The organism is Amycolatopsis regifaucium, from assembly GCF_001613935.1.
Classification (GTDB): Bacteria; Actinomycetota; Actinomycetes; order Mycobacteriales; family Pseudonocardiaceae; genus Amycolatopsis; species Amycolatopsis regifaucium.
In genome coordinates this window covers 115,016-171,774 of the sequence record NZ_LQCI01000034.1, presented here as the reverse complement: position 1 = coordinate 171,774, position 56,759 = coordinate 115,016, and the positions used below count along the sequence as shown (strand labels likewise).

Genomic DNA, 56,759 nt, shown 5'->3' with positions numbered 1-56,759 from the left:
AACATCTGCTGCGGCACCGGGGCCTCGCCGCCGGAACGGTGCTGGCCACCGGCGGTACGACGGCGGCGGTGATCGAACTCGCGGGCGCGGTCCTCGCCCGCGGCGACCGGGTCGCGATCGAGGAGCCGGGTTACCAGCGCGCCGTGCAGGCGTTCCGCCGGGCGGGGCTGGAGGTCGTCCCCGCCCGCGTCGACGAAGAGGGCCTGCGCCCGGACGCGATCCCGGCCGGCGTCCGCGCCGTCTACTGCTCGCCCGCGCACCAGTACCCGCTCGGCAGCCGGATGAGCGCGTCCCGCCGGGTCGAGCTGGTCGAACTCGCCCGAGCCGAGGGCATGCTGGTGATCGAGGACGACTACGACGGCGAGCTGCGGTTCGACGTCGCGCCACTGCCGTTGCTGGCCGCGCTCGCCCCCGACGTCGTCGCGCATCTCGGGACCACGAGCAAGATCCTGACCCCGGCGCTGGGCGCGGGCTGGATGGTCGCGCCGCCGCCGGTCGCGGCGGCGGTGCTGGAATACCGGGAGGCGACCGGAACGCGTCCGTCGCCCGCCGGTCAGCGGGTGCTCGTCGAGCTGGCGCGGCACGGCGATCTGGGGCGCCACTTGCGAAAGCTCCGGCGAGAACTGTCGGAACGCCGGTCGCTGGTTTCGGACGCCTTGACCTCGGCTGGGATCCCGGTGCTCGGCGACGACGCGGGGGCGCATCTGGTCGTCCCTTGTGGATCGGCGCCCGAGGAGGCGGCGCGGCTGGCGGCGGCGGAACGCGCCGGGATCCGGCTCGACGGTCTCGCCCGGCACTTCGCCGGGACACCGACGGTGTTCGGGAATCTCATCGGTTACGCGGGTTGTTCGCGAGAAGCGCTCCAGTCCGCGTTGAAACCGCTGCTCTCCCTGCTCGGCGGTTGATCTTGACCTCCAGTTCGCTGGAGGTCGTACTTTGCGCTCATGCAGCAGATCAGAGTGTCCCGCTTCGGCGACCCCAGCGTCCTCGAACCGGTCGAGTCCCCGGCGTGTTCGCGATCGAGCCGCCGTACGTGCCGGGCGGCGCGGTGGCGGGCACCGTCGACGCCGTGGGAGCCGGAGTCGACGAGACCTGGCTGGGCAAGCGGGTCATCTCCCATGCGGCGGGCGGCTACGGCGGGGGATACGCGGACACGGTCATCGCGCGGCCCGACGACACCTTCCCCATCCCCGAAGGCCTCGATTCCCAGCACGCCGTGGCCCTGTTCGACGACGGCAGCACCGCGCTGGCCCTGCTGGAGAAGACCCCGGTCCAAGCGGGGGAGCGGGTGCTGGTGGTGCCGGGCGTCGGCGGTCTCGGCAGCCTGCTGGTGCAGCTCCTGCGCGCGGCGGGGGCCACCGTCATCGCGGCGGTCCGCGGCGCGGACAAGGCGGCGATCGCCCGGAAACTGGGTGCCGAGCCGGTCGACTACTCGACGGCCGACTGGACGGGTGAAGTGCTCGCGCGCACCGGAGGCCGACGGCTGGACGTGGTGTTCGACGGCGTCGGCGGCGAACTGGGCGCGGCCTCACTCGCGCTGCTCGGGAACGGCGGCCGGTTCTCCGGCTACGGCATGTCCAGCGGCGCGGAGACCGTGATCGGCGACGCCGACCGCGCCCGGCTGACCCTTGTGGACATGGCGCAGCTGGTCGGTTTCTGGCCAGAGACGCCGCGGCGGGTGCGCGAAGTGCTGCGGCTGGCCGCCGACGGCGCGCTGACGCCGGTCATCGGCCGGACGTACCCGCTGGCGGAGGCGGCCGCCGCGCACTCGGACATCGAGGCGCGGCGCTACACCGGGAAGAGCCTGCTCCTGCCCTGAGGAGGCTCAGAAGCGCAGCGGTACCGCGGGGAGGTTGGCGGCGATGACGTCCGAAATGGTCTGGAGCGGCCCCGTCCCCGCGGTGTTCGGCACGGTGAGTGCCGTGTAGACGGGGCGGTCCACCACGAACCACGTCGCGGTGTCCTCGCCCTCGACCTGCAGCCATTGGACACCGTTGATCGTCCGCAGTCGCGACGTCGGGGTCAGCTCCGGCGGCTTGCCGAGCCCGCACCGCAGCACCACCGGGTCGCCGGTGCCCCAGCCGACCGTCGCCTCGGGGGCGGGGTCGGCCAGCTTCCGCCGGACCAGGGTATTCCCGGACGACGTGAGCTCGTGCGGCAACGCGCCGACGAGCTTCGCGCACTCGGGCGAGCCCGACTGCGGCGCCGGGACCGGGACGAGCGGAAGGGGGCCGTCGGCGGCCGGGGCGCCGGAATCCGCGCCCCGGGTCAGCCCGAAGACGGCCACGCCCGCGACGAGCAGGATCGCCAGGCAGGCGGCCGCGATCAACAGTGGTTTCGGGGGAGCGCCGGTGTCCGTGTCAGCCACCGGACCACTACACCACCTCTTACAGATTCACCACAGGGCAGGTCAGGGTCCGAGTGATGCCCTCCACGTTCTGCACCTTGGCGACCACGAGCTGGCCGAGCTGATCGACGGTGTCGGCCGCGGCCTTGACGATGACGTCGTAGGGACCGGTGACATCCTCCGAACTGGTGACACCGGAGATGGTGGAGATCTCCGCGGCGACCGCGGCGGCTTTGCCGACCTCGGTCTGGATGAGGATGTATGCGTGGACCACGGCGCGCCCCTTCGTAAAAGTCGGCTCAAGGTAGGAACGTTGTAGCAACGTATCGCCAGCCCCGGGAAAAACCTAGGGCTTCCGACTATCGGTGATCGACATTTGTCCGGACAAGGGAAAGTGGAGGTGACGGGTGTCACCGAATGACGGCACGGTCGCCGGGACCGGTGAATTCCGGCTGATCGAAGCGGTGACGGCCGGCCGGAAACAGCCGGAGACGACCCTGCTCGGACCGGGGGACGACGCGGCCGTCGTGGCCACCCCGGACGGCCGGACGGTGGTGTCCACCGACGTTCTCGTGCAGGGAGTGCATTTCCGTCTCGACTGGTCCAGCGCCGAACAGGTCGGGCGCAAGGCGGTCGCGGTGAACCTCACCGACATCGCCGCCATGGGCGCCCGCCCGACGTCCGTCCTCATGGGATTCGCCTGCCCGCCGGACACCGAGACGGCGCTCGTCACCGAACTCACCCAGGGCATGTGGGCCGAAGCCGACCGCGCCGGCGTCGGCATCGTCGGCGGCGACATGGTGCGAGCCGACCAGATCGTGATCAGTGTCACCGCTTTGGGTGACCTCGGTGGCCGGGAACCGGTGACGCGGTCCGGCGCGCGTCCCGGCGACGTCGTCGCGGTCTGCGGGCGGCTCGGCTGGGCGGCCGCCGGACTCGCCGTGCTCGGGCGGGGTTTCCGCTCCCCGGTCAGCGTGGTCAACGCGCAGCGCTGCCCCGAACCGGACTACGAGGCCGGGATCCGCGCGGCCGACGGCGGCGCGACCTCGATGATCGACGTCTCCGACGGCCTCCTGTCCGACCTCGGCCACATCGCCACCGCCTCCGGCGTCGGGATCGACGTGCGGACGGCCGATCTCGACGTGTCGAGCAGGCTGACCGAAGTCGGCACCGCGCTCGGCGCCGACCCGCTGAAATGGGTGCTGACCGGCGGTGAGGACCACGCGTTCGCGGCCACCTTCCCGCCGTTCGGCGACCTGCCGGAGGGCTGGTCGGAGATCGGCGTCGTGACCATGCCGGACTCGGGAGTGACCGTGGACGGGAAGCGGTACGGACACGACAGCGGCTGGCAGCACTGGCGCTAGGAGCGCGTCCGACGCCACGAGAGCGGAAGGGCTCGGGCGTGCCGACCCGACAATCGGCGGGGACTTCGATCGACATGAGCGCGCATCGACGGTGGGGATCGGCTCCTGCACTCGCTAATCTCGCGCTCATGGACATTCGCGTGCTGCCCTACGAGCACCCCGACGCGGTGAAACTGCTGGCCGAGGCCCAGCTCGAGTTGGCGGCCAGGTACGGCAGTGAAGACGTGACCCCGATGGACGCCGCGCAGTTCGCCGCGCCGCGGGGGCTGTTCCTGACCGCGTACCTGGACGACGTCCCGGTCGCGTGCGGCGCGTGGCGATCACACGACAGTCCTGAGCCGTTGGTTCCCGGTGACGCCGAGATCAAGCGCATGTACGTGACGGCTTCGGCGCGGGGACGCGGGCTCGCGCGGGCGATCCTCGCCGACCTGGAGCGGACGGCCGCCGAGGCCGGACGGCGGCGCATGGTCCTGGAGACGGGGGACAAACAGCCGGAAGCCATCGCTCTGTACGAGTCGGCGGGCTATCGGGAGATGCCGGGCTTCGGGTACTACAAGGACGAGCCGGAAAGCATCTACTACGCCAAGTCGCTGGTCTAGGGAGAAACACCGTGCCGATCTCCGCGTTGGGCCGGATGGTCGGCGCGGGCGCGGTTCTCTCATATGGGTCCTATGTGGACAATGGGCGGATCGTGCTCGGCGGCTCGGTTCAGGGTCGAACTCCGCCGTATCGAGTGACGTGAGTAAGCTCGCACGCCGTGACCGCACGACCGCTGCAGGACATCGTCGAAGCAGGCTGGGCGCAGGCCCTCGAACCGGTGGCGCCGCAGGTCGCCGCGATGGGGGAGTTCCTCCGCGCGGAGATCGCCGCGGGCCGGACCTACCTCCCCGCGGGGGAGCACGTGCTGCGGGCCTTCCAGCAGCCGTTCCATGACGTGCGGGTGCTGATCGTCGGACAGGACCCGTACCCGACGCCCGGGCACGCGGTCGGGCTGAGCTTCTCGGTGGCGCCGGACGTCCGGCCGATCCCGAAGAGCTTGATCAACATCTACAAGGAGTACTGCGAGGACCTCGGGCACCCGTTGCCGTCCAACGGCGACCTGACGCCGTGGGCCGAGCAGGGTGTACTGCTGCTCAACAGGTCGCTGACGGTGCAGCCCGGGAAATCGAACTCGCACCAGGGCAAGGGCTGGGAAGCGGTCACCGAACAGGCCATCAAGGCCCTGGCCGCGCGGGACGAGCCGATGGTGGCGATCCTGTGGGGACGCAACGCGCGGAACCTGAAGCCGATGCTGGGGAAGGTGCCGTGCATCGAGTCGGCGCACCCGAGCCCGCTTTCCGCGCACGCCGGCTTCTTCGGCTCGCGTCCCTTCAGCCGGGCGAACCAGCTGCTGGAGCAGCAGGGCTCGGCGCCCGTGGACTGGAAGCTTCCCTAGCCTTCACGAGCTGGCGCTTGTGACTGCAGTTACCGGTGTGACTTCTGAGATTTCGCCAGGGTCTGTGAAGGCCTCCTTCCCTACCCTCAAGGTAGGGAAGGAGGCCTTNNTGGGTGCTCCGAAGAGCACCCGCCATTCCCCAAAAACCCGGCTCAGCCGCGAACGACCTTGCCCGCCTTGATGCACGAGGTGCAGGCGTTCAGGCGCTTGCGCTGGGACAGACCGATCTTGGCGTGAACAGTCTGGATGTTCGGGTTCCACCGGCGGTTGGTACGCCGGTGGGAGTGCGAGACCGACTTGCCAAAGCCCGGTCCCTTGCCACAGACGTCGCACACGGCAGCCACGTCGAACTCCTCTGGATCTGGGACAAAGAATGACGCGCCCAGCATGCTGGGCAACTCGACCATAGTAACCAGTGGCTCAGCGGCCTCCGGCACCGGGTCGATACCCTCGCTGGAACAGGTAGGAGGTTACGGGGTGCGGGTGCTGGACGTGGCGGCGGTGTCGGCCTGGTCGGCTGCCTGTGTGCACAGCCTGTCGGTGCTGCGGCCGTCGATCGACGGCATCAACGTCTACCCGGTCGCCGACTCCGACACCGGCTCCAACCTGCTGTTCACCATGACCGCCGCCCGCGACGCGCTGGCCTCGGCCGAGCCGGAGGACACCGCCGAGGCGCTGTCGGCCTTCGCCAAGGGCGCGGTCGCCGCGGCCAAGGGCAACTCCGGCGTGATCATGTCGCAGGTCGTGCGCGGGATCGCCGAGACGGCGGCCGGCAGGGAACTCGACGGACCGGGGCTCGCGGCGGCGCTCGAATGCGCCGACAGGGCGGCCACGGGGGCGGTGAGCCGTCCGGTCGCCGGGACCATTCTGACCGTCCTCCACACCGTCGCCGCCGCAGTCCGCGACGCGACCGGGTCACTCGAAGAGGTGGCCGCGACGGCGGCGCGCGTCGCCGCCGAAGCGCTGGAAGAGACCCCGAAACAGCTTCCCGTCCTGGCCGTGGCCGGGGTGGTCGACGCGGGTGCTCGCGGCCTCGTCGCGGTCCTCGACGCGCTTTCCGGCGTGATCTCCGGCGGCGTCACCGAACCGGAGCATCCGCTCGAAGCCCATCACCATCACACGATCGAGGCACCGACGGCCTGGGAGGTCATGTACCTCCTCGACGGCGTCGACGAGAAAAGCCTCCCCGCCCTGCGCAAGACCCTCAGCGGGCTCGGCGACAGCGTCACCGTCGCGGGCGACGGCGCGGGCGGTTTCGCCGTCCACGTGCACTGCGCGGACATCGGCGCGGCGCTGGAGGCCGGGATCGCGCTGGGCCGCCCCCGCAAAGTCCGGGTCGAGCCGCTGATCACGCCGACACCGGTCGAGGTCGGCGCCGGGATCGATCGTTCGGTGGTCGCCGTGGTCCACGGCGGACCGCTGGCGGAACTGCTGCGCGCGGAGGGCGTCGCGGTGCTGTCCGTGCCGCAGGGGGGCTCGCCGACGGTCGAGGAGATGCTGGGCCTGATCAACGAGGCCGCCGGGCACCACGTCACCGTCCTCCCCGGTGGACGGCGGCTGACCGCGGCGGCGGACGCGGCGGCGGGCCACGCGATGGCCGCCGATCGCGACGTCGTCGTCATCCCGTGCGTTTCGCCGGTCCAGGTACTGGCCGCGCTGGCCGTGCACGATCCAGGTCGCCGCACCAACGACGACGTGGTCGCGATGGCCGAAGCGGCCGCCGCGACCAGGCGTGGCGAACTGCGGATCGCGCAGGAGGAATCGCTAACCTGGGTGGGCAGGGCGCAGGCCGGTGACGTCGTCGGCCTCGTGGACGGCGAGGTCGTGTTGATCGAGCCCGCGCCCGCCTCGGAGACGAACCTGGTCGCGGCAGCGGTCAGCGTGCTGAACCGGATGCTGGCCCTCGGCGGGGAACTGGTCACCGTGCTGACCGGGGTCGACGCGCCGGTCCGGCTTCCCGGTGAGCTCGCCGATCAGCTCCGCCTGGAACATCCCGAGATCGAGCTGACGAGTTACGCCGGCGGCCAGTCCGACGCCGTGCTGCTGATGGGGGTGGAGTGACCGCATGACGAACCTGCGCGCGGACCTCAAGCTGGTCGTGGGCGCGGCGACGGCGAAGGCACTCGCCAACGGCCTCAAGATCGAGACGGTCAGCGATCTGCTGCGCCACTATCCGCGCCGCTACGCCGAACGTGGCCAGCTCACCGACATCGCCGGACTCGAACTGGGTGAGCACGCGACCGTGATGGCGCGGATCGAACGCGTCACCAAGCGCCGGATGAAGTCGCGCAGCGGCACCCTGCTGGAAATGGTGATCACCGACGGCAAACGCCGTCTGCAGTGCACCTTCTTCAACCAGGCCTGGCGCGAAAAGGAACTGGTCCCCGGCAAGAACGGTCTCTTCGCGGGCAAGGTCACCGCCTTCCGCGACGTGCTGCAGCTGGCGAACCCCGAGTACGAACTGTTCGACGCCGATCGGCAAGCGGAGGCGATGGACGACTTCCTCGCCGAGATCATCCCGGTCTACCCGGCGGCGCAGGGAATCCCGACGTGGGTGATCGCCAAGGCCGTCCGGCAGGTGCTGGACGTGCTCGAGGTCGACGAGGACCCGATGCCGACGGAACTGCTGGCCCGGTACGGCCTGCCCAGCCTGGAAAGCGCGCTCCGCGGCATCCACCGCCCGTCGAGCTGGGAGGCGCTGAACTCCGCGCGCCACCGGCTCAAATGGGACGAGGCCATGGCGGTGCAGCTGATCTTCGCGCAGCGGCGGCATTCCCTGGTCTCCCGGCCCGCGAAAGCCTGCCCGCACACCGATGGCGGCATCCTCGACGCCTTCGACAAACGGCTCCCGTTCGAGCTGACGGCGGGGCAGCGCGAGATCGGCGACGAGATCGCCCGCGACCTCTCGACCGAGCATCCGATGAACCGGTTGCTGCAGGGCGAGGTCGGTTCAGGCAAGACCGTGGTCGCCTTGCGCGCGATGCTGCAGGTCGTCGATTCCGGGCGGCAGGCGGCGATGCTGGCGCCGACTGAGGTGCTCGCCGCGCAGCACGCGCGCTCACTGCGCGAGATGCTCGGCGACCTCGGGCAGGCCGGCGAACTCGGCGGCGCGGAGAACGCGACCCGGGTGACCCTGCTCACCGGTTCGATGGGCGCCAAGGAACGCAAGAAGGCCCTGCTGGAGACCGTCAGCGGCGAGGCGGGGATCGTCGTCGGCACGCACGCGCTGATCCAGGACACGGTGTCCTTCGCGGACCTCGGCCTGGCCGTGGTCGACGAGCAGCACCGCTTCGGCGTGGAACAGCGGGACGCGCTGCGCTCCCGAGGTGCCGACGAGACCAGCCCGCACGTGCTGGTCATGACGGCGACGCCCATCCCGCGCACCGTCGCGATGACCGTCTACGGCGACCTGGAGATCTCCGCGCTGCGCGAGATGCCGGTCGGGCGGTCACCGATCAAGACGTCGGTCGTGCCGGTCGCGGAGCGGCCCGCGTGGCTGGACCGGGCCTGGCAGCGGGTCCGCGAGGAATGCGGCAAGGGACATCAGGCCTACATCGTCTGCCCGCGGATCGGTGACGAACCGGCGTCGGACAAGGGCGACAAGCGGCCGGCGCTCGCGGTGCTCGAAGTGGCGCCCGAACTGGCCGAAGGTCCGCTGAAGGGGCTGAAGATCGGGGTCCTGCACGGCCGGATGCCCAGTGACGAAAAGGACGCCGTGATGCGGGCGTTCTCCGCGGGCGACCTGGACGTCCTCGTCGCGACCACCGTGATCGAGGTCGGCGTGAACGTGCCGAACGCGACCGCGATGGTGATCATGGACGCGGACCGGTTCGGCATCAGCCAGCTGCACCAGTTGCGCGGCCGGGTCGGCCGGGGCAGCGTGCCGGGGCTGTGCCTGCTGGTCACCGAAACCCTGGACGGGACGACGACCCGCGAGCGGCTCGCGGCCGTCGAGTCCACAACGGACGGTTTCGAACTGTCCAGAATGGACCTCGAACTCCGCCGTGAGGGTGACATCCTCGGCGCCGCGCAGTCGGGCAAGAAATCGACCTTGAAACTGCTGTCGCTCCTGCGTGACGAGGACGTCATCGCCGAGGCGAGGGCCCGTTCGTTGGAAATCGTCGGAAAGGATCCGGCCTTGGGGAATTTCTTGGGGCTCGCGCATATGATCGCCGACGTCGTCGACGAAGAGCGCGTGGAGTATCTGGAAAAAAGCTGACACGCGGATCTCTGCCCGATCGGACCTTGTCGGCGGGCGGGCGGAGGCGTTCCCTTGTTCTGCACAGTCACGTTCTGTGCGGGCGAGGGAGGGTGCGGAATGACCTCAGCGGTGCGGGTCCAGCTCGGTGAGGACGGGGCCGACGCCGAGCGGGTCGATCAGCTCACGGGATACCTTCGCGGGGAGCTGCTCGAACGCGGCGTCGCCGAGGTCAAGGCGTTGCCCGCCGGTCCGGCGCCGCCCGGCTCGCGTGGATTCGACGTCGCCACGGTGGGTGGGCTGCTGGTCACGCTGGGGCAGTCGGCGGGCGGCCTGCGCACGATCGTCGCGACCGTGCGGGAATGGCTCTCGCGCGGTGGCCGGGTGAAGCGCACGGTGCGCCTGGAAATCGACGGTGACGTGCTGGAGCTGTCCGAAGCGAACAGCACCGACCAGGACAAACTCGTCGATCTCTTCGTGAGCAGGCATTCGGGCTCATGACCGGCGAGCGGCGGGCCCTGATCATCGCCAACGGGGAGTACGACAACCCCGGGCTGAGCGCGTTGCGGTCCCCGGCAGCCGATGCCGAGGCGCTCGCCGAAGTCCTCGCCGATCGCAACATCAGCGAGTTCGACGTCCAGGTGGTGCGGGACGAAACCGCGCACGTGATCGCGAGCCGGGTCGAGGATCTGTTCGCCGACAGCGCGCCGGACGACGTCCTGCTGGTGCACTTTTCCTGTCATGGCTTGAAAAGCGAGTCGGGCGAGCTGTTCTTCGCCGCCCGCAACACCCGGCCGGAACGACTGGCGTCGAGTGCCGTGCCCGCCGATTTCGTCCAGCGCTGTCTGCGGATGAGCCGGTCGCGCAGCATCGTGCTCCTGCTGGATTGCTGCTACGGCGGGGCTTTCAGCCAGGGGGTCGCGGTGCGCGCCTCCGGTGAGGCGGGGGTTTTCGACGCCTTCCCCGGCGGTGGCTTCGGTGGCCGCGGCCGCGCGGTGATCACCGCGTCGAACTCCATCGAGTACGCCTTCGAGGGCGATCACCTCGCCGACGACCACGCCCGGCCGTCGGTGTTCACCTCGGCGCTGGTCGACGGGCTCCGGACCGGCGACGCGGACCGCGACGAAGACGGCTGGATCGCGCTCAGCGAGCTTTACGACTACCTGTTCGACAGCGTCCGCGAGCGGAATCCGAATCAGACGCCCAGCCGTGACATCGAAATGCAGGGCGAGCTGTACCTGGCCAGGAGCAGGCGCCGCCGGATCAAGCCGTCACCCGTCCCGGCCGATCTGCGCGCCGCGAGCGAGGATCCGAACATGTTCACCCGCCTCGGCGCGGTGACGGAACTCCAGCGACGGCTCATGAGCGAGAACCTCTCCGTCGCGATCGGCGCCCACGAAGTCCTCACCACGATGGCGCAGAACGACATCCAGCACATCGCCGACGCGGCGGGCGCGGCGCGGGAGGAAGCGCGGGTGCGCACCGAACCCGAGGTGCTGCGCTTCGGCCAAGTCGTCCGAGGATCGCGGCCGGAGGCGCGGATCCGGCTGGCCGGACCGCCGATCGCACGGGCCTGCCGGTTCGCTTCGTCGCATTCCTGGCTGCAGGTGACCGAAGCCGCCGACGGGGCCGAAGTTTCGCTGGACCTCGCGGAGATCGGGCCGTTCGACGGGCAGGTCACCGTGACCGGGCCCACCGGGGAGGTGGAGGTGCGAGTCGAAGGCGAGGTCATTCAGGAACCGGAGACGCGACCGACCCCTGAACCGGAGCCCGGACCCGCGCCCGTGCCGGAACCGAGGCCGGTGCACGCTCCCGCGCCGACGCCCGAGCCCGCCCGGCGCCCCACACCGCCCGCCGAAACGGGGCCCTCTCGGACGAAACGTGACCCGTTCGCGGTCGCCGCCGCCCTGTTCGCGTTCGCGTCCGCGGTGTACCTGGTGATCATCGCTTTCCCGCTCAGCAGCAGTGTGGAGGACTTCTTCGAGGACGGCGGCTGGACCATCATCCCGCTCGGCGCCCTCGCCATCGGTGCGGGAATCGCGATGCTCACACCGAAAACGCGCCGGATGACCGGGCCGGGGCTGGTGTGCGGGCTGGCGCTGCTCTCGATGATCCCGTTCGGCCCGGTCGCCCTCGTGATCGCGGACGGCTGTCTGCTCGTCGCGGCCGTCTGCGCGCTGGTGTCGGTGCGACGTGACCGGAGTTTCCGGCTTGAGATGGGAAAACCACAAGGCGCACTGACTGTGGCGGCTCTCGTTTCCGGGATCTGCGCCACGCTCGGGCTCGTGATCCAGGCGGCCGGACTGTTCGGCTACTCCTCGTCCCGGGCCGACGAGGGCGCGATCTACGTCATGGTCGCGGTGGTCCTCCTGATCGGCACCGTGCTCGGCGGCTTCCTGCGGCCGGTGGCGTTCGGCGTCGCCTTCCTCGGCGGGGTGTCCGGCGGCGGGTTCGCCATGGTGTGCGCGCTGTTCTACGCGTTGCCGAGCACCGGCGTGGCCTACGTGGGCTGGGTGATGGCGCTATCGATGACGATCACGTTCACCCTCGTCGTCGCCTTCGCCGCGCGCAAGGCATCGGCGGAGAACTGACGATGGCCGCGATCCGGCCCGCGACCGTCGAGGACGCCTGGCCCATCGCCGAGGTGAACGTCCGGTCATGGCAGTCGGCGTACCAGGGCCTGCTGCCCGAGGTCTACCTGCGCGATCTCTCGGTCGAGGGCCGGGCCGCCCGCTGGCAGCGGATCCTCGCCGATCCCGCCAACCAGGGCGACATCCTGGTCCTCGTCGAGGACGGTGCCCTCCTCGGTTTCACCGCCGTCGACCGGATCCGCGGCGAACTGCGCGCGATCTATCTCGCGCCGGAGCGCTGGGGCACGGGACTGGGCAGGCTGCTGCACGACACCGCCGTCGCCGCCCTGCGGGACGCGGGGCATCGCGAGGCGACGCTCTGGGTGCTCGACAGCAACGAACGCGCCCAGCGGTTTTACGCCGCCGCGGGCTGGGTGCCCGACGGGGCGCAGAAATCCGACACCATGCCCGGCGAGGACGTCCTGCTTTCCGAGACGCGCTACCGGATCGACCTCGTCACCGGGTGAACCAGGCGCGTTCCTCGGGTTTGTTGAGCGTGACGATGATGCCGATGGCGATGCCCATCCCGATCAGCTGAGTGATCGGCCCGCCGTTGATCAGTCCGATCACCGCGATGACCACGGTCAGTGCTTCCACGACGATGACCGCCACCCGCACCCAGGGCGCCCCGCGGGAGATGCGCACCGCGCTCGCGATCAGCACTACGGCGACCACGAAACCGAGCAGCGCCAACACCAGTGCGAGGCCTGCCTCCTCGTTGCCGTGGTCGAGTTCGTTCATCGCGACCATGGTCACGAGGGCGCTGACGAGAATGTTGAGGACCGCCTGGAGCCAGAGGAAGCCACGGACGAACTTGAGCCGCCGCGGCATTTCCAGCGGCCGGTTCCGGACTTCTTCGGTCATGACGGGCTCCCTCTCTCGACGCGAGGAGCACAGTGTGGGCCCGAATGTCGTTGGTGTTGAGGGCAAAACTGACCTCCAACGGCGGTGCCGGGGCGTAGTGAAGGCCTCCTTGCCAACTCTGACGGTAGGGAAGGAGGCCTTCACGGCACGGCCGCTGACCTCCACCGACGTCTGGCGTTTCCGGTGCTTCTCGCTCGCGGTGGAGGGTGTCGCGCCTGGGTCCTCGTAGCGGCTCCAGGTACGGGGGTGGCGTGAACTCCGATAGCCCGTCGGGGGTCGTGCGTTTCCGCGCCGTACCCACGTCGCCGACCGTGAACCCCAGCACTTAATCCTCTGAATGCGGAATTCCACGAAAAGCGCCTTCCCGTGCCGCCACCGCCACCGCCCGCGCCGTCACCCGCGCGCCCGCCGGCGTGACGCCTTCCCGTGACACGAAAAGCCGGTAGAACACCGGCCCGCATACCGCTCGCACCACCTCGACCGGGTCGGTTCCCTCGGGGACCTCGCCCCGCGCGATGGCCCGTTCCACGATCGGCTTCATGCGTTCATGCCGGTCTTGATAGAAGCCGTACAGTGCCTCGGCCGCCTGCGGAGCCTGGAACGCCGCCAGTACCGACGCCGTCGGCAGTTCCTTCAGACCCGGTTCGGTGAAGTACCGCACGACCTCCGCCGCGACCTCGTACAGATCGTCTTCGACCGATCCGGTGTCGGGCGCGGCCCAGTCGTCCTCGGTGCCCAGCCGCAGCGCGGCGGCGACGAGGCCGTCCGGTGACGACCAGCGCCGGTAAACCGTCGTCTTGTGCACTCCGGACCGTTCGGCGACCGCGTCCACGGTCAGTTCGCTGAACCCGCGTTCGGCCAGCAGGTCGAGGGTGGCGTGCAGGACGGCGAGGCGCGTGCGCTCGGTCCGGCCGCCGGGCCGCTGGGTACCGGAGGTTGCCAATTGCTACTCCTGTTGCGTTAGTGTGCTCAGTATGTCAGACCCAGCCGAGATCGCCGAACTCGTCGGCGACGCGAAGATCGTCGCCATCGGCGAGAACAACCACCACCTCCACGAGTTCGGGGAGCTGCGCAATCGTTTGCTCCGCCACCTCGTCGAACAGCACGGTTTCCGCGTGATCGGCTTCGAATCCGGTTTCGCCGAAGGGAAGCTCGTCGAGGAGTGGCTGAAAGGCGGCCCCGGCGACGTCGCCGACATCGGCCGTGACGGCTTCACCTTCTCGTTCGGTGAGTCGCCCGAGGCGCACGACATGCTGACGTGGCTTCGTGAGCGCGGCGATGTCCACTACTACGGACTCGACGTGCCGGGTTCCGCGGGCTCGCCCGTGCCGTCGCTCGACGCCGTCCGGGCGTACCTGTCCACTGTGGACGAGTCGGCCACCGGCCTCGTCGACGCGGCGATCGAGGCCACCAGCGGCTACGCGTCGGTCAGCAGCGCGGACGCGCCTGCCAAGTACGCCGCCCTCGACGCCGCCGCGAAGGACAAGGCGACCGCGGCACTCGTACGGCTCAAAACGCATCTGATTTCGCTGCGTCCCGTCTACGGGAACACCGAGGCGCAAACGATCGCGGAGCACCACGCCGACGGCGCACTGCGCGTCGACACCTACCTCGCGGAGGTCGCCGCGATGATGTCCGGTGGCGCACCCGCCCTGCAAAGCGGTTCGCGCGACCTGTACATGGCCGAAAGCGTCCGCCTGATCCGGCGGCTTCACGGGGACGACACGAAGATCGTCGTGATGCTCCACAACGGACACCTCCAGCGCGTTCCGTTTTCGCCGTTCCCCGGGCTTACCGCGCCTTCGGCGGGCACGCATCTGGCCGCCGAGTACGGCGACGACTACTTCGCGCTGGCGCTCACGGCGGTCGGCGGCAAGACCACCGGCCTCAAGCCGGATCCGGCCGCACGGCTCGGTTTCACCGTGTACGAACAGGATCTGGAGGCCCCGGCCGACAGGAGCGTCGAAAGCGAAGGCCCCGGACTGGTGGACCTTCGCGCGCGACGCGGTACCGAAGGGCCCCGGAGCATCCGGCACGCGCATGTGTTCAACCCTGTCGACGTCGTCAACGCCTTCGACGCGCTCGTCTGCTTGCCGGAATCGACGGTCAGTGGCCACATCGGACAAGACAAGCCGAACGGGTGACACTCCGGAGTTGCCGCGCCCGGACGACAGGCGTAGAGCCAAGGAATGATCATTCGACTGGTACGAGTCATGGCCGCGCTGGCCCTCTTGACCTTCGTGGCTCAGCCTGCCTCCGCGACGGAAGTCCAGCAGAACCCGCCGAACTGGGGACTGGACCGGATCGACCAGCGAACGGGTCTCGACCAGCTCTATCACTACGGGACCGACGCCAAGGACGTCACGATCTACGTGATCGACAGCGGTGTCGACGCCGCGCATCCGGACTTCGGCGGCCGGGTGAAGCCGGGTAAGGACTTCATCGAGGGCGGCACCGACACCTCCGACACCAACGGCCACGGCACCTACCTGGCCGGGGTCGCCGCGTCGAAGACCTTCGGCGTCGCGAAGGGCGCGCAGATCGTGCCGGTCCGGGTGATCGACGCGCAGGGCGGCGGCGCGACGGACAAGATCATCGCGGGTATCGACTGGGTGACGCAGAACGCGCGGCAGCCGGCCGTCGCCGTCCTCGGCATCGCCGGCGCGCCCAACGACCGGCTCGACGCCGCCGTCCGCGCGCTCGCCGCGGTCGTCCCGGTCGCCCTCCCGGCGGGTGGCGAGGCCGCCGACGCGGGGCAGTTCTCCCCCGCCAGGGTGACCGAGGCGCTCACCGTCGGCTCGACCGACGCCGGCGACCAGGGCGGCTCGACGTCGAACTACGGCGAGGTCGTCGACTTGTTCGCTCCGGGGGAGGACGTGCCGGGGCCCACCGCCGGGGGCAGTGGCAGCAAGATGCTCAGCGGCACGTCGTCGGCCGCGGCCCATGTCGCCGGCGTGGCCGCGCTGTACCGGGGCCTGCACGCGGGGGTTTCGGCGGCAGACGTCGCGAAGGCGCTTGTCGATGGCGCCGCTGTCGACGTCCTGACCGGCGTCCACCCGGGCACCGCGAACCGGTTGCTGCAGAGTCCGGGTACGCAACTCAAGCGGGGATGATGTCCATCACCTGGGCAATGGCTCCCGCCCTACGGGAGCGAACAGGTAACGTGCCTCACCTACCGATCCGATGATGGGAAGGACCGGCATGTTCCGCAAGGTACTGGTCGCCAACCGGGGTGAGATCGCCATCCGCGCGTTCCGCGCCGGATTCGAGCTCGGCGCGGGCACGGTGGCTGTGTTCCCGCACGAAGACCGCAATTCGCTCCACCGGCTGAAGGCCGACGAGGCCTATGAGATCGGCGAACCCGGTCATCCGGTGCGGGCCTATCTGTCGGTCGAGGAGATCGTGGCGGCCGCCAAGAAGGCGGGCGCGGACGCCGTGTACCCCGGCTACGGCTTCCTCTCCGAGAACCCCGACCTCGCGCGCGCGTGCGAAGAAGAAGGCATCACCTTCGTCGGGCCGAGCGCGGACATCCTCGAACTGACCGGGAACAAGGCTCGCGCGGTCAAGGCCGCACGCGAGGCCGGAGTGCCGGTGCTGGGCTCGTCCGAACCGTCCTCCGACATCGACGCGCTGGTGGCCGCCGCCGAAGAGATCGGCTTCCCGGTCTTCGTGAAGGCCGTCGCCGGCGGTGGCGGGCGCGGGATGCGCCGCGTCGGGGATCCGGCGCAGCTGCGTGAGTCCATCGAGGCCGCCGCGCGCGAGGCCGAGTCGGCCTTCGGCGACCCGACGGTGTTCATCGAAAAGGCCGTCGTCGAGCCCCGCCACATCGAGGTCCAGATCCTCGCCGACGGCGAGGGCAACGTGATCCACCTCTTCGAGCGCGACTGCTCGGTCCAGCGCCGGCACCAGAAGGTGATCGAGCTGGCCCCCGCGCCGAACCTGCCGTCCGAGCTGCGGGATCGGATCTGTGCCGACGCGGTCAAGTTCGCCCGCCAGATCGGCTACCGCAACGCCGGTACCGTCGAGTTCCTGCTCGACCGGGACGGCAACCACGTCTTCATCGAGATGAACCCGCGGATCCAGGTCGAGCACACGGTGACCGAGGAGGTCACCGACGTCGACCTCGTCCAGTCGCAGCTGCGCATCGCCTCCGGCGAGACACTCGACGACCTCGGGCTCTCGCAGGACAAGGTCTACCTGCGCGGCGCCGCGCTGCAGTGCCGCATCACCACCGAGGATCCCGCCAACGGTTTCCGCCCGGACACCGGGATGATCAGCGCGTACCGATCGCCCGGCGGTTCCGGTATCCGCCTCGACGGCGGGACGGCGTTCGCCGGCACCGAGATCAGCGCGCACTTCGATTCGCTGCTGGTGAAGCTCAGCTGTCGCGGCCGCGACTTCAAGACCGCCGTCGGCCGCGCCCGCCGCGCGGTCGCCGAGTTCCGGATCCGTGGGGTGGCCACGAACATCCCGTTCCTGCAGGCCGTCCTCGACGACCCGGACTTCCGCGAAGGCCGCGTCACGACGTCGTTCATCGAGGAACGCCCGCATCTGCTCACCGCGCGCCACTCGGCCGACCGCGGGACCAGGCTGCTGACCTACCTCGCCGACAAGACGGTCAACAAACCGCACGGAGAGCGTCCGCGCACCCTCGACCCCCAGGTCAAGCTGCCGAAGCTGCCCAAGGACCTCGAACCGGCCCCCGGGTCGAAGCAGAAGCTCACCGAACTCGGCCCGGACGGCTTCGCGCGCTGGCTGCGGGAGTCGCCGACCATCGGTGTCACCGACACGACCTTCCGTGACGCGCACCAGTCCCTGCTCGCCACCCGCGTGCGGACCAAGGACCTGCTCGCCGTCGCGCCGGTGGTCGCGCGCACCACGCCGCAGCTGCTTTCGCTGGAATGCTGGGGTGGCGCGACCTACGACGTCGCGTTGCGGTTCCTCGCCGAGGACCCGTGGGAGCGGCTGGCGAAGCTGCGGGAAGCGGTGCCGAACATCTGCCTGCAGATGTTGTTGCGTGGCCGCAACACCGTCGGTTACACGCCGTACCCCACCGAGGTGACCCACGCCTTCGTCGAAGAGGCGACGGCGACCGGCATCGACATCTTCCGGATCTTCGACGCGCTGAACGACGTCGAGCAGATGCGTCCGGCGATCGAGGCCGTGCGCGAGACCGGATCCGCCGTCGCCGAGGTGGCGCTCTGCTACACCTCGGACCTGTCGGACCCGGCCGAGAAGCTGTACACCCTGGACTACTACCTCAAGCTGGCGGAGCAGATCGTCGGCGCGGGGGCGCATGTCCTGGCCATCAAGGACATGGCGGGCCTGCTGCGGGCACCGGCGGCGGCGCGGCTGGTTTCCGCGCTGCGCAAGGAATTCGACCTGCCGGTGCACATCCACACGCACGACACGGCGGGTGGCCAGCTGGCCACCTACCTCGCCGCCATCCAGGCGGGCGCGGACGCGGTCGACGGCGCTGTCGCGTCCATGGCGGGCACGACGTCGCAGCCGTCGCTGTCGGCGCTCGTCGCCGCCACCGACCACTCGGAACGGCCGACCGGGCTGGACCTGCAGGCCATCGGCGACCTGGAGCCGTACTGGGAGAGCGTGCGCAAGATCTACGCGCCGTTCGAGGCAGGACTCGCCTCACCGACCGGGCGCGTGTACCACCACGAGATCCCGGGCGGACAGCTGTCGAACCTGCGCACGCAGGCGATCGCGCTCGGCCTCGGCGAGCGGTTCGAGGACATCGAGGCGATGTACGCGGCCGCCGACAAGATCCTGGGCCACCTGGTGAAGGTCACGCCTTCGTCCAAAGTGGTCGGTGACCTCGCGCTGCACCTCGTCGGCGCCGGTGTCTCGCCGGCTGACTTCGAGGCGGAGCCGAACAAGTTCGACATCCCGGATTCGGTGATCGGCTTCCTGCGCGGTGAGCTGGGCGACCCGCCCGGCGGCTGGCCGGAGCCGTTCCGTACCAAGGCCCTCGAAGGCCGCGCGGAACCGAAGCCGGTACAGGAACTGTCCGAAGAGGACCGCAAGGGACTGGCGGAGAACCGGCGTTCGACGCTGAACCGCTTGCTGTTCCCCGGGCCCACGAAGGACTTCGAGGCGCACCGCGAGCAGTACGGTGACACCTCGGTGCTGCCGTCGAAGGACTTCTTCTACGGGCTGCGCCCGGGCGAGGAGTACTCGGTCGACCTGGAGCAGGGTGTCCGGCTGCTGATCGAGCTGGAGGCCATCGGTGAGGCCGACGAGCGCGGCGTGCGCACGGTGATGGCCACGCTCAACGGCCAGCTGCGCCCGATCCAGGTCCGCGACACCTCGATCGCGTCCGACATCCCGGCGACGGAGAAGGCGGACAAGACCGACCCGAAGCAGATCGCCGCGCCGTTCGCCGGTGTGGTCACGCTGCAGGTGTCCGACGGCGACGAGGTCGAGGCCGGCGCGACGGTCGCGACCATCGAGGCCATGAAGATGGAGGCGTCGATCACCGCGTCGACCGGCGGCAAGGTGTCGCGGCGCGCGATCAACGCCGTCCAGCAGGTCGAAGGCGGAGACCTGCTGCTCGTCCTGGAGTAACCCCCGATGCGTTTCGTCCTCTAAGTGCGGCACTCGCGTGAGCGACTACCGCACTTAGAGGACTAATTGCGGTGAGGTGGAGCCGGGGCGCGCTAACCTGGGCCGGGTGCTGATCAACGCCGTACCCCAGTTTCAGGGCGCGCTCACCGAGCGTGCGCCGGAGTTGCCCGAAGGCTGCGTCGCGCTCGCCGAATTGGCAGGCCACGTGCTCGGTGTTCCGGTGCACCACATCCGGCAGACCCGCGAGACCTCACCCGTGGTCGACGGCGTCGCCAACCGCGAGGTCCTCACCGGCGAGAACCGGGCCGCGCAACTCGCCGCGCTGGAGGCGCCCGGCGGACCGGTGCTCACCATCGGCGGGGACTGTGGCGTCGAACTCGTCCCCATCGGCGTCGCCCGCCACCGCTTCGGGCCCGGTCTCGGCGTCGCCTGGTTCGACGCCCACCCCGACCTCAACACCGCTCGGACCTCGCCGTCGGGCGCGTTCCACGGCATGGTGCTGCGGTCGCTGCTGGGTGAGGGCGACCCGGAGTTCGCCGCCGACCCGCCGATCGAACCCGGCCGCGTCGTGCTCGCCGGTACCCGGGTCTTCGACGAGGCCGAACGGGCCGTGGTCGACCGCGGGCTCGTGGTGGAGACCGCCGACGTCGCCGCCGGGCTGGCCGGCGCGGACAAGGTGTACGTCCACCTCGACCTCGACGTGCTCGACCCGGGTGAGTTCGACGGCTTGAACTATCCCGAGCCCGGTGGCTTGACGATCGAACGCCTGGTGGCGATGCTTCGCGGGCTGAGCGGCTTCGAGGTCGTAGGCGCCGGGATCACCGAATGCGCCGGGACCGAGGTCCGCGGGCTGGAGCCGGTGATCGAGGTGCTCGGGGAATTGCTCGCCGGAAAACGGTGACGCTCCGTCACGGTGGCATCTCCTTCGGCCGTTCGTACGTACCGTTCGAGGCGTTTGCCGGGCATTTGTCATCAAAACGGCAAGAGAACGCGTGATTTTGTCACACGGTGACAAGAAATCGGTTTCTTCTGCGAAAGGTGACACATTCACGGCTACTTCTCCGATGTGTTCGTTGTCACCTCACGACGAACGTGGGATGTCAGGACGCTGGGCGGAGCAAAGGAGCTGCGATGTCGGTGGAGCGCGGAATCGAACACGCTGCGCAGCCTTCCGCGGCACTTCCCCGCAAACTCGCCGACATCCTGCGGCCGGAACTGGGGAGTCTCGCCAACGAGATCGTCGACGAGATCCGGGCGACGATTCCCGCCTACGCGCGCCCGCTCGACGGGCCATATGGGAAGTCGATCCGCGCCGGCGTCGAGTACGCGATCACGTTGTTCGTCGCCCAGATCGCGGATCCCAGTGTCTCCAAGGAACAGTCGCACGAGGTCCATCACCGGCTCGGGCAGAACGAGATGCGGGAAGGCCGCAGCCTCGACACCCTCCAGTCGGCGTACCGGGTCGGTGCCCGCGTTTCGTGGCGGCGCATCATGCGCGTCGGCCGCCGCAGCGGGCTCTCGTCCGCGGTGATGTCACAACTGGCCGACGCCATGCTCGCGTTCATGGACGAGCTGGCGTCCGTCGCGCTGGACGGCTATCTCGAAGCGAAGGCACGCACGGCGGGGGCGCTGGACACCTGGCGCCGCAAGCTGCTGCACCTGGTGCTGGAAACCCCGCCCGCGCCGTCGAAGGCGATCGCGGAACTCGCGCAGCTGACCGGCTGGACGGTGCCCGAACGCGCGACGCCGGTGGTGCTGCATCCGCTCGACGACACCGTCAGGCCCCGGCGGCACAACGTGGTGGATTCGGACGTCCTGGCCGAACTCGACCGCGCCGAGCCGCGTCTGCTCGTGCCCGGCGAGATCTCCGGTGCCCGCCTGGCCACCCTGCAGGCCGCGCTGCCGGAGTACCGGCTGTCGATCGGCCCGTGCCGTCCGCTGGACTCCGTCGCCGATTCGCTGCGCTGGGCGCGCGACGCCCTGCACCTCTCCGAACGCGGCATCATCCAGGCGCGGCGGGTGATCCGCGCCGAAGAACACCTCGCGACGCTGCTCGTGAACGCCGACGCCGCGCTGACCTGCCGGCTGCGCGACCGCCTGTTCGCCCCGCTCGCCGAGATGACCGGGAAGCAGCAGGAACGGCTTCTCGAAACCCTTCGCGCGTGGTTGGACAGTCAGGGCAACGTCGTCGACATCGCCGAGCGGTTGCAGGTACACCCGCAGACCGTGCGGTACCGCATGCGGCAGTTGCAGGCGACCTTCGGCGAGCACCTGCGTGACCCGGGTGCCCGGTTCGAAATGGAACTCGCGCTGCGGGCCGGTGTGGGCCCTTCCGCGACGCCCGAGGGGTACGCGCTGCCGGAAGTGCTCCCGGCGCCGCGCAAGAGTCCACAGTGGACGCCGAGCGGGCAGTAGCCCCGGTGGTCAGCGGCGCGCCACCGGCGGCTCGGCGTTCGGGCATTTGCGGACGTCGTCCCAGGGCAAGCCGACCTGGTTGACCCCGACACACGCCTGGTTGCCCGGTCCCGAGCCCATACCGCTCAGCAGGGAGTCGAGGTCTTCCTTCACTCCGCAGCCGGAGAACGCGGGCAGGGTGAAGCCCCGGAAGGCGGGCTCCGGGTCGTTCGGATCGGTACGCAGCACGCCGCCGTTGAACGGGTCCCAGTTCGGCCCGCGCAGGTTCAGCACGATCGGCTCGCTGGTCATGCAGTGGTCGCCGACGTCGAGGGTGACGCCGTTGATGGTGACGTTCTTCAGTTTCCCGAAAAGTTCGAGCCGCAAGACGGCCGTCGTCGTGGTGTCGCCGTGCAACATGGTCTCGACGTCGATGACGGTGTTGCCGGTCTGGTAGTCGGTCGGCAGGAGTTCCATCGTCCCGTTGATCGGCACGAAACCGAAGCCGAGGAACTTCACCTCGCTCGCCGGCATCATCGTGGAGCCGGTGGTGCGGTGTGGAGGTTCCGGGTAGAGGTAGTAGAAGGCGTTGAAGATGAACGAGGGGGTCAGCCGGACGAGCGCGCCCAGCTTCGCCACCGTCGACGTGCCTTGTGTTTCGAAGGGCTGCAAGGGAATCACGGCGATCGGCTCTCGCTCTGGCTCTTCGTTCGTGGCGTGCGCCCCGGGGCCGGGCTTCTGCCCGGATTTTCCGGGCTGCGGCTTCACGACGTTCAACTTCAGCAGCGTGACGCGGCCCAGTTCGCTGTCCTGATCCGGAGCCTGCTCGCAGGTGACCGGTTTCAGCGGTGGATCCGCCGGTACCCCGGTCAGCGTGAGGGATGGCGCGCCCGTGGTGAGCCGGAGTTCGCCGGGGAGGCTCACCACGATGTCGGGTACCTTGCCCGTCGCGACCAGTTTCAGTTCACCGGCGGCGGGCACCTTGGTCGAGGGGATCTCGAGGGCCACCGGAACCGGGGTCTTCTTGTCCTCTTGCGTGACCATGAGTTCGAGCGTCACCGCGCCCGCTACTTCGGTGAGGCCGGTCAGTGCGCCTTCGCCGATGGTGAAGGTGAGAGAAAAGTCCTTGACCTGTAAAGGTTTTCCGGTCGGAACGACCTTCGGCAGGGTGGCCTGGACGTCCATCGTGACCGGACGCTCGCCGGCCGGATCCGGGAAGACGCAGGTGTTCACCAGGGCCAGGCGCGCGGGGGCGGCGCCCTGCAACGGCGGCGTCGGCGAGGTCGTCGGATCGGTCGCGGCCGAAGAGGCCAGCGCGCCGTTCACCCCAGCGAGCAGGATCACGCCCGCCAGAACGGGAAACCTCCCGAGTGCCCGGCGAACCTGCTGCGTCATCTGGGTTCCTCTCGTATCCGGTGGTGGAGACCGTGCGGGGCGGGCGTCCCCGCCCCGCACGGGTGGTACATCAGGTGATGGTGATGGAGGGGGTGAACGCCCGGTTCTGCGCCGGGTTGGTGTTCTTCACGGTGCAGTTGAAGCTCCAGGCGGTCCAGGAACCGTCCTTCTTGTGGAACTCCAGCGGCGCGCTGATCGTGGTGCCGAGGCTGGCCGTCGCGGAGCCGGGTGTGCCGGCGGTGAAGGTGGGAACACCGGTGCCCGCGTCCTGGACGATGTTGAACGTCCGCGCTCCCGGCACGTACGGGGTGACCTGTGTCGGGACGTCGAGGTTCGTCACCGTCGCCGAGGCGGGGGTGGCGTTGGTGACGGTGACCGGCATGTTCACCTTGCCGCGGACGCCGTCGTAGTTGGCGCTGTTGAGCAGCGCGTTGATGGTGGCGCTGATCGTCGCGGTACCCGAGATGTTCGCCGGCGTCACGGCGCCGCCCGACGCGACCGAAGCCGGCCCGTCGAACTTGGCCGTCACGTCCAGCTGCTGCTGGCCGATGGCGGGAAAGTTGCACATGTACGCGACTTTGCCCGTCGTGTAGGGGGCGAGGGCCGAGGCCGTTCCGGCGGTGAGGCCGGCGACCGCGCCGAACACGACGGCGGTGGTGGCGACACCGGCTGACAACCTGCCAAGTCTGCGGGACATACCTGTCATCTCCTTTGATCCAGTTTACGTCTCGGACGGCTTTCCCCATGCGCCTTTCGGCGATATTTTCTGATCTTTTATGCTCGACTCGAGTCGACTATCTCGGTGGTGGGGTAAACCGAGGTTACCCGCGAGTTATGTACGTAACAAGGATTCATGTCGACATGTTTCCGGGTGGGTGAGGAATTTGTTCTTTCTTGTCAGCGGGCGCTGAATGCGATTATGAAGTTTGTCCGAGGATGACAAAGCGGCGGCCGATCGGCGGAATCGGGTTACCATTTCGCGTATGGCTTCAGTCAATCGACGATCCACGACCCGGCGCGTGACGAGTACCGCGATAGCCGTAATGATCGCCACGGTTTCCCTTTACGGTACCGCCGACGCCGCGCCCACCGGCGAACCGCGCCCGTGGGGAAGCAACGACTACCAGCAGGGGCAGGGCACGGTGCCCGCCTCGGCGTTCGGCGCGAGCGCGGTCTCCGCGGGCGGGATCACCCACCTGGCCCTCAAGGACGGCGGGGTGGTCGCCTGGGGTAACAACAGCTACGGCCAGGCCACCGTTCCGGCCGCGGCCACGTCGGGGGTCTCGGCGATCGCCGCGGGCTGGGCACACGGACTGGCGCTCAAGAACGGCGGCGTCATCGCCTGGGGCAACGGTTTCTACGGCCAGAACGTCGTCCCGGCCGCGGCGACGGCCGGCGTCACCGCGATCTCGACCAGCGCTTACTTCAATCTCGCGCTCAAGAACGGGGGAGTGCTGAGCTGGGGTTCCCGGACCGCTGTTCCCGCAACGGTTTCCTCGGGTGTCACCGCGATCGCCGCCGGCGTCGACCACGGGCTCGCCCTCAAGAACGGCGCCGTGCTCGGCTGGGGCGGCAACGCGAAGGGGCAGATCACCGTGCCCTCGGCGGCGACGTCCGGGGTGACGGCGATCTCGGCGGGGTTCCGCCACAGCATCGCGCTGAAGAACGGCGCGGTCATCGCCTGGGGCGACAACACCTACGGCCAGGCTTCGGTACCGCCGGAGGCGCAGTCGGACGTCGTCGCCATCGACTCCGGCTACAACCACAACGTCGTGCTGAAGGCCGACGGAAGCGTCTTCGCTTGGGGCAGCAACCTGAAGCAGGAGAGCCGGGACACCAGCTCGGAACCGCCGATGGACATGTGGAAGTTCTCCGGCGTGTGCACTCCGGTCTACGCCGTTTCCGCCGGTGACGGCACCGGGGTCGCGCTGGTCGACCCCGCGGCGCCGCAGTTCTGCTGAGGCCGCGGCGGCGGGACCTGTCCCAGTACATGAAGGCCCCCTTCCTTGCGTCTAGCGCAAGGAAGGGGGCCATCATGTACTTCACGCGAGTCAGATGTTCGACTTCAGGTCCAGGTTGATCGTGTTGCCCGGGCCGGAGATCAACGCTCCCAACGCCAGATCGTTGATGAAGCAGTCCTTGAACTCGGGGATGGTGAACACACCCGACGACGGGATGGACGGGGCGAACAGGTCGACGTTCTTCGACACCAGGGTCAGGTCGAGCGGCTTGACCGTCTTGCAGGCGCTCGGCGCCGTCGGCAGCGGGATGACCGGGTAGAACAGGCCGACGACGATGTTGTCGATCAGCATGTTCGCCTGCGAACGGGTGGTCAGGTCGCCATTGGCCAGCGTGCCGGTGACCGGGCCGGTCGGCTCGATCCGCACGCGGGCCTTGATCTTGAAGACGCCCGAGACCAGCGAGATGTTCGCCGTCGAGGGCGGCAGGGACAGGTTGCCTCGGATCCCGACGTTGTCACCGTCGATGACGAGGGCCCCGTCGAGCCGGCCGGGGCCGAGGTCGAGGGTGCCGCCGGTCTTCTTCACCGTGGCCTTGCCGGTGACGGTGTAGGACACCGGGATCTCCACCGGATCGTCCGCGAGGGCGGGGGTGGCGGCGAGGCTGCCCGCCACGGCGATCGCGGAAGTGAGCGCGACGACCGTGCCGAGACGGCGACGTGCGGTTTTCGGGCGCGTTCGACCGAACATGGGTATCTCCTCGTTTTCTCTCCTGTTTTATAACGCGGACGAAAGGGGGATTGCCCGGTTTGTCACCGGGGGACGAGCTCGGTGATGACCCAGTTCTCGCCGTCACGTTCGGCGGTGACCGAAAGCTGCGCGGCTGCCGTCGTCGAAGAATTGTTGTCGGCCCTCGTCGCCGCTTGGTCGAGGAATACCAGCAGCCTGGCTTTGCCGCCGCTGAGTTCCTGGACGGCGGATGACGAAACCCGGGTCGTGAGGACGAGTTTCTGCGCCGGAGCCCTTTCCCTGACCTGGGTGAACAACTGGTTGTAGGACTCCAGCGCCTTACCTCTCAGCGCCGAGGCGGCCGCCTTTTCGGTGACGTCGGTCCGGTCGTAGGAATAGGAGAAGATCTTGTCGAGTGCCACCGTCACCGCGGAGTTCACCTCGGCCGTCGTGCCGACGTCGGTGAGCGCGGTGTTGGCCGCCGACGGCGTCGCCGAGATCGACTTCGCCGCCAGGGTGAACCACACCCCGGCCGCCGCGATCACGACCGCCGCGCCCAGCAGGATCAGCGACAGCTTCGGCCGGCGGCGCGCTTTCCCGGTGACGACCTCGGTCCCGGCTTCGGCTTCAGTCCCGACTTCGACTTCGGTTCCGGTGTCGGCGGAGGCGTCGGCGGTGGCGGTCACCGCGCACCCACCGGGAGCTGGTCCAGCGCGCTGAGTTTCCAGCCCTCACCGGTCCTGGTCAGCCCGGCGGCGAACCGGTTGCGCTTCGTCGTCGGTGCCGCGCCTTCCTTCGCCATGGTGATCTCCACCGAAGCCAGCATCTTGGCCGTTCCCGCGTGGTCGTCCAATTCGCTGATCGCCGCGTCGAGCACCTTGCCGGTCGACACCGTCGCGTCCTTGGCCAGTGTCTGCTTCGTCGCGTCGTCGGTCTTGCCCAGCTGATCGCGCAGCGGACCGGTCGACGCGGCGAGCCAGTCGGCGATGCCCTGGTCGACGCGGTGGTGGTCGAGGCTGGTCAGCCGGGCGACGAGTTCACGGCCGGTCTTCAACGCGTCGTCGCGCGAGCTCCCGTAGGTCACGGCCTCGGAACCCGCCGCGGTGAACCAGGTGTACCCGGCCCACCCGGTGAACGCGCAGGCCGCGGCGAGCACGGCGATCGCGATCTTCACTTGCGCAGCCACAACATCTCCTCGAGGCTGGTGGACGTCGGCTGGCCGTCGGCGCCGAAGCCGCCGGGGACGGCGGCGGGCGGTACGCCGCCCTTCGGCGCGTTCTGCGAGCCGCGGACCGAACTCGGGTTGCCCTTTTCGAGCGTGCACGCGGCACCGGTGTTGAACGGCAGCGCCGAGAGTTCCCGGCTGCCGCGGATGGTCGTGTCTCCGTAGCCCTTGGTGCACGGCATCGGGTCGAAGAAGGTCAGTACCAGCCCGATCTTCCCGGTCTCGTCGATCGCCGTGTCGACCGCGGAGACCGCCTTCGGAGTGTTGATGAGCAGCTGCCGGAGGCCGTCGGTGCGCGCGGAGAACACGTGCGAGGTGGTGAGCAGGTTCGCCAGCAGGATCGGCAGTCCCGGCTCGTTGTCCCGCAGCAGCCCGGAGAGCTGCGTCGCCGCGCCGGGCGCGGTCGCGATCAGCTTGCGGAGGTCACCGTCCGAACGGGACAGCTGCTCGGCGAATTGCTTGGCGTTGTCGCTGAACCGCCGCCACGACTGGGACGAGTCGACCTGGGTCTTCAGCACGGTCGAGCCGTCGGTGAGCAGTTTTTCCGTCTGCGGCAGGTGGTTCGCGGCCTGCTTGGTGAAGTCGGTGGTGGAGTCCAGCAGCACCTGAAGGTTCGCGCCGGAGCCACGCAGGGCGTTGTCGAGTTCGTCGACCACGGTCCGCAGGTCCTCGGTCGGCACGGACGCGGTCAGCGAGTCCAGGTCGGTCAGCAGATGCTGCACCGGGAGCGGGACGGTCGTCGCCTCGCGGGGGATGACCGAACCGTCGGCGAGGAACGGCCCGTCCCCGGTGCGCGGCTGCAGGTCGACGAACTGCTCACCGACCGCGGACCGGTTCGCCACGACGGCGCGTGAGTTCGCCGGGATCGGCGGCGCGTCGTCGTCGATCAGCAGATCCGCCTCCATCCCGCCGTCGGTGAGCCGCAGCTCGCCGACGCGGCCGACGGCGACGCCGCGGTAGGTCACCTCGCCGTTGGTGAACAGCCCGCCGCCGTCGGTCAGCGCGAGCTTCACGGTGTACCCGCTCGCGCCGAAGAGCCGGTCGAGCCCCGCGTAGCGGGCCCCGACGAACGCCGTCGTCGCGAGCGCGATGATGACGAACGCGAGCACCTGGATCCGGACACGGATGGTGAGCATCAGCTACCTCCGGAGGGCGGTAGCGGCAGGGTCGGGAGTCCCGGCGGGACGCCTTCGCCCGGGGGCGGGAGTTCGACGCCCGGCGCGGGGATCATCGAGGCGTAGACGTTCAGGTAGTCGCCCTTGATCCCGTCGAGGACGGCGTCGGTGAACGGGAACGTCGGCAGGATCTCCAGCGACTGTGGCAGGCTCTGACCCGCGTCGGCCAGCCGCTTGAGGATCGGCGCGAGCGCGGTCAGATCCGCGACAAGGTCGTCCCGGCTCTTCTTGATCACGTCGACGCCGACGCCGGAAAGCCGGTCCAGCGCCTGCAGCATCGAGACCAGCTGCGTGCGCTGTTCCGACAGGCTCTTGAGGCCGGGGGTGAGCTCGGTGAGTGCGCCCTCGACCTGCGTTTTCCGGTTGGCCAGTGTCGCCGACAACCGGTTGAGCCCGTCGAGCGCCGAGGTGATGTCGGAGCGGTGCGAGTCCAGGTTGGCCACCAATTGCTCCACAGTGGACAGAAACGAGCGGATCTCCTCCTCGTTGCCGTCCATCACCTTCGACAGCTCGCGGTTGATGGTCTGCAGCTGCCCGATCCCGCCGCCGTTGAGCAGCAGGGAAAGCGCGCCGAAGACCTCCTCGAATTCGGGGTTGCGGTTCGTGCTCGCGACGGGGATCACCGCGCCGTCGCCGAGCCTGCCATCCGCCTTCGCCGCACTCGGCGCGAGTTCGATGAACTTCTCACCGAGGAGACTGGATTGCCGCAGCCGCGCGATGGCGTTGGCGGGCAGGAGGACGTCGCCGTTGACCGCCAAGACGGTTTCGGCCGTCCAGCCGTCCTCGCCGAGCTTGATCGTCTCGACCCGGCCGACCGGGACGTCGCCCACCTTCACCGCGGCCTGGGGGACGAGGTCGAGGACGTCGGCGAACTGCACGGTCACCCGGTACGGATGGTCGCCGATGTCCGCGCCGCCGGGGAGCGGCAGGTCGTAGACGCCTTTGAAGTCGGTGGAACAGCCGGTGAGGGCGACACAGCACGCGGCGAGTACGGCGATCGACCGTTTCGTGGCCATCAGCGCCCCCCGGTGTAGGTGTCGCCGGCGACCGGCAGCGGGAGCGGGGCGTATTCGAGCAGGTTGCCGCGGCTTTGCAACTTCCCGGTCTTCGGGTCGACGGCTTCGAGCACGTTCGTCACCGCCAGCGGGAGGGTGTCGAGGGTTTCGGCCAGCGCGGCGCGTTTGCCGACCAGCGTCCCGGTGGTCACCGCGAGCTTGTCCACATTGGACTTGATCAGCGCGCGGTTGTCGCGGATGAACTGCTGGATCTCGGCCAGCGCACTGCCGAGACCGGTCAAGGCCTTGGCGAGTTCGTCCTTGTTCTGGGCGAGTGTGCCGGTCACCGACGCCAGCTGCCGGTTGATCTCGCTGACGTTCCGGTCGTTGGTCGCCAGCATCGAGGTGAACCGCTGCAGTTCGTCGACGGTGGCGAACAGGCTCTCCGAGTTCCCGGAGAGGGTCCTGGCGAGGTCGGCGAAGTTGCGCACGGACTCGTTGAACGGCTTGCCGTTGCCCTGCAGGTTTTTCGCGCCGGTGCGCAGCAGTTCCGAAAGCGCGCCGTCGGCGTTCGCGCCGTTGGGGCCGAGTGCCTTGGCGAGGGTGTCGAGGCTGGAGTAGAGCTGGTCGAGTTCCACCGGCGTGCCGGTGCGCTCGACCGGGATCACCGCGCCGTCGTCCAGCCGGTTCCCCGCGCGGGTGAGCTTGGTGAACTGCACGTACCGGTCGGCCACCACGCTCGGTGCGACGACCAGGACACCCGAGTCGGCCGCGATCGGGGTCGAGCCATCGACCGTCAGGACGACCTTGACCTGTTCCCCTTCCGGGGTCACCGATTCGACCTGGCCGACCCGGACGCCGAGCACCCGGACATCCGATCCACTGTAGACACCGACCGCGCGTGAGAAGTACACGGTGACGCGGTCGAGCCCGCTGCCGGAGAAGATCCACCAGAGGCCGCCGACGACGACCAAGGCCAGCACGAGCGCGAGGGTGACGAATCTACTGGTCATCGGCCACCTCCGGGAATCCTCGGGGTGCACGGGTCCCGGTTCTCCGGGACGAGCCCGCACAGGTAGCTGTCCACCCAGCGTCCGTTGCCGAGCGAGTTGTTCACCACGCGGAAGTACGGCCCGGCGAGTTCGAGACTCTTGGCGAGATTGTCGTTCTGCCGCCGCAGGATGTCGGTCACCTCTCCGAGCTGGCTGAGCGCGCCGCCGAGCTGGTCCTTGTTGTCCGCCACCAGGCCCGAGAGCTGGGTGGCGAGATCTTGCGAGCCGGTCAGCAGGTCGTGGATCGCCTGCCGCCGGTTGTCCAATTCGGTCAGCAGGAGATTGCCGTCGGCGAGGAGCTTGGCGAAGTCGTCGTTCGAGTTCGCGAGCGTCGTGGTGAGGCCGTGCGCGTTGGACAGCAGGCCGGCGAGTTCGTTGTCCCGCGACGACACGGTCTTCGACAGCGACGTCAGCCCGTCGAGTGCCTTCCGGATGTGCTCCGGCGAGTTCTTGAACGTGTCGCTGAGCGTGGTGAAACTTTCCGCGAGCTGGCCGGTGTCGATCGCGCCCGCGGTGTCGGCCAGTCCGTTGAACGCCTCGGTGACGTCGTAGGGGGTCACGGTCCGGGTGCGCGGGATGATCTGCTTCGGGTTCTGCACCGTCTCGCCGGTCGGGCGCAAGGCGAGGAACTTCCGGCCGAGCAGGGTCTTGATCTTGATCTCGGCGGCGGTCTTGTCGCCGACCCAGGCGTCCTTGACCCGGAAGCTGACCAGCACGTGGTCTTCGGCCAGTTCGACGTCTCTCACCTCGCCGACCTTGATCCCGGCGATGCGGACCTCGTCGTCGGCCTGCAAGCCGGCCGCTTCGGAGAATTCGGCCTGGTAGGTGGTCCCGGCGCCGATGATCGGGAGGTTCTCGTAGTTCAGCGTCGCGACCAGCAGCCCGGCCGCGACGGCGCTGCCGACGAGACCGATGGCGATCGGATTGCGTTCCTTGAAGGGTTTCACGACGTGCACCTCTCCGCCGTCGCCGGGACCCCGCGGGGCGGGGTGCTCCGGAGCACGGCCGAGCACAGATAGAAGTTCATCCAGGATCCGTAGGAGCTGATCCGCCCCAGTTCGTTCAATTTCTTCGGGAGCACGGTGAGGGACTGCTCGACGTCGTCCTTGCCCTTCACGAGTTGTCCCGAGAGCAGGCCGAGGCCGTTGATGCTGTCCTTGAGCGGCTGCCTGCCCTGTTCGAGCAGCCCGGCCGTGGCGGTGGTGAGTTGGGCGAGTCCGGAGACCGCTTCCCCGATCTCGGCACGGTCACCGGCCAGCCCCGAGACCAGCTCACGCAGCGTGGAGACCAAAGTGGCCAGTGCGTCGCCTTTGCCGTTGATGGTCTTCAGCACCGTGTTCAGGTTCGTGATCACGTCGCCGATCACCTTGTCGCGGCCGGCGAGCGTGGTGGTCAGCGAACCCGTGTGCGCCAGCAGGCTTTCGACGGTGCCGCCCTCGCCTTGGAGCACCTGGACGATCTCACCGGAGAGCTGGTTGACGTCTTTCGGGGACAACGCCTGGAACAGCGGTTTGAAGCCGTTGAACAACTCCGTGAGGTCCAGTGCGGGAGTGGTGCGCTCCAGCGGGATTTCGGCTCCGGGCTCCAGGAACCCGCCTGTGCCCTTGCCGCGTTCGAGTGCGATGTAGCGCTGGCCGACCATGTTGCGGTACTTGATGACGGCGCTCACGTCGGCGGGCAGCCTGCGCTGGGAGTCAAGGGAGAACTTGATGCGCGCGTAGGTGTGGTCGGCGATTTCGAGTTCCTCGATCTGGCCGACCCGCACCCCGGAGATCCGGACGTCGTCGCCGACGTTCAGCGACGTCGCGTCGAGGAATTTCGCGCTGTAGGTCCTGGTGTCGCCGAGGCCGGTGTTCGTGATGGACACCGCCAGCAGCACCGTCGCCAGTGTCGTGACAATGACGAAGATCAGCCCCTTGATCAGCGGGCTCACGAAGTTCCTCATCGCAGGGTCACCTCCGTGCCCCGGTAGAGCGGCCCGACGAGCACGCTGCCCCAGGCGGGCACCTGATCGGCCGGGACACCGACCGAGGGCGCGACCAGGGTGGAGATCAGTTCCCGCTCCTGTGGTGAGTTCGCGAGGCCGAGGTCGCCCTGCACGCCAGGCGTTGAACCGGAACTACCTGCTTCGATTCTTTGTCCCATCAGGCCGTTCGAGGGATAGCAGCGTGGTTCGCCGGTGGCGTTGTAGACCGGATCGTCCTTGCCCGGAACGTATTTCCCGCGCGGCTGGCTGATGGTGATCTCCGCGTGCAGTCCGGGTTCGTCGGTTCCGGCGCCGAGGACCTTGTCCATCTGCGGCTTCAACTTGGCCAGCGCGTCCAGTGTGCAGGCGAAACTCGGCGAGTACTTCGCGGCGACCTCGAGCGGTGCCCGGCTGTCGACCGCGAGCGCGATGATGTTGGCCCGGTTGTTGGTGAGGAACGTCGTGACGTGCTGGGAAGACGACGTCACCTGCTGGTACACGGTCGCCAGTTCGGCCCGTTTCTCCTGGACGGTGTCGAGGGTGACCGCCGAGGCGCTCAGGGCGTCGAGCAGATCCGGCGCGATGTCTCCGTACAACCGGGAAACCGTCGCGAGGTCGCGGATGTTCTCGTTCAGCGTCGGGAGGTTGGGGTTGAACTTCTGGAGATAGTCGGCCGCGGTGGCCAGGGTGTCGCCGATCTGGTCGCCGCGGCCTTCCAGCGCGGTGGCGACCGTGGTCAAGGTGGTGGCGAGCTTCTGCGGCTGCACCGCTTTGAGCAGGGGCAACAGGTTGTCGAAGACGCGCTCCAGTTCGATCGCGTTGGCCGAGCGGTCCTGCGTGATCACGTCACCGGAGGCGAGCGGCTGCGCCTTCGAGCCGTCCGGAATGGACAGTTGCACGTACCGCTCGCCGAAGAGGGTCTTCGGCACGAGCAGCGCGGACACGTTCTTCGGCAACTGGGACACCTTGCCGGGCTCCATGGCCAGGTCGATCTCCGCGCCGCCCGGCGTCGCGCGGACGCCGCGGATCTCGCCGACCACCACGCCACGCGCCTTGACCTGCCCGCCCGTGCGCAACTGGTTGCCGACCCGGTCCGCCTGCAACGTCACCGGGACCGACTCGACGAAGTCCTTCTGATAGATCTTGATCGACAGCAGCACGAGGGCGGACATCGCCACCAGGAACAGCACCCCGGCCGTCCTGACCCCGGCCTTGCGCAGCCCGCGCCGGCTCATGCCTCCTCCTCGTACGGGGTCACTTCGCGTCGCATGAGCGGGCACTGTGTTGATGATTCGCTCGCAAGCTCGCTCATCCGGCCACCTGCACCGTCGTCGTCGCGCCCCAGATCGCGAGGCTGAGGAAGAAGTCCAGCACGCTGACCGCCACGATCGCGGTCCGCACCCCGCGTCCGACGGCGACCCCCACCCCCGCCGGGCCGCCGCTCGCGCGGAAGCCGTAATAGCAGTGGGCGAGCACGATCACGACACTGAACACCAGCACCTTGCCGAACGACCAGAGCACGTCACCCGGTGGCAGGAACAGCAGGAAGTAGTGGTCGTAGGTGCCCGCGGACTGGCCGTAGAACCAGACGGTGATCTGGCGCGACGCGAGGTACGAGGTCAGCAGGCCGATCGCGTACAACGGGATGACCGCGAGGAACCCCGCGATGATCCGGGTGGTCACCAGGTACGGGACGCTGGGGATGCCCATCACCTCGAGCGCGTCGATCTCCTCGGAGATCCGCATCGCGCCCAGCTGCGCGGTGAAGCCACAGCCGACGGTGGCGGAAAGCGCGAGGCCCGCGACAAGCGGCGCGATCTCGCGGGTGTTGAAGTACGCGGAGACGAATCCGGCGAACGCCGACGTGCCGACCTGGTTGAGCGCCGAGTACCCCTGGAGCCCGACGACCGTGCCGGTGAACACGGTCATCCCGATCATCACGCCGATCGTGCCGCCGATGACCGCGAGCGCTCCGCTGCCGAAGCTGACCTCGGCGAGCAGACGGGTGATCTCGCGGAGGTAGCGGCGCAGCGCGCGCGGCACCCAGGCGAGTGCCTTGAGGAAGAAGAGGATCTGGTCGCCGAGCGTGTCCAGGAAACCGAACCGGCGGTCCACGGCCTCGCGGACGCGTGCCGCGCGTGTCGGTGAAGTCGTCGTGACCATCAGCTGCCCTTCGCCGGGACGAGCTGCAGATAAAGCGTCGTCAGCACCAGGTTCAACAGGAACAGGAGCAGGAACGTGATGACCACGGATTGGTTCACCGCGTCACCGACGCCTTTCGGGCCGCCTTTCGGGTTGAGCCCCCGATAAGACGCGACGATCGCGGCGACGAAACCGAAGATGACCGCCTTGATCTCGCTGATCCAGAGGTCCGGCAGTTGCGCGAGCGCGGAGAAACTGGCCAGATACGCACCCGGTGTCCCGTTTTGCATGATGACGTTGAAAAAATAGCCACCGAGTACGCCGACCACGCTGACCATTCCATTGAGGAATGCGGCGACCCCCATCGCGGCGAGCACCCTCGGTACGATCAGGCGCTGGATCGGGGAGACCCCGAGCACCTCCATCGCGTCGATCTCCTCGCGGATCGTGCGGGAGCCGAGGTCCGCGCACATCGCCGACCCGCCGGCGCCCGCGATCAGCAGCGCGGTCACGATCGGGCTCGCCTGCTGGATGATCGCGAGCACACTGGCCGCGCCGGTGAAGGACTGCGCGCCGATCTGCGCGGTCAGCGACCCGATGTGCAGCGCGATCACCGCGCCGAACGGGATCGCGACCAGCGCCGTCGGCAGGATGGAAACACTCGCGATGAACCAGAACTGCTGGATCAGCTCGCGAGCCTGGAACGGCCGCCGGAAAGACAGGCGGACGACGTCGAGCCCCAGGGAGTAAAGCCTCCCGGTCTCCCGGAGCGCGCCCGCACCGGGAAATGAGGGTGCGTCAGTACGGACGCCCACGCCGACCCTCCAGTTTTCCGGGCACGGCGAATACACCCCAGGTTGCGCAATTCCTTTGCTCCGAATGGCGGAACGGAATCGTTGAATAGGGTCAACGGGGTGTTACCGTGCGGTTTCCTACTGGTCGGTACGCTAATCATGTGCCTGCTTGGTGACAAGAACTTCGGTGTGATCAAGACGTCACGTCCTGGTAACCGGTGAATTCTTGTTCTTTTATGACAAAGGCCGGTGGGGGTCTTGTCGGTTCTTTCGTGTTCGGTGGCGCGAGGGGCCCCGTTCGCGCCCGGGCACGGGCTCGCTACCGGACTCACGCGCCCGCAGGGGCCTGAAGCGGGCGCCATGCTCTCGAGAGCGTCCCTTGCGGACGGTCAAGAGCCGGTCGGCTCCATCACGACATGTTCGCCTTGCCCGACCCTCACCCGCGACCTCAAGCCGGGAAATCCGTGAAGGCCTCCTTCCCTACCTTGAGCGTAGGGAAGGAGGCCTTCACGGACACGCACGGGACAGGGTCGCCTCAGCGAGCCAGTTCGGCCACCAATTCGTACGACCGCACCCGGTCGGCCTGGTCGTACACCATGGTCGTGATCATCAGCTCGTTCGCGCCCGTGTCGGCCAGCAGGGTTTCGAGTCCCTTGTGGACCGTCTCGGGCGACCCGATGATGCTGCTCGCAGCCCGGTCCTCGATGAACACGCGCTCGATGTCGGTGTACGGGTAGGCCGCGGCCTCCTCCGGCGTCGGCAGCGGGATCGGGCGGCCCTTGCGGAGGCTGAGGAACGTCAGGCCGCTCGGGGCGGCCAGGTACTGGGCCCGCTCGTCGGTCTCGGCGGCCACCACGGACACGCCCAGCATCACGTACGGCTCGTCCAGCACGTCCGACGGGGTGAACGAGTCGCGGTAGAGCGCCACGGCGGGAAGCGTGTTCTCGGCGCTGAAGTGGTGCGCGAACGAGAACGGCAGGCCCAGTTCGCCCGCCATCCGCGCGCTGAAGCCGCTCGACCCGAGCAGCCACACCGGCGGCTTGTTGCCCTCGGCGGTCACGGCGTTGACCGCGCGCTGGTCGGAGTGCTCGAAGTAGGCGAGCAGCTCCGCGAACTGCTGGGGGAAGTTCTCCGCGGTGAGCCCGCCGGGGCCGCGCAGCGCCAGCGCGGTCCGCTGGTCGGTGCCGGGCGCGCGGCCGATGCCGAGGTCGATCCGGCCGGGGTGGAACGCCTCCAGGGTGCCGAACTGCTCGGCCACCACCAGCGGCGCGTGGTTCGGCAACATGACCCCGCCGGAGCCGACCCGGATGCGTTCGGTGGCGGCCGCGACCTGGCCGATCATCACCGCGGTCGCGGAGCTCGCGATACCGGGCATGTTGTGGTGCTCGGCGAGCCAGTAGCGGTGGTAGCCGAGCGCCTCGGTCCGGCGGGCGAGGTCGAGGGTGTTGCGCAGCGATTCGCCAACGCCGCCCCCGGCCACGACGGGCGAGAGGTCGAGTACGGACAGCGGGATGTCAGGCAAGGAGGTCACGCATCGGTACAACGCGTCCGGCCCTTGATCCCTTCCCGTGACTCCGGACACCTGTCAAACGATCGAAATTAACCGGCGCGAGGGAACCCGTACCCGGCGGACTTCCGCCGTTTCCCGGTACGGTTGCCCCTTATACGGCTGTGGGAAAACCACTGAAAAGAAAGGATTAAGGGTGCCGCGTCCGGAGCGACCTTTGGACCCCGGGGACGATCCGTTGCTGGAGTTCGCCGCCGATCTCCGGCGATTGCGGGAGAAAGCCGGAAACCCGACGTACCGCGAGCTGGGCAGGCGTGCCCACTACTCCGCGGGCACCCTGTCCGAAGCCGCCGGCGGGAAGAAGATGCCCAGCTTGGCGGTGACCTTGGCCTATGTCCGGGCGTGCGACGGGCCCGAGGCGGAGTGGGAGGCCCGCTGGCACGACGTGACCGAGCGGACGCGCCGTGGAGTCAGCGATTCACCGGTTGCCCCGGGCAATGGGGAATCGGCCCCTTATATCGGCTTGACCGCATTCGGACCCGCCGACGCGAGCCGATTCTTCGGTCGTGAACGACTTGTCGAAAAACTCGTCACCCGGCTATCGGGACAACGATTTCTGGCGGTTCTGGGCGCTTCCGGTTCCGGTAAGTCGTCGTTGCTCCGGGCGGGTCTGCTGCCCGCCGTCGCCGAGGACTCCGTCACGCTGCTGATGACCCCCGGCTCGCGTCCGCTGCAGGAGTGCGCCGTCCAGTACGGCGCCGCGCTCGGACTCGCGCCCGGCGGCCTGCTCGCCGAGTTCACCGAGCATCCGCGCAACCTCGGTCTCGCCGCCCGTCAGCTGGTCGCCGACCGCGATGGCGACGTCGTGCTGGTCGTCGACCAGTTCGAAGAGGTCTTCACGCTCTGCCAGGACGCCGACGAGCGGGCGGCCTTCCTGTCCGCGCTCGTCACCGCGACGACGGAGCCGGAGAGCCGGACCAGGGTCGTCCTCGGCATCCGCACCGACTTCTACACGCATTGCGCGCGGCATCCCGACCTGGTCGAGGCCATGCAGGACGCGCAGATCCTCGTCGGCCCGATGAGCACCGAGGAGCTGCGGCAGGCCATCTCGCGGCCGGCGATCGACGCCGGGTACCGGGTCGAGAACGCGCTGGTCTCCCGCCTCGTCGCCGACGCGACCGGACAGCCCGGCGTGCTGCCGCTGCTCTCGCACGCGTTGCTGGAGACCTGGCGCCGCCGTCACGGCAACACCCTCACCCTCACCGGCTACGAATCCACCGGCGGCATCGAGCGCTCGGTCGCGCAGACGTCCGAACACACCTTCACCTCGCTGAGCGAACGTCAGCAGCGCCTGGCGAACCAGATCTTCCTGCGGATGACCGCGCTCGGCGAAGGCACCGAGGACACCAAGCGCCGCATCACCCGCGACGAGGTGGACGCCGACGATCCGGACGTCGCCGTCGTGCTGGACAGGCTGGCGTCGTCGCGGCTGGTCACCCTCGACGACAACGGCATCGAGATCGCGCACGAGGCACTGATCCGCGGCTGGCCGCGCCTGCGCGAGTGGCTCGCCGAGGATCGCGAGGGCCTGCGCGTGCACCGCCAGCTCACCGAGGCCACCGACGCCTGGGAATCGGTCGGCCGCGACGACGGCTGGCTCTACCGCGGTGCGCGGCTGGCCATCGCGATGGAATGGGCTGCCGAGCACGAAAGCGCTCTTTCCCAGCGCGAACGCCGGTTCCTCGACGCGAGCGTGGCCATCGAGAACCACGAACAGGCCATCGCGCGGCGCCGCACCCGGCGGCTGCGCCAGCTGGTCGCGCTCCTGGCCGTGCTGCTGGTGCTGGCGACGGCCGCGATGGTGTACGCCGTCCGTGCCGAGCAGACCGCGACCAGTCAGCGCAACAGCGCGCTCGCGCAGAAGGTCGCCGGACAGGCCATCGCGATGCGGGCGACGAATCCGGCGCTGGCCGCGCAGCTCGCGCTGGCGGCCTACCGCGTCGATCCGAGTGTGGACACCCGCGGCAGCGTGCTCGGCATGCTCGAGTCGCCGTACTCGACCCGCGTCGCCGGGCACGGCCACCGGGTCAACTCCGCCGCCCTGCGCGGTGACGGTCAGGTGCTGGTGACCGGCAGCTGGGACCAGACGGCCAAGCTGTGGTCGCTCAGGGATCCCCATCGTCCGGTCGAACTGGCCACGCTGTCCGGGCACACCGCCAACGTCAATTCGGTGGCGTTCAGCGGTGACGGCCACGCCGTCGCGACGGCGGGCTGGGACAAGACCGCGCGCCTGTGGAACGTCGCCGATCCGGCGAAACCCGGACCGGGGGTGGTGATCGGGGACCATCCGAGCCGGGTCAACGCGGTCGTGTTCAGCCCGGTGGCGCCGGTGCTCGCCACCGCGGACGGCGACGGCACGGTCCGCCTGTTCGACGTCCGGGACCTCGCGAAGCCGGTGCTCGTGGCCACCCTCCCCGGGCACACCGGCAACATCAACGGCCTCGCGTACGCGCCGGACGGACGAACGCTCGCCTCGACCGGCGCCGACAAGACCGTGCGGCTGTGGGACGTCGCCGAGCCGCTCAAGGCCAGGCCGCTCGGGGTGGCGACCGGGCACACCGGCATCGTCCACGCCGCGGCGTTCAGCCCGGACGGCCGCGTGCTCGCCACCGCGAGCGCGGACCAGACGTCGCGCCTGTGGAACATCGCCGACCCGATGGCGCCGCAGCCGCTGGGGACGATGGCCGCGCACAAGAGCATCGTGCGGTCCGTGGCGTTCAGTCCCGACGGGACGGAGCTGGCCACGACCGGTTTCGACCGCAACGTGCGGTTGTGGGACGTCGCCGATCCGCAGAAGCCACGCGAGAAACTGCCGCTCACCGGGCACACCGCCGCCGTGGTCTGGTCGGTGTTCTCCCGCGACGGCCGCACGCTGGTGACCGCGAGCGACGATCAGACGGTGCGGCTGTGGGATCTGCCGGGCCCCGCGATCAGTGGTCCGGCGAGGTCGGCCTGCCGGGCGGTGTTCAGCGCAGACGGGAAACTGCTGGCCACCGGCAGCCAGGACGGCGTGGTGCGCCTGGTCGACGTCTCCGACCACCGGAATCCGCGCGAGCTGAGCAAGGTCACGGGTTTCGGCCAGGGGGTCTGCGGTCTCGCGTTCAGCCCCGACGGCCGGGCGCTCGCCGCCGGTGCCTGGGACCACACGATGCGGCTGATCGACGTCGGTGATCCGCGCGAACCTGTCGACGCCGGTGTCTTCGACCGGCCGGAGGACGAGATCGACCCGGTCGCGTTCAGTCCGGACGGCCGGACGCTCGCGACCGCGGGCACCGGGCACACGGTGAAACTGTGGGACGTGGCCGACCTCCGGCGACCCGTCGCACTCGCGACCCTCACCGGACACGAGGACGACGTCCATTCGCTCGCGTTCGGCCCGGACGGCCGCACCCTGCTGAGCGGCGGCTGGGATCACACCGCGAGGCTGTGGGACATCTCCGTCGTGAAGGCGCCGAAGCAGCTTTCGGTGCTGAAGGGACACTCCGACACGGTGTTCTCGGTGGCCTACAGCCCCGACGGCAAACGCGTCGCCACCGGCAGCGCCGACCGCACCGCGCGGATCTGGGACGTGCGGGACCCGGCGGCTCCTCGCGAGGCCGCGCTGCTGACCGGGCACACGGACAACGTCGTCTCGGTGTCGTTCAGTGTGGACCTGAAAACCTTCGCGACCGGCAGCTACGACCGGTCCGTGCGACTATGGGATGTCTCCGATCCCGGGGTCGTCCGTGAATCGGCGGTCCTGACCGACGATGTCGACCGGGTCAACGCGGTGACGTTCGCGCCGGACGGGCACACGCTCGCGGGCTCCGTCGCCGATGGGAGCGTGCGGTTGTGGGAAACCAGCCCCGAACAGGCCGCCGAACGGATCTGCGCGACCGTCCACCCGCGGATCACGCCCGCGGAGTGGGAACAACACCTGCCGGGGCTCGATTACCGGCCGCCGTGCCCGTGACCACCGCGAATTCGTTGTTCGGCGTTGTTGTTCGGTGACGACGCCGTGACACCGAACAACGAATTGGCGCTAGAAATACCCCTGGACGTGCGATGCGTCCCCACATCGTTCACTCACCGGGGGTCTGAAGGGCTCCTTCAGGACATTCACCAGTGCCCTGAAGGAGCCCTTCAGCTTTTTCACGCCCGCACCCGCCCGCGTTCAGTCCTCTGGATGCGGTAGTTGCGCGTGCAAGTACCGCATCCAGAGGACTGAACGCGAGGGTGGTCAGGCCGCCGGGATCCAGTCGGGGTTCGAGGCGAGCACCGTCAGCTGCTGGGTCGCCCGCGTCAGGGCCACGTACAGCACGCGACGACCGGTCGTCGACTCCGTGATGAGGTCGTTCGGCTCCACCAGGACGACGGCGTCGTACTCGAGGCCCTTGGAGTCGAGGCTGCCGACGACCTTGAGCCGCTCGTCGAGGAGTTCGGCGAGCCAGCCCTCGACCTCGGGCACCCGGTCCATGGCGGTGATCACGCCGACGGTGCCTTCGACGGCACCCAGGAGTTCCTTCACCGCGGCCTGCGTCGCCGCCTCCAGCCCGGCGGCCTCGACCGGCCGGACCTCCGGCGTGATGCCGGTCTGCCGCACCGCGCGCGGAAGCTCGTCGGCCTCCGCGTGCCCGGCGACGACCTTCGCGGCCAGGTCGAAGATCTCCGCCGAGTTCCGGTAGTTGGTGCGCAGGGTGAACCGGCGCCGCGTCGTCTTGAGCCCGAAGGCCTGGTCCCGCGCCAGCGCGGCCTCGGCCGGATCCGGCCACGAGCTCTGCACCGGGTCGCCGACCACGGTCCAACTCGCGTACTTGCCGCGCCGTCCGACCATCCGCCACTGCATCGGCGAAAGGTCCTGGGACTCGTCGACGACCACATGCGAGTACTCGTCGTAGTGTTCGGGCCTGGTCGGAGCGCCGCCGCGGTCCGGGTTGACCTCGATGCTCTGCCTGCCCTTGCGTCGCTTCGGCGGCTCGCCGAGCAGGACGCGCAGCTCGTCGAGGAGTGCGACGTCCGCGATGGTCCAGCCGCGCGAACGGTCGGCGAAGTCGGCCGCGAGCATGCTGATCTCGGTCCGGTTGAGCAGACCCTTCGCCGCGGCGGCGAGCCGCTTCTCCACACCGAGCCAGCGCAGGATCTGCGCCGGGTACAGGGTCGGCCACCAGACCACCAGGAACCGGTGGAATTCGATGCGCTCGCCGAGTTCGGTGATCAGTTCGGCCTTGTCGATCTGACGGCCGTCGTCCTTCGCGTGCTGGTCGGCCTTCGCGGCGAGCGCGTCGAGCAGCAGCTCGGCGGCGCGGATCCGCGACCGGTTCGGCGGACCGCCCGCGGTGTGCACCTTGCGGCGCACCTTGTCGAGCTCGCGCGCGTTGAGCCGCAGCACCTCGCCGCGGTAGACGATCTTCATGTCCTCCGGCGCGTCTTCCGGCGTGTCCCGCAGCGCGCGCAGCAGGATCTTGCGCATCCGCAGCGATCCCTTGATCGCGGCCAGCGGGGCCGGGTCCTGACGGGTCGCTTCGAGGCCGTCGAGGACCTCGCCGAGCGCGCGCAGTTCGACGTTCGTCTCACCCATCGACGGCAGCACCCGCGAGATGTAGCTGGTGAACACCCCGGACGGGCCGATCACCAGGACGCCCGCGCCGCCGAGCTGACGGCGGTGGCGGTAGAGCAGGTACGCCGCGCGGTGCAGCGCGACCGCGGTCTTCCCGGTGCCGGGGCCGCCGGTGATCTCCGTGACCCCGCGCCACGGCGCCCGGATGACCTCGTCCTGCTCCTTCTGGATGGTGGCGACGATGTCGCGCATCTTCTCGCCACGCGAGCGCCCGAGCGCGGCCATCAGCGCGCCTTCGCCGACGATCTGCATGTCCTCGGGGACCGCGTCGGCGATCAGGACGTCGTCGTCGACGTCGAGCACGTTCTGCCCCGAGCACCGGATCACCCGGCGCCGGACGACGTCCATCGGCTCCTCGGCGGTCGCCTGGTAGAACGCCGCCGCCGCGGGCGCGCGCCAGTCGGTGACGAGGTTGTCGAACTCGGCGTCGCGGATGCCGAGACGGCCGACGTAGATGTGGTCGTTGTCGAGATGGTCGAGCCTGCCGAACACCAGGCCCTCGTACTCCGCGTCGAGGGTCTGGAGGGTCTGGTTGGCGTGATAGACCATCATGTCGCGCTCGAACAGCATCGACGCCTGTTCGAAGATGGCTTCACGACCCGCGCCATGACCGATCTCATAGCCCTTGGTACGCATGGCCTCAGCCTGGGCACGCAATTCGGCGAGCCGGGTGTAGACCCTGTCCACATGGGCTTGCTCGATGGCGATCTCGGCCCGTCTGACCCGAGGTTCGGACACGCAACGCTCCTAAACGCTTCTATCGCCTCCGAGGGCGAAGGACGACTCTACGCGAGGTGAGCGGCGGGTTCACCAAGTCCCGTCCAACGCCCGCGGCGGATGCCGTTGAGGCACGATGCTCCAATGACCAGGATCGTGGCGGGGACCGCGGGCGGCAGGCGGTTGAAGGTCCCTCCGAAGGGCACGAGGCCCACATCGGAACGCGTACGCGAAGCGCTGTTCAACGCGTTGGAAGTCGCCGGCGAGCTGCAAGGGACCCAGGTCCTGGACCTTTACGCCGGTTCGGGCGCGCTCGGGCTGGAGGCGCTGTCGCGCGGTGCGGCGGGCGCGTTGTTCGTCGAGTCCGACCGGCGTGCGGTCGAAGTGCTCAAGGGGAACGTCGCCGCGCTGGGGCTCGGTGGCACGGTCCGCGCCGGTGCGGTCGAGTCCGTGCTCTCCGCGCCGGCGCCGGAAACGTTCGACGTCGTCCTCGCGGATCCGCCGTACGCCGTGGATTCCACCCGCCTGGGGGAGGTCTTGGCCGCGCTCGCGGCGGGCCGGTGGGTCGCGGACGGCGCGCTGGTGGTGATCGAACGGGCCGCGCGGGACGGCGAACCGGACTGGCCGCCGGGGTTCGAGCCGACGCGGACGAAGCGCTACGGCGACACCGCCCTCTACTGGGCGGAATATCAGGTGTGAGACGGCGCACGGATCAACGCGCAGGGGCCCCTGCTCCTTGGTAGCGTCCGCGCATGCGGCGTGCGGTCTGTTCCGGGTCCTACGACCCGGCCACCAATGGACATCTCGACATCATCGAACGGGCGGCCAAGCTCTTCGACGAGGTCGTCGTCGCGGTGGGGGTGAACAAGAGCAAGAAGGGCCTGTTCACCGTCGAGGAACGGATGGACATGCTGCGCGAGATCACCGCGAAGCTGCCGAATGTGCGCGTCGACTCCTGGCAAGGCCTCCTGGTCGACTACTGCCGCGAGAACGACATCGTCGCCGTCGCGAAGGGGCTGCGATCGGTCAGCGACTTCGACTACGAACTCCAGATGGCGCAGATGAACCGCGAGCTGACCGGCCTCGAGACGCTGCTGATGGCGAACAACCCGGCGTACGGCTTCGTGTCCAGCTCGCTGGTCAAGGAGGTCGCCGCGCTCGGCGGCGACATCGAGCACCTGGTTCCGCCGGTAGTGTTCAAACGGCTCATGGAGAAGTACTCCGAACGAGATTGACCCGAACGGCCGAAGCCGTTGGTCGGTCAGCGGTGAGCGGCGGTGAAGAGTTCATCTCGGCGACTTCTGGTGAATACACGGTCGAGTTACGGTCCGAAAATGACCAACAAACGATCGCGGATCACCGCCACGCTGCTCGTTCTGGTAGTCACCTTCTTCGGTGGGATCGCTGTCGCGCAGGCCACGACCGCGGAAACGGTCATCTCGGTCCAGCAGAACCCATGTGGGGATCTCACCGGATTCAAGCATTCGGCGCTCTCGTCGCTGCCCTCCGAGGCCACGACGACCTACCACCTCATCAAGAAGGGTGGCCCGTTCCCTTACCCGGACAAGGACGGAACGGTCTTCTCGAACCGGGAGAACATCCTCCCGAAGTGCGCTTCGAGCTACTACCACGAGTACACCGTGCCGACCCCGGGCTCGCCCGACCGCGGCGCGCGCCGCATCGTCACCGGGTCGGGCGGGGAGTTCTTCTACACCGGCGACCACTACGCGACCTTCTCCGTGATCGACGTCGACGGCACTCCTTCGCCGACGTGCGGTGACACCTCGAAGCTGGCGAAGGTCGGCTACTCCACGCTGTCCTCCGCGGCGAAGTCCGTCGTCGACTCCGCGCGCGGCGGCGCGGCCGGAACGGTCTACGAGAACCGAGAAGGTGTGCTGCCGTCCTGCGCCGCCGGTTACTACCAGCTGTTCCCGGTGGGCACGAGCGATCGCGTGATCTCCGGCAAGGGCGGCGAGATCGTCTACACGCCGGACCGCTACACGACCTTCGGACTGGTGAATCTCGCCGGTTGATTCCCGGCTTGCAACATTTCGTGCCTCCCCGTCCGTGAGATACACCGGAACGCCGACGAGGAGGCACGATGCGGTCTGGGGACGATGCGGGCTTCAGGGAGTTCGCCAGGGAAAAGGCGCTGCCGGTGGTGTTCGTGGCACCGGGGGACGGGCCGGCGAAGGTGGCACCTGCCGCTCCTACGTCCTCGGCGCTTCCGCCCCAGGTGAGACCGGACGAGCACACGCCACTGGTGGATCTCACGGCGCAGAAGGCGCGAAACCTCGAGCATCTGCGGAAGACGGTCATGAATCTGCTGCCCGGCGCGACCGAGTTCACCTTCGGCGAATTCGAACAGGACTACTACCCGGCCGAGTGGGACGTGATGACCGCGAGCGTGCGCTATCGGGACGCCTCGAACGTGGAACGCGGGTTCAACGTGACGCTCACCGGCGTGGTCTCGACCAGGAAGGAATATTCCGACCGGACAGCGTGCCCCGGAGGACTCGTGGTGAAAACCCCTGCGGTGCGAGGTGCTGCCCCAGCCGGGCGGGACGCGGGTCGTGATCAACGAGAAGGGCAACCCCGGAGCGGATCCGAAGGGGACGACCGTCGAATCGGTCAGCGGTCGTGACGCGATCGCGTTCCTGGCCGACGGCACTGCGGTCACCGTGACGGACCTCGGGGCACTGAGCGGCCCCCGCGGCCCGTCGCTGAACGACCGGCAGTTGCTGAGGCTCGTCCTGGATCCGGGGCTGACCCTTCGGTGATCATGGCGCGCGGTACCGGGCGGGACACGCCCGGTACCGCGCGCTTTCACCCCTTACGGCGGCGATGAGGGCAAACTGAGCCCAGGGAATGTGGGGATCGCTGTAGGTAGATCGCTGTAGGTAGGGAGTGGGCCGTGTACCGGGTTTTCGAGGCGCTCGACGAGCTCGTCACCATCGTGGAGGAAGCCCGCGGCGTGCCGATGACCTCCAGTTGTGTCGTTCCACGCGGGGACACCCTCGAACTGCTCGACGACATCCGCGACGCCCTGCCGGGTGAAGTGGACGACGCGCAGGACGTCCTCGACAAGCGTGACCAGCTGATCCAGACCGCCCGCACCGAGGCCGCGGAGACGATTTCCACCGCGAACACGGAGGCGGACCGCACGGTCGCCGAGGCGCAGGCCGAAGCCGAGCGCATCCTCGCCGACGCCCGGGCCCGCGCCGAGCAGATGATGAGCGACGCGCACGACGAGGCCGAGCGCATGGTCGCCGCCGGACAGGCGGAGTTCCAGAACCTCACCGACCGCTCGCGGGCCGAGTCGGAGCGGATGATCCAGGCCGGTCGCGACGCCTACGAGCGCGCCATCGAGGACGGCCGCGTCGAGCAGGCCCGGCTCGTCTCGCAGACCGAGGTGGTCCAGGCCGCGCACGGCGAGGCGGCCCGCATCGTCGACGAGGCGCACATCGAAGCCGACAAGCAGCGGAGCGACTGCGACGCCTACGTCGACGGCAAGCTGGCCGAGTTCTCGGAACTGCTCGCGACCACGCTGCGGACGGTCGACTCCGGGCGCAACCACCTGCGGTCCCCGGTCAACCTGCCGGGCAACAGCCGGACCTCCCTGTACGACTACCAGTCCTAGCCGCTGTCGCCGCGCGCGCAAGGAAAGGTCCTTTCCTCGCAAAATTCGCCAGGAAAGGACCTTTCCTAGCGTCCGCCAGGCCTTCACGGACCGTGCCCGTAAACCGGTGGCGGTACCTGCGTACCCTGGTGACCGATGTCTGAGAACAAGTCGCCGCAGGCCAGGCCCGCGCAACTGGACGGCCGGAACCCCTGGGTGCTCGACACCCGTGAACTCGGCCGTCACGCCGGCCTGAGCAAGGCCGTCCACCGTGCCATCCCCGTCGAGACCGCGCTCGGGGTGCCCGACGTCATCACCATCGACGCCGGCTCCAGCCTGGAACTCGACCTGATCCTGGAGTCCGTCGTCGAGGGCGTGCTCGTCAGCGGCACGGCGTCCGCCGTCGCGACGGGTCACTGCTCGCGGTGCCTCGATCCGATCACCGAGGACGTCGAGGTCGACCTGACCGAGCTCTTCGCCTACCCCGGCTCCGCGACCGAGGAGACCACCGACGAGGACGAGATCCCTCGCCTGGTGGACGACCGGATCGACCTCGAGCCGACGGTGCGCGACGCGGTGGTGCTCGCCCTTCCGCTGGCCCCGCTGTGCACCGAGGACTGCCAGGGTCTGTGCATCGAATGCGGTGTCAAGTGGGCCGATCTCGAGCCCGGTCACGGGCATGAGAAGATAGACCCTCGGTGGGCCGCGCTGGTTGATCGTTTCGGCGACGAAACGGACGATGACCAGGCTGATGGCCCCGGAAAGCAAGCCTGACGAGCACCAGCTCGTTCCGGAGAAGCAAGTTCGCTCGCGACCGCGGGCAGACCGTCTGAAGGAGATCTACTCGTGGCCGTCCCGAAGCGGAAGATGTCGCGATCCAACACCCGCGCGCGCCGCAGCCAGTGGAAGGCGGCTCCGGTGCAGCTGGTGCCCTGCTCCAACCGCGCCTGCAAGCAGCCGAAGCTCCAGCACATCGCGTGCCCGGCCTGCGGCCAGCACAACGGTCGCCAGGTCGTCGAGCCCGCCTGATCGGCGGCTGACGACATGGGGGGTAAGTCGGCCGGTGGACCGCCCGCCGACCCCGCACCGTTGCTCGAAGCGCTCGGGATCACCATCGAACCCGAGCTGCTGACGCTGTCGCTGACCCACCGTTCTTATGCCTATGAGAACGGTGGGTTGCCACCGAACGAGCGCTTGGAGTTCCTCGGGGACGCCGTGCTGGGTCTGGTCGTCACCGACCACCTCTACAACACGCATCCCGACCTGGCCGAAGGTCAGCTCGCGAAGCTCCGTGCCAGCGTGGTCAACATGCACGCGCTGGCCCGGGTCGCGCGCGGCCTCGGTGAGGGCGGGCTGGGCAAGCACCTGTTGCTGGGCAAGGGGGAAGAGCTCACCGGCGGCCGGGACAAGCCGAGCATCCTCGCCGATGGGCTCGAAGCCGTCATCGGCGCCGCGTATCAGCAGCACGGCATCGAGATCGCGCGCCAGCTCGTGCACCACCTGTTCGACGGCCTGCTCGCCGAAGCACCGCTGCGTGGTGCCGGCCTGGACTGGAAGACCAGCCTCCAGGAGCTGACGGCGTCGGCGGGGCTCGGTGTGCCCGAGTACAAGGTCGAGGACACCGGTCCCGATCACCGCAAGGAGTTCAGCGCCACCGTGCTCGTCGGCGGGCGTGAACTCGGCTACGGCTCGGGGACGACGAAAAAGGAAGCCGAGCAGAAGGCCGCCGAGACGGCCTGGCGTCAGCTTTCGGCCGAACTCGACGTCGAGCAGCCGCCGAAAACGACCTGAGTCCGCCCTCCCTCGTGAATGGTAATGACGGTTCCGGCCGTCATTACCACTCACGAGGGCCGGTGGGAGAATCGACGCCATGCCCGAACTCCCCGAGGTCGAGGTGGTCCGTGCCGGACTGGAGGCCCACGTCTCCGGCCGGACGATCACCGAGGTCGAAGTCCTGCACGCGCGCGCGATCCGCCGTCACGAACTCGGCGCCGAGGACTTCACCGGACGGCTTTCCGGTACCAAGATCACCGCCGCCCGCCGTCGCGGCAAATACCTTTGGCTCGATCTTTCGGACGGCCAAGCCATGCTCGCCCACCTCGGGATGAGCGGCCAGATGCTCGTCCAACCCGAAAACGCGCCCGACGAGAAGCACCTTCGCGTGCGTTTTCGCTTCGCCGACAACGGTCCGGAGTTGCGCTTCGTCGACCAGCGGACCTTCGGCGGTCTCGCCCTCGCGGAACTCACCGAGGTCGACGGGACGGCGCTGCCCAGCACCATCGCGCATATCGCCCGCGATCCGATGGACCCGCGGTTCGACCTCGACCGGGCCGTCCGCGCGCTGCGATCGCGGCGGACGGAGATCAAACGCGCCCTGCTCGACCAGACCCTCGTCTCCGGTATCGGCAACATCTACGCGGACGAAGCTCTCTGGCGCTCGAAGCTTCACTGGGCCCGCCCGACCGACCGGCTCACCGCTGCCCAGGGCCGGACGGTCCTCACCGCCGCCAGTGACGTGATGGCCGCCGCACTCGTCGCGGGCGGGACATCGTTCGACGCGCTGTACGTCAACATCAACGGCGAGTCCGGGTACTTCGACCGATCGCTCGACGCTTACGGTCAGGAAGGCCTGCCCTGCGGTCGATGCGGGACGCCGATCCGGCGCGATCCCTTCATGAACCGTTCGTCCTTTTCGTGCCCGCGCTGCCAGCCGCGGCCTCGCGTGAGGTGAAAACTGTCGTGTACGGCGCGGGTGCCGCGTCAACTAGCATGAACGGGCACGACATGTAGGGAGTGGGATGGTGGCCGCGACCGAGCCCGGCAAGACGACGCTCGCCGAAAAGATCGACAAGCTGTTCCAGATCGTGCTGAGACCCGATCGCGAGCCGTACAGTCACGAAGAGGTCGCCAAGGCCTGCCGAGAGGCCACCGGCGAAAGCTTTTCGACGACCTATCTGTGGCAGTTGCGCACCGGCCGCCGCGACAATCCCACCAAACGCCATCTCGAGGCGCTGGCCCAGTTCTTCGGCGTCTCGCCGGCGTACTTCTTCGACGACGAGCAGAGCGCCAAGATCGCCGAAGAGCTCGCCCTTCTCGGCGCACTCCGCGACGCCGGTGTCCGCGACGTCGCGCTGCGCGCCGTAACACTTTCCCCCGACGGACTCGACACCATCAGCGACATGATCGACGCGATCGCCCGCAGGGAATCCGGACGGGGCGGCACGAAGAGGGAGGCGTGAAGTGGATCGCCGCCGTAAGGAGTTGTGGCGCCGCTGCCGGAGTCTCGCCGACGGCGTCACCCTTCCCGAACCCTTCGACGCCGAGGCCTTCATCGCCGAACTCGCCGCCGAACGCGGACGGCCGATCGAGTTGATGCAGGTCAACGTCCCCTCCAGCGGCCCGTGCGGGCTCTTGATGAGCACCGAGCGCGCGGATTACATCCTCTATCCGACCAACACCACCGCCCTGCACCGGCGGCATATCCTGCTGCACGAGGTCGGCCATCTGCTGTGCGGCCACGTCGGCTCCGACGCGGGCGCCGACGGCATCGCGCTCGACGCCGCCGCCAGCAAGACCCTCATGCCGAACCTGTCACCCGAACTCGTCCGCCGCGTCCTGGGCCGCACGAGTTACAGCGCCGTCGAGGAACAAGAGGCCGAACTGCTCGCCAGCCTGCTGGCACAACGGGTCGCCAGGACGGCGGTGCGCGGCGCGGCGCACACCGACGAGGGCGGAAGCGACCTCGCCGGCGGGATGGCCAGGGTCGACAATCTCTTCGGCAGCCGGAAACGGCGCCTGCCATGACCGAGACCATCGCGTACTTCTGTTGCGTGGTGGCCTTCGCGGGCTTCGGTTACAAGCTGATCCAGGCTCGCCATACCCAGCCGTTGCGGCGGATGTGGTTCCTCAGCGGCTTCGGGATGTGCATCGCGGGCGGGATCATGCTGCTCACCCCGGCCATGGAGAACGCCGTCGGCATCGAGGAACCCATCGGCAGCCTTCTCAACCTCGCGGCCGACCTGCTCAAGATCGGCGCGATGGGGTTCGCGGTCGCGTTCGCGCATTCGCTGAAACTGGGGGAGGGCAAGCGGATCGGGTGGCACGCGGTGCTTTCCTGGAGCGTGGTCGTCGTCGAAACCGCGCTCTTCTTCCTGTCCGACAGCTATCGCGTCGGCGAGCACACCGCCGCCGGGCCGGGCAAGCTCGGCTGGTTCGTCGCGTACAACGTTCTTTTCCTGGTTTACGGGCTGATCAGCCTGCTGACCTTCTCGATCGTCTTCGCCCGTTTCGCCCGCCACGCCGACCCCGGACCGCTTCGCATCGGGTTGTGGCTGCTCGTCGGTGGCGGGGTCGCCGCGCTGGGCTGGACCTTCTGGGACGTCGACGACATCTACATCCTCGCCACCACCGGCGCGGTGAACGCCGGTGAGGAAACGGTTTCGTCGATCCTGGCGGCGCTGAGCGTCGGGCTCGCCGGGGCGGGCGCGACGCTCAGCGTGTGGGGCCCGGCGCTGGCGACGCCGTTCCGCCTGCTCGGCACGTACCGGACCTACCGCCGGATCGAGCCGCTGTGGACCGCGATGCGTGATGCCGTCCCGGGAATCGCGCTGGACCCCGGCCCCGGTATGCCGGGCGGCGTCGAGTTCGCCTTGTACCGCAGGGTCATCGAGATCCGGGACGGCCACCTCGCGCTGCGCCCGTACTTCGATCCGGACGTGCCACCGGTCGCGGAAGCCGAGGCCCGCAAGGCGAAGGTCCCCGAAGCCCGGGTGCCCGCGACGATCGAGGCCGCGGCCTTGGCCGCCGCGCTCGTCGCCGCCGAGACGGGCCGCCGGTACGCCCCCGACGACGTTCCGGCGACCTACCTCGACGAGCCGGACATCGCCACCGAAGCGGCGTGGCTGGTGGAGGTCACGCGCGCCTGGCGACGGTCGACCGTGGTCGGACGCATTCGCGACCGGGCCCGTGAAACGCTTGCCGCTTGAGCCGAAAATTCCTTGGTGCGGAAGAACTTTCAGACAGTGACGCGGCGCATCGTGGCGAACCCGCCGGCTCCCGCGACGCAGACCAGCAGGGCGAGTACCCCGGTCATGCCGCCCACGGTCAGCGTGCTGAAGAACGTGCCGAGCTTCGGCCAGGAATCGGTCCAGCTGAGCAGCAGCACCACCCCCAGCAGCACCAGTACCTGCGCGGCGCCGAACAGGACCACGCCCGGCACCGCGGCACGCCGGTAGATCAGGCCGTACCACATGCCGTAGACGAACATCAGTGTGAGCAGCACGAACGACGTGAGCAGCGTCAGATACCAGTGCCCGTCGAGCAACCAGGGCACCCGGAAGTAGTTGAGGCCGAGTCCCCAGCCGCCGGTCGCTTCCTCGATCACCTGCAACACGGCGATCCCCACCGCGTACAGCACGGACAACCCGGCCACCAGCAGGATCGTGCCGAGGTAGTACGACCGCCTCGACACGCCGAGCGCGAGCCCGAACGGCAGCGACTTCGTCATGCTCAGGGTGCCGCAGACGAACATGAACACGAAGAGGGTGAACAGACCGCCGGAGTAGTTTTCCTTGTCTTCTTGCAGTGTCGCGAAGACGGTGAGATTCACCAGGAACGCGAAAAGCGTGACGCCGATCGGGAGGACGAGGTACTGGAGCCGGTCCACCAGGTGATAGCGCGCGACCTTGATCAGGATGTTCATGCGGACACCTCCTCGGTGCTCTGCCTGTTGGAGGTGTGCACCATCAATTGCTGTAGTGACAACGGTTCCAGCTTCAGATGCAGTGCCTGTGCCCGCGCTTTCGCCGCGCCGTCGAGCGCGTCGGCGACGGTGACCGAAGCCCGCGAACCGATCTTGCGGCGGTGCAGTACGCGACGTCCGGCGACGAAGTCCTCCACCGCGGTCGCCGGGCCGGTGACCGTGGCGGCCGTGCCGCGCAGGTCGTCGGCCGGCGCGTCGAGGACGACGCGGCCCTTGTCGATCATCACGACGTGCTCCAGCAGATCGGCCACCTCGTCGATCAGATGCGTGGAGAGCAGCACCGTGCGCGGATGAGCCGAATAGTCGTCGAGCAACCGGTCGTAGAACAGTTGCCGCGCGACGGCGTCGAGGCCCGCGTAAGGCTCGTCGAGGAGAGTGAGTTCCGCCCGTGCCGCCAGTCCGATGGTGATCGACAGCGCGGAGCGCATCCCGCGGGAGAGCTTCTTGATCGGCCGCTTCAGTGGCAGGTCGAAGTCGCGGAGCAGGGTGTCGGCCAGTTCGGCGTCCCAGTTGGGGTAGAACCACGACGCCGCCGCGAGGGCGTGCCGCACCTTGAAGTCCGGGAACTGCTGGTCCTCGCGGACGAGTACCAGGCGCCGGAGCACCCGTTCGTTCTCCACCGGGCTTTCGCCGAACACGCGGACCGTGCCCGCGCTGGCGAACTCCTGTGCGGTGACGATGCGCAGGAAGGTGCTCTTGCCCGCGCCGTTGCGGCCGAGCAGTCCGGTGATCTTGCCTTCGGCGATGTCCACGGAGACGTCGCCGAGTGCGACGTGATCGCCGTAGCGCCGGGTCAGGCCGCTGGTGGAAATGGTCGGCGTCATGCGGCGGGTCCTCCGTTCCGGTGTCCGTTCCCGCGGATGAGCGAGATCAGGGTTTCGTCGTCGATGCCGAGGCGCCTCGCTTCGGCGAGCATGGGGTCGAGGTACTGCTCGGCGAACCGTTTCCGCCGATCGGTGAGCAGCTTTTCCCGTGCTCCGGCGGCGACGAACATCCCGATGCCACGCCGTTTCTCGAGCAGGCCGTCGTCGGCGAGCACGTTGATCCCCTTGGCCGCCGTCGCCGGATTGATCCGGTAGAAGGCGGCGAGTTCATTGGTTGACGGCACGCGTTCCCCCTCGGCCAGGCTTCCCTCGGCGATGTCGTCGGCGATCTGTTCGGCGATTTGCACGAACAGGGGTGTTCCTTCGTCGAGCACGACACCTCCGTCCCCAGAGTCGTGCACCCGATGCCGGGTGCGGTGGTTCATTACTGGACTAAGTAACTCATGAACCACCCGATGGGCGCAACCGCCTTCCGCCGTGCGCACTACTGTGCAGTGCGTGGTACCTTCTGTTGCGTAAGACTGGGAGGGACGCGACTGTGGAGATCAGTCAGCTACTTAAAGGCGTGCTGGACCTCGCCGTTCTCGCGGTACTTCGCGGAGAGGACGGCTACGGCTACGACGTGCTCCGAAGACTTCGCGTCGCGGGGTTGCAGGAGGTCGGCGACGCTTCGGTGTACGGGACGCTCCGGCGGCTGTACAAGGCAGGCCTGCTGACGTCGTACGTGGTGCCGAGTGAAGAAGGCCCGCACCGCAAGTACTACAGCCTCAACGAACCGGGTCGCAAACGCCTCGAAGAGTCGGGGCAGACCTGGCGGAGTTTCGCCACGACGATGAACAGCCTGTTGGGAGAGGCAGCATGAGCACGCAGAATCCGACCGCCGTGCGGGTGTATCTGGCGAGGGTCAGGAGCGCGCTCGCCGACTTGCCCGAAAGCGAAGTCGAGGAGATCCTCGAAGACGTCCGCCCTCATCTCGCCGAGATGGAGGCGGAACTGGGGGACAACGCACGAGTCGAGGCGCTGATCGAGCGTCTGGGCAGCCCCGAAAGCTACGCCGCGGAACTGCGGGCGTCCGGTGGCTATCCGCCGCGTCCGGCGGACACGGGCGACAAGACCACCGCGCTGAAGGCGAAAACCGGCATCGGCGGAGCGCGGTTCGCGTTCTGGGGCCTGGTGTTCTCCGTGGGCGGGTTCGCGCTGTTCGGCTTCGCGGCGGCGGTCTGGGTGCGGGTGGAACCGTTGCTGGGACTGCTTTTCGTGGCGCCGGTGCTCGCGATCAGCGTGGCCTACGTGGTCCGCAAGGGAGTCGCCCCGATCGCGGAATTGCCCGAGGTGGTCAAGCTTCGCGAGACCGCGACGTCGTTCCAGGCCAATCGGAACAGCAGGGGACTGACCTACTTCCGCACGCTCAAGCCGGCGTGGTGGGTGCTGTGCGCGGCGGTGCTGGTCGTGTTCGGCCTGCTGCTCGTGCTGCGCGACACCGAGGCCGTTTTGCTGCTGCCGCTGATGCTGCTGGCGGCCGTCGCGGTGGTCTGGGCGGGACCGCGGTTGAAGGCGGACCGGCGGCTCCTGTGGCTGGCCGTCCCGATCTCGGCGTTCGTCATCGGCAGCATGCTCGGTGGCGCGGGTGCGGCGGTCGATCTGATCGCGAAGCGGTCTTACGGCAGCGGTTCGTATGGCGGCTATCCGCCGAACTACCACGACACCTACGGCAATCCGCAGCTGATGTACGGCAGCCAGAGCGTGGACAACATCTACGCGTTCGACGGCGAAGGCAAGCCGCTGACCGAAATCTACCTCTACGACGAGGAGGGTCGTCCGCTCAGCACGACCCGGTACGCCTGCGAGAGGAGCACGGGCGAGAAGCGGAGGGTCGGCGACGACAACCGTTATCCGCGCCCGCGAATCGAACGAGGCGTCCAAGACGACGAGGGAAACCTCAACGGCTACAACGGTTACCGCGGTTACTGCCAGGAGAAGACCGACGTCCCGTTCAGCGCGGCGATCCCGAAGGGCCTGCCGGTGCCGCCTGCTTCGTCCGCCCCGCCGTCGCCGACGTCTTCCGCCGCGGCTCCGCCGTCGAACTCCACCCAGCCGACGCGCTAGGTGGCCTGGGTGGAGGCGGCTGTCGGGGGCGCCTCCACCCCTTTCCCGCGTTTCGTCCTCTGAACGCGGTAGTTGGGGACGCGAACTACCGCGTGCAGAGGACGAAATGCGGATGCGGGAAGCGCGCAGGGAGACGTAACCTCCTGGGCAACGCGCTGACGGAGACGAGTAGCCCGGGGAGCACGCGAGTGCCAGAGAGCCGCCGGTAGCTGGGAAGGCGGCCTCGCGCCCCGCGGTGAAGACCCTCCCGAGTGCGGGGAGGAACGGCGTCCGCGCCCCATGCCCCGCCGTCCGGCCCCCGTCACGGGCCTTCGAGGCCGCCGCTCGTCCGGACGGCGGCGAAAGTGCGGTGGTACCGCGAGTTCCCTTCTCGCCCGCACTCCCAAGGGGTCGCGCATATCCGTACAGGAGTTGTGATGATCTCGCGTGTTCTCGTCGCCGACCTGCCCCGGCACGTCGGCGAACGCGTGCGAATAGCCGGTTGGGTGCACCGACGGCGTCAGCTGAAGACCGTCACCTTCGTCGTGGTCCGTGACCGGTCCGGGCTGGCGCAGGTCGTCGCCGCCGGATCCGGTTGGCCGCCGGAGGAGACCGTGGTCGAGGTCGAAGGCCTCGTCACCGCCAATCCCCAGGCTCCCGGCGCCCTCGAACTGACCGAGCCCTCGATCGGCCTGCTTTCCGAGCCCGCCGAACCGCCGCCGTTCGACCTCTACCGCCCGCGGTTGCGCGCCGGTTTGCCGACGGTGCTGGACAACGCCGCGCTGGCGTTGCGGCATCCACGGCGCAAAGAGGTGTTCACGATCGCGGCGGCGAGCGTCGCCGGGTTCCGGTCGGCGCTGGACGGGCTCGGCTTCACCGAAACCCACACCCCCAAGATCGTCTCGTCGGCCACCGAATCCGGAGCGAACGTCTTCGGCATCGACTACTTCGGCAGGCGGGCGTTCCTGGCGCAGTCACCGCAGTTCTACAAACAGGCGCTGGTCGGGGTGTTCGAGCGGGTCTACGAGGTCGGCCCGGTCTTCCGCGCCGAACCCCACGACACCGCGCGGCATCTCGCGCAGTACACCAGCCTCGACGCGGAACTCGGCTTCGTCGACGACCACCACGACGTGATGGCGGTGCTGCGGGAAGCGGTCGCGAGCATGGCCTCGGCCGTCCCGGCGGTCGGAGTCGTCGTGCCGGAGGTGATCCCGGAAATCCACTTCGCGGACGCCCAGGAGCTGATCGCCCGGGAGACCGGGGAGGACCCGCGTGGTGAACCCGACCTCGCCCCCGCGCACGAGCGCTCGCTCTCGGACTGGGCGCTGCGCGAGCACGGGTCGGAGTT

55 protein-coding genes (2 of these 55 running past the window's edge) are annotated in these 56,759 nt (G+C 68.8%); 32 read left to right on the top strand and 23 right to left on the bottom strand.

The window, feature by feature from the left end:
* Both pdxR and AVL48_RS24570 read left to right on the top strand, forming a co-directional pair.
* Positions 1-905: the 3' portion of a MocR-like pyridoxine biosynthesis transcription factor PdxR gene (pdxR, locus tag AVL48_RS24575; RefSeq protein WP_061986746.1), read on the top strand. Its footprint begins 457 nt before the window's first position; 905 of the gene's 1,362 nt are visible here — the last part of the coding sequence; its start codon lies beyond the left edge, outside the window; the stop codon is at positions 903-905.
* A gap of 104 nt (positions 906-1,009) precedes the next feature.
* Positions 1,010-1,819 carry a zinc-binding dehydrogenase gene (locus tag AVL48_RS24570; protein ID WP_061986748.1) on the top strand — a complete coding sequence of 270 codons (810 nt, stop codon included), beginning with the start codon at positions 1,010-1,012 and terminating at the stop codon, positions 1,817-1,819.
* Between the two features lie 6 nt (positions 1,820-1,825).
* On the opposite strand, the gene AVL48_RS24565 is transcribed toward AVL48_RS24570, so the two are convergent.
* Together AVL48_RS24565 and AVL48_RS24560 are read right to left on the bottom strand one after the other, a co-directional pair.
* Complete coding sequence (locus tag AVL48_RS24565) at positions 1,826-2,368, bottom strand: DUF3515 domain-containing protein (protein ID WP_061986750.1); 543 nt, start codon at positions 2,366-2,368, stop codon at positions 1,826-1,828.
* A gap of 19 nt (positions 2,369-2,387) precedes the next feature.
* Positions 2,388-2,621 (bottom strand): Lrp/AsnC ligand binding domain-containing protein, encoded by a 234-nt coding sequence (locus tag AVL48_RS24560; RefSeq protein WP_061986752.1) that lies wholly within the window; start codon positions 2,619-2,621, stop codon positions 2,388-2,390.
* Positions 2,622-2,754: 133 nt separating this feature from the next.
* Between AVL48_RS24560 and AVL48_RS24555 the strand changes: the two genes are divergently transcribed.
* The 3 genes from AVL48_RS24555 to AVL48_RS24545 all read left to right on the top strand — a co-directional run bounded on the left by AVL48_RS24555 (position 2,755) and on the right by AVL48_RS24545 (position 5,146).
* Complete coding sequence (locus AVL48_RS24555; protein ID WP_061986754.1) at positions 2,755-3,711, top strand: thiamine-phosphate kinase; 957 nt, start codon at positions 2,755-2,757, stop codon at positions 3,709-3,711.
* Between the two features lie 128 nt (positions 3,712-3,839).
* A complete protein-coding gene (locus AVL48_RS24550; protein WP_061986756.1) occupies positions 3,840-4,310 on the top strand; it encodes a GNAT family N-acetyltransferase in 471 nt (156 codons plus the stop codon).
* Positions 4,311-4,468: 158 nt separating this feature from the next.
* Positions 4,469-5,146 (top strand): uracil-DNA glycosylase, encoded by a 678-nt coding sequence (locus AVL48_RS24545; protein ID WP_061986757.1) that lies wholly within the window; start codon positions 4,469-4,471, stop codon positions 5,144-5,146.
* Positions 5,147-5,298: 152 nt separating this feature from the next.
* Here the strand turns inward: AVL48_RS24545 and rpmB are convergent, their stop codons facing one another.
* On the bottom strand, positions 5,299-5,490 hold the full coding sequence (rpmB, locus tag AVL48_RS24540) for a 50S ribosomal protein L28 (RefSeq protein ID WP_007031450.1): 192 nt from the start codon (positions 5,488-5,490) through the stop codon (positions 5,299-5,301).
* 133 nt (positions 5,491-5,623) lie between these two features.
* On the opposite strand from rpmB, the gene AVL48_RS24535 reads away from it, so the two are divergent.
* The 5 genes from AVL48_RS24535 (at position 5,624) to AVL48_RS24515 (ending at position 12,441) form a co-directional block, all read left to right on the top strand.
* Positions 5,624-7,207 carry a DAK2 domain-containing protein gene (locus AVL48_RS24535; protein WP_061986759.1) on the top strand — a complete coding sequence of 528 codons (1,584 nt, stop codon included), beginning with the start codon at positions 5,624-5,626 and terminating at the stop codon, positions 7,205-7,207.
* 4 nt (positions 7,208-7,211) lie between these two features.
* On the top strand, positions 7,212-9,365 hold the full coding sequence (gene recG / locus AVL48_RS24530; RefSeq protein WP_061986761.1) for an ATP-dependent DNA helicase RecG: 2,154 nt from the start codon (positions 7,212-7,214) through the stop codon (positions 9,363-9,365).
* 99 nt (positions 9,366-9,464) lie between these two features.
* Entirely contained in the window at positions 9,465-9,845 is a 381-nt protein-coding gene (locus tag AVL48_RS24525) for an effector-associated constant component EACC1 (protein ID WP_061986763.1), read from the top strand.
* The gene (locus AVL48_RS24520; protein WP_061986765.1) at positions 9,842-11,935 is read left to right on the top strand and encodes a caspase, EACC1-associated type; all 2,094 of its coding nucleotides are present in this window, start codon (positions 9,842-9,844) and stop codon (positions 11,933-11,935) included. Before AVL48_RS24525 ends, AVL48_RS24520 begins: the two co-directional genes overlap by 4 nt.
* A 2-nt stretch (positions 11,936-11,937) precedes the next feature.
* A complete protein-coding gene (locus AVL48_RS24515; protein WP_061986767.1) occupies positions 11,938-12,441 on the top strand; it encodes a GNAT family N-acetyltransferase in 504 nt (167 codons plus the stop codon).
* On the opposite strand, the gene AVL48_RS24510 is transcribed toward AVL48_RS24515, so the two are convergent.
* A complete protein-coding gene (locus AVL48_RS24510) occupies positions 12,431-12,838 on the bottom strand; it encodes a hypothetical protein (RefSeq protein ID WP_061986769.1) in 408 nt (135 codons plus the stop codon). The genes AVL48_RS24515 and AVL48_RS24510 overlap by 11 nt on opposite strands.
* 325 nt (positions 12,839-13,163) lie before the next feature.
* Positions 13,164-13,781, bottom strand: a complete 618-nt coding sequence (locus AVL48_RS24505; RefSeq protein ID WP_061986771.1) for a TetR/AcrR family transcriptional regulator — start codon at positions 13,779-13,781, stop codon at positions 13,164-13,166.
* A 31-nt stretch (positions 13,782-13,812) separates the two neighbouring features.
* On the opposite strand from AVL48_RS24505, the gene AVL48_RS24500 reads away from it, so the two are divergent.
* From AVL48_RS24500 to AVL48_RS24480, 5 genes are all read left to right on the top strand, one after another.
* A complete protein-coding gene (locus AVL48_RS24500; RefSeq protein ID WP_061986886.1) occupies positions 13,813-14,982 on the top strand; it encodes an erythromycin esterase family protein in 1,170 nt (389 codons plus the stop codon).
* Between the two features lie 69 nt (positions 14,983-15,051).
* Positions 15,052-15,951, top strand: a complete 900-nt coding sequence (locus AVL48_RS24495) for a S8 family serine peptidase (RefSeq protein ID WP_061986773.1) — start codon at positions 15,052-15,054, stop codon at positions 15,949-15,951.
* A gap of 88 nt (positions 15,952-16,039) precedes the next feature.
* Positions 16,040-19,417 carry a pyruvate carboxylase gene (locus AVL48_RS24490; protein WP_061986888.1) on the top strand — a complete coding sequence of 1,126 codons (3,378 nt, stop codon included), beginning with the start codon at positions 16,040-16,042 and terminating at the stop codon, positions 19,415-19,417.
* Positions 19,418-19,523: 106 nt separating this feature from the next.
* Positions 19,524-20,318 (top strand): arginase family protein, encoded by a 795-nt coding sequence (locus AVL48_RS24485; RefSeq protein ID WP_061986775.1) that lies wholly within the window; start codon positions 19,524-19,526, stop codon positions 20,316-20,318.
* Between the two features lie 230 nt (positions 20,319-20,548).
* Entirely contained in the window at positions 20,549-21,832 is a 1,284-nt protein-coding gene (locus tag AVL48_RS24480; protein WP_061986777.1) for a PucR family transcriptional regulator, read from the top strand.
* Positions 21,833-21,841: 9 nt separating this feature from the next.
* On the opposite strand, the gene AVL48_RS24475 is transcribed toward AVL48_RS24480, so the two are convergent.
* Positions 21,842-23,206, bottom strand: coding sequence for a DUF6801 domain-containing protein (locus tag AVL48_RS24475; RefSeq protein ID WP_061986779.1), 1,365 nt, complete (start codon positions 23,204-23,206; stop codon positions 21,842-21,844).
* A 70-nt stretch (positions 23,207-23,276) separates the two neighbouring features.
* Positions 23,277-23,903 carry a DUF6801 domain-containing protein gene (locus AVL48_RS24470; protein ID WP_061986781.1) on the bottom strand — a complete coding sequence of 209 codons (627 nt, stop codon included), beginning with the start codon at positions 23,901-23,903 and terminating at the stop codon, positions 23,277-23,279.
* Positions 23,904-24,249: 346 nt separating this feature from the next.
* On the opposite strand from AVL48_RS24470, the gene AVL48_RS24465 reads away from it, so the two are divergent.
* On the top strand, positions 24,250-25,167 hold the full coding sequence (locus AVL48_RS24465; RefSeq protein ID WP_061986783.1) for an RCC1 domain-containing protein: 918 nt from the start codon (positions 24,250-24,252) through the stop codon (positions 25,165-25,167).
* A gap of 90 nt (positions 25,168-25,257) precedes the next feature.
* On the opposite strand, the gene AVL48_RS24460 is transcribed toward AVL48_RS24465, so the two are convergent.
* The 12 genes from AVL48_RS24460 to AVL48_RS24405 form a co-directional block, all read right to left on the bottom strand.
* Complete coding sequence (locus AVL48_RS24460; RefSeq protein ID WP_061986785.1) at positions 25,258-25,914, bottom strand: hypothetical protein; 657 nt, start codon at positions 25,912-25,914, stop codon at positions 25,258-25,260.
* A 62-nt stretch (positions 25,915-25,976) separates the two neighbouring features.
* On the bottom strand, positions 25,977-26,579 hold the full coding sequence (locus AVL48_RS24455) for a hypothetical protein (protein WP_061986787.1): 603 nt from the start codon (positions 26,577-26,579) through the stop codon (positions 25,977-25,979).
* Positions 26,576-27,079 carry a hypothetical protein gene (locus AVL48_RS24450; RefSeq protein WP_061986789.1) on the bottom strand — a complete coding sequence of 168 codons (504 nt, stop codon included), beginning with the start codon at positions 27,077-27,079 and terminating at the stop codon, positions 26,576-26,578. The genes AVL48_RS24455 and AVL48_RS24450 overlap by 4 nt, the downstream gene beginning before the upstream one ends.
* On the bottom strand, positions 27,064-28,254 hold the full coding sequence (locus AVL48_RS24445) for an MCE family protein (protein ID WP_061986791.1): 1,191 nt from the start codon (positions 28,252-28,254) through the stop codon (positions 27,064-27,066). Before AVL48_RS24445 ends, AVL48_RS24450 begins: the two co-directional genes overlap by 16 nt.
* The gene (locus AVL48_RS24440) at positions 28,254-29,309 is read right to left on the bottom strand and encodes an MCE family protein (RefSeq protein ID WP_061986793.1); all 1,056 of its coding nucleotides are present in this window, start codon (positions 29,307-29,309) and stop codon (positions 28,254-28,256) included. Before AVL48_RS24440 ends, AVL48_RS24445 begins: the two co-directional genes overlap by 1 nt.
* Positions 29,309-30,301 (bottom strand): MCE family protein, encoded by a 993-nt coding sequence (locus AVL48_RS24435; RefSeq protein ID WP_061986795.1) that lies wholly within the window; start codon positions 30,299-30,301, stop codon positions 29,309-29,311. The genes AVL48_RS24440 and AVL48_RS24435 overlap by 1 nt, the downstream gene beginning before the upstream one ends.
* Positions 30,298-31,287 carry an MCE family protein gene (locus tag AVL48_RS24430; protein ID WP_061986890.1) on the bottom strand — a complete coding sequence of 330 codons (990 nt, stop codon included), beginning with the start codon at positions 31,285-31,287 and terminating at the stop codon, positions 30,298-30,300. The genes AVL48_RS24435 and AVL48_RS24430 overlap by 4 nt, the downstream gene beginning before the upstream one ends.
* On the bottom strand, positions 31,284-32,285 hold the full coding sequence (locus AVL48_RS24425; RefSeq protein WP_061986797.1) for an MCE family protein: 1,002 nt from the start codon (positions 32,283-32,285) through the stop codon (positions 31,284-31,286). The genes AVL48_RS24430 and AVL48_RS24425 overlap by 4 nt, the downstream gene beginning before the upstream one ends.
* Complete coding sequence (locus AVL48_RS24420; protein WP_061986799.1) at positions 32,282-33,541, bottom strand: MCE family protein; 1,260 nt, start codon at positions 33,539-33,541, stop codon at positions 32,282-32,284. Before AVL48_RS24420 ends, AVL48_RS24425 begins: the two co-directional genes overlap by 4 nt.
* Positions 33,542-33,614: 73 nt before the next feature.
* A complete protein-coding gene (locus AVL48_RS24415) occupies positions 33,615-34,469 on the bottom strand; it encodes an MlaE family ABC transporter permease (RefSeq protein ID WP_061986801.1) in 855 nt (284 codons plus the stop codon).
* Positions 34,469-35,263: an MlaE family ABC transporter permease gene (locus AVL48_RS24410; RefSeq protein ID WP_061986803.1), complete on the bottom strand. Its 795-nt coding sequence runs from the start codon at positions 35,261-35,263 to the stop codon at positions 34,469-34,471. The genes AVL48_RS24415 and AVL48_RS24410 overlap by 1 nt, the downstream gene beginning before the upstream one ends.
* A 514-nt stretch (positions 35,264-35,777) precedes the next feature.
* On the bottom strand, positions 35,778-36,773 hold the full coding sequence (locus AVL48_RS24405; RefSeq protein ID WP_177242287.1) for an LLM class flavin-dependent oxidoreductase: 996 nt from the start codon (positions 36,771-36,773) through the stop codon (positions 35,778-35,780).
* Between the two features lie 172 nt (positions 36,774-36,945).
* Here AVL48_RS24405 and AVL48_RS24400 point away from each other — a divergent pair, with 172 nt between their 5' ends.
* Entirely contained in the window at positions 36,946-40,761 is a 3,816-nt protein-coding gene (locus AVL48_RS24400) for an nSTAND1 domain-containing NTPase (RefSeq protein ID WP_428839395.1), read from the top strand.
* A gap of 267 nt (positions 40,762-41,028) precedes the next feature.
* Here AVL48_RS24400 and AVL48_RS24395 read toward each other — a convergent pair whose 3' ends face one another.
* A complete protein-coding gene (locus AVL48_RS24395; RefSeq protein WP_061986807.1) occupies positions 41,029-43,143 on the bottom strand; it encodes a HelD family protein in 2,115 nt (704 codons plus the stop codon).
* A gap of 123 nt (positions 43,144-43,266) precedes the next feature.
* Between AVL48_RS24395 and rsmD the strand changes: the two genes are divergently transcribed.
* The 12 genes from rsmD to AVL48_RS24335 all read left to right on the top strand — a co-directional run bounded on the left by rsmD (position 43,267) and on the right by AVL48_RS24335 (position 51,726).
* Positions 43,267-43,821 carry a 16S rRNA (guanine(966)-N(2))-methyltransferase RsmD gene (gene rsmD, locus AVL48_RS24390; protein WP_061986810.1) on the top strand — a complete coding sequence of 185 codons (555 nt, stop codon included), beginning with the start codon at positions 43,267-43,269 and terminating at the stop codon, positions 43,819-43,821.
* Between the two features lie 53 nt (positions 43,822-43,874).
* The gene (gene coaD, locus AVL48_RS24385) at positions 43,875-44,357 is read left to right on the top strand and encodes a pantetheine-phosphate adenylyltransferase (RefSeq protein ID WP_061986812.1); all 483 of its coding nucleotides are present in this window, start codon (positions 43,875-43,877) and stop codon (positions 44,355-44,357) included.
* A gap of 99 nt (positions 44,358-44,456) precedes the next feature.
* On the top strand, positions 44,457-45,155 hold the full coding sequence (locus tag AVL48_RS24380; RefSeq protein ID WP_061986814.1) for a ribonuclease domain-containing protein: 699 nt from the start codon (positions 44,457-44,459) through the stop codon (positions 45,153-45,155).
* Between the two features lie 510 nt (positions 45,156-45,665).
* The gene (locus AVL48_RS24375) at positions 45,666-45,902 is read left to right on the top strand and encodes a hypothetical protein (RefSeq protein ID WP_061986816.1); all 237 of its coding nucleotides are present in this window, start codon (positions 45,666-45,668) and stop codon (positions 45,900-45,902) included.
* A gap of 134 nt (positions 45,903-46,036) precedes the next feature.
* On the top strand, positions 46,037-46,762 hold the full coding sequence (locus AVL48_RS24370) for a DivIVA domain-containing protein (protein ID WP_061986817.1): 726 nt from the start codon (positions 46,037-46,039) through the stop codon (positions 46,760-46,762).
* 135 nt (positions 46,763-46,897) lie between these two features.
* The gene (locus AVL48_RS24365) at positions 46,898-47,515 is read left to right on the top strand and encodes a YceD family protein (protein WP_061986819.1); all 618 of its coding nucleotides are present in this window, start codon (positions 46,898-46,900) and stop codon (positions 47,513-47,515) included.
* Positions 47,516-47,587: 72 nt separating this feature from the next.
* Complete coding sequence (rpmF, locus tag AVL48_RS24360; protein ID WP_005160412.1) at positions 47,588-47,770, top strand: 50S ribosomal protein L32; 183 nt, start codon at positions 47,588-47,590, stop codon at positions 47,768-47,770.
* A 15-nt stretch (positions 47,771-47,785) separates the two neighbouring features.
* Positions 47,786-48,532, top strand: a complete 747-nt coding sequence (gene rnc, locus AVL48_RS24355; RefSeq protein WP_177242288.1) for a ribonuclease III — start codon at positions 47,786-47,788, stop codon at positions 48,530-48,532.
* A gap of 79 nt (positions 48,533-48,611) precedes the next feature.
* Complete coding sequence (gene mutM / locus AVL48_RS24350; RefSeq protein WP_061986821.1) at positions 48,612-49,472, top strand: bifunctional DNA-formamidopyrimidine glycosylase/DNA-(apurinic or apyrimidinic site) lyase; 861 nt, start codon at positions 48,612-48,614, stop codon at positions 49,470-49,472.
* Positions 49,473-49,539: 67 nt separating this feature from the next.
* Positions 49,540-49,980: a helix-turn-helix domain-containing protein gene (locus AVL48_RS24345; protein WP_037311474.1), complete on the top strand. Its 441-nt coding sequence runs from the start codon at positions 49,540-49,542 to the stop codon at positions 49,978-49,980.
* 1 nt (position 49,981) lies between these two features.
* On the top strand, positions 49,982-50,545 hold the full coding sequence (locus AVL48_RS24340) for a hypothetical protein (protein WP_061986823.1): 564 nt from the start codon (positions 49,982-49,984) through the stop codon (positions 50,543-50,545).
* Positions 50,542-51,726, top strand: a complete 1,185-nt coding sequence (locus AVL48_RS24335) for an MAB_1171c family putative transporter (protein ID WP_061986824.1) — start codon at positions 50,542-50,544, stop codon at positions 51,724-51,726. The genes AVL48_RS24340 and AVL48_RS24335 overlap by 4 nt, the downstream gene beginning before the upstream one ends.
* A 29-nt stretch (positions 51,727-51,755) precedes the next feature.
* Here AVL48_RS24335 and AVL48_RS24330 read toward each other — a convergent pair whose 3' ends face one another.
* Genes AVL48_RS24330 through AVL48_RS24320 form a run of 3 tightly spaced genes read right to left on the bottom strand, consistent with a single transcriptional unit; the run spans position 51,756 to position 53,700 of the window.
* On the bottom strand, positions 51,756-52,442 hold the full coding sequence (locus tag AVL48_RS24330) for a hypothetical protein (protein WP_061986826.1): 687 nt from the start codon (positions 52,440-52,442) through the stop codon (positions 51,756-51,758).
* On the bottom strand, positions 52,439-53,326 hold the full coding sequence (locus tag AVL48_RS24325; protein WP_061986828.1) for an ABC transporter ATP-binding protein: 888 nt from the start codon (positions 53,324-53,326) through the stop codon (positions 52,439-52,441). Before AVL48_RS24325 ends, AVL48_RS24330 begins: the two co-directional genes overlap by 4 nt.
* Positions 53,323-53,700 (bottom strand): GntR family transcriptional regulator, encoded by a 378-nt coding sequence (locus AVL48_RS24320; RefSeq protein WP_061986830.1) that lies wholly within the window; start codon positions 53,698-53,700, stop codon positions 53,323-53,325. Before AVL48_RS24320 ends, AVL48_RS24325 begins: the two co-directional genes overlap by 4 nt.
* A 164-nt stretch (positions 53,701-53,864) precedes the next feature.
* Between AVL48_RS24320 and AVL48_RS24315 the strand changes: the two genes are divergently transcribed.
* The 3 genes from AVL48_RS24315 to aspS form a co-directional block, all read left to right on the top strand.
* Positions 53,865-54,188 (top strand): PadR family transcriptional regulator, encoded by a 324-nt coding sequence (locus AVL48_RS24315; RefSeq protein ID WP_061986832.1) that lies wholly within the window; start codon positions 53,865-53,867, stop codon positions 54,186-54,188.
* Positions 54,185-55,432 carry a DUF1700 domain-containing protein gene (locus AVL48_RS24310; RefSeq protein WP_061986835.1) on the top strand — a complete coding sequence of 416 codons (1,248 nt, stop codon included), beginning with the start codon at positions 54,185-54,187 and terminating at the stop codon, positions 55,430-55,432. Before AVL48_RS24315 ends, AVL48_RS24310 begins: the two co-directional genes overlap by 4 nt.
* A gap of 416 nt (positions 55,433-55,848) precedes the next feature.
* Positions 55,849-56,759, top strand: the 5' portion of a protein-coding gene (gene aspS / locus AVL48_RS24305) for an aspartate--tRNA(Asn) ligase (RefSeq protein ID WP_061986837.1). The gene runs 343 nt beyond the window's last position; the window shows 911 of its 1,254 coding nt (coding positions 1-911); the start codon lies at positions 55,849-55,851; its stop codon lies off the right edge, out of view.

Excerpts from the sequence above, each read along its gene's own strand:
- AVL48_RS24310 (WP_061986835.1), top strand. The coding sequence starts at position 54,185 with ATGAGCACGCAGAATCCGACCGCCGTGCGGGTGTATCTGGCGAGGGTC.
- AVL48_RS24525 (WP_061986763.1), top strand. The coding sequence starts at position 9,465 with ATGACCTCAGCGGTGCGGGTCCAGCTCGGTGAGGACGGGGCCGACGCC.
- AVL48_RS24495 (WP_061986773.1), top strand. The coding sequence starts at position 15,052 with ATGGCCGCGCTGGCCCTCTTGACCTTCGTGGCTCAGCCTGCCTCCGCG.
- AVL48_RS24490 (WP_061986888.1), top strand. The coding sequence starts at position 16,040 with ATGTTCCGCAAGGTACTGGTCGCCAACCGGGGTGAGATCGCCATCCGC.
- AVL48_RS24510 (WP_061986769.1), bottom strand. The coding sequence starts at position 12,838 with ATGACCGAAGAAGTCCGGAACCGGCCGCTGGAAATGCCGCGGCGGCTC.
- AVL48_RS24475 (WP_061986779.1), bottom strand. The coding sequence starts at position 23,206 with ATGACGCAGCAGGTTCGCCGGGCACTCGGGAGGTTTCCCGTTCTGGCG.
- AVL48_RS24500 (WP_061986886.1), top strand. The coding sequence starts at position 13,813 with ATGTCAGACCCAGCCGAGATCGCCGAACTCGTCGGCGACGCGAAGATC.
- AVL48_RS24470 (WP_061986781.1), bottom strand. The coding sequence starts at position 23,903 with ATGTCCCGCAGACTTGGCAGGTTGTCAGCCGGTGTCGCCACCACCGCC.
- AVL48_RS24550 (WP_061986756.1), top strand. The coding sequence starts at position 3,840 with ATGGACATTCGCGTGCTGCCCTACGAGCACCCCGACGCGGTGAAACTG.
- AVL48_RS24435 (WP_061986795.1), bottom strand. The coding sequence starts at position 30,301 with ATGACCAGTAGATTCGTCACCCTCGCGCTCGTGCTGGCCTTGGTCGTC.
- AVL48_RS24420 (WP_061986799.1), bottom strand. The coding sequence starts at position 33,541 with ATGAGCCGGCGCGGGCTGCGCAAGGCCGGGGTCAGGACGGCCGGGGTG.
- AVL48_RS24515 (WP_061986767.1), top strand. The coding sequence starts at position 11,938 with ATGGCCGCGATCCGGCCCGCGACCGTCGAGGACGCCTGGCCCATCGCC.
- AVL48_RS24520 (WP_061986765.1), top strand. The coding sequence starts at position 9,842 with ATGACCGGCGAGCGGCGGGCCCTGATCATCGCCAACGGGGAGTACGAC.
- AVL48_RS24440 (WP_061986793.1), bottom strand. The coding sequence starts at position 29,309 with ATGGCCACGAAACGGTCGATCGCCGTACTCGCCGCGTGCTGTGTCGCC.
- AVL48_RS24445 (WP_061986791.1), bottom strand. The coding sequence starts at position 28,254 with ATGCTCACCATCCGTGTCCGGATCCAGGTGCTCGCGTTCGTCATCATC.
- AVL48_RS24380 (WP_061986814.1), top strand. The coding sequence starts at position 44,457 with ATGACCAACAAACGATCGCGGATCACCGCCACGCTGCTCGTTCTGGTA.
- AVL48_RS24330 (WP_061986826.1), bottom strand. The coding sequence starts at position 52,442 with ATGAACATCCTGATCAAGGTCGCGCGCTATCACCTGGTGGACCGGCTC.
- rsmD (WP_061986810.1), top strand. The coding sequence starts at position 43,267 with ATGACCAGGATCGTGGCGGGGACCGCGGGCGGCAGGCGGTTGAAGGTC.
- rnc (WP_177242288.1), top strand. The coding sequence starts at position 47,786 with ATGGGGGGTAAGTCGGCCGGTGGACCGCCCGCCGACCCCGCACCGTTG.
- AVL48_RS24345 (WP_037311474.1), top strand. The coding sequence starts at position 49,540 with ATGGTGGCCGCGACCGAGCCCGGCAAGACGACGCTCGCCGAAAAGATC.
- AVL48_RS24465 (WP_061986783.1), top strand. The coding sequence starts at position 24,250 with ATGATCGCCACGGTTTCCCTTTACGGTACCGCCGACGCCGCGCCCACC.
- recG (WP_061986761.1), top strand. The coding sequence starts at position 7,212 with ATGACGAACCTGCGCGCGGACCTCAAGCTGGTCGTGGGCGCGGCGACG.
- AVL48_RS24335 (WP_061986824.1), top strand. The coding sequence starts at position 50,542 with ATGACCGAGACCATCGCGTACTTCTGTTGCGTGGTGGCCTTCGCGGGC.
- mutM (WP_061986821.1), top strand. The coding sequence starts at position 48,612 with ATGCCCGAACTCCCCGAGGTCGAGGTGGTCCGTGCCGGACTGGAGGCC.
- AVL48_RS24480 (WP_061986777.1), top strand. The coding sequence starts at position 20,549 with ATGTCGGTGGAGCGCGGAATCGAACACGCTGCGCAGCCTTCCGCGGCA.
- AVL48_RS24325 (WP_061986828.1), bottom strand. The coding sequence starts at position 53,326 with ATGACGCCGACCATTTCCACCAGCGGCCTGACCCGGCGCTACGGCGAT.
- AVL48_RS24365 (WP_061986819.1), top strand. The coding sequence starts at position 46,898 with ATGTCTGAGAACAAGTCGCCGCAGGCCAGGCCCGCGCAACTGGACGGC.
- AVL48_RS24460 (WP_061986785.1), bottom strand. The coding sequence starts at position 25,914 with ATGTTCGGTCGAACGCGCCCGAAAACCGCACGTCGCCGTCTCGGCACG.
- AVL48_RS24425 (WP_061986797.1), bottom strand. The coding sequence starts at position 32,285 with ATGAGGAACTTCGTGAGCCCGCTGATCAAGGGGCTGATCTTCGTCATT.
- AVL48_RS24415 (WP_061986801.1), bottom strand. The coding sequence starts at position 34,469 with ATGGTCACGACGACTTCACCGACACGCGCGGCACGCGTCCGCGAGGCC.
- coaD (WP_061986812.1), top strand. The coding sequence starts at position 43,875 with ATGCGGCGTGCGGTCTGTTCCGGGTCCTACGACCCGGCCACCAATGGA.